50 protein-coding genes (1 of these 50 running past the window's edge) are annotated in these 57,671 nt (G+C 71.3%); 35 read left to right on the plus strand and 15 right to left on the minus strand.

All coding sequences use genetic code 11. From position 1 onward, the window contains the following. Positions 1 to 159: 159 nt before the first annotated feature. A complete protein-coding gene (locus tag IE317_RS00010) occupies positions 160 to 1,092 on the minus strand; it encodes a DUF1996 domain-containing protein (protein WP_191305923.1) in 933 nt (310 codons plus the stop codon). A 214-nt stretch (positions 1,093 to 1,306) separates the two neighbouring features. Between IE317_RS00010 and IE317_RS00015 the strand changes: the two genes are divergently transcribed. Continuing rightward, a complete protein-coding gene (locus IE317_RS00015; RefSeq protein ID WP_191305924.1) occupies positions 1,307 to 3,439 on the plus strand; it encodes a discoidin domain-containing protein in 2,133 nt (710 codons plus the stop codon). Between the two features lies 1 nt (position 3,440). On the opposite strand, the gene IE317_RS00020 is transcribed toward IE317_RS00015, so the two are convergent. Next, a complete protein-coding gene (locus IE317_RS00020; protein ID WP_191305925.1) occupies positions 3,441 to 3,779 on the minus strand; it encodes a VOC family protein in 339 nt (112 codons plus the stop codon). A 73-nt stretch (positions 3,780 to 3,852) separates the two neighbouring features. On the opposite strand from IE317_RS00020, the gene IE317_RS00025 reads away from it, so the two are divergent. The 4 genes from IE317_RS00025 to IE317_RS00040 all read left to right on the plus strand — a co-directional run bounded on the left by IE317_RS00025 (position 3,853) and on the right by IE317_RS00040 (position 7,189). Continuing rightward, positions 3,853 to 4,731 carry a helix-turn-helix domain-containing protein gene (locus IE317_RS00025; RefSeq protein ID WP_191306362.1) on the plus strand — a complete coding sequence of 293 codons (879 nt, stop codon included), beginning with the start codon at positions 3,853 to 3,855 and terminating at the stop codon, positions 4,729 to 4,731. A gap of 341 nt (positions 4,732 to 5,072) precedes the next feature. Continuing rightward, entirely contained in the window at positions 5,073 to 5,507 is a 435-nt protein-coding gene (locus IE317_RS00030; protein ID WP_191305926.1) for an XRE family transcriptional regulator, read from the plus strand. 20 nt (positions 5,508 to 5,527) lie between these two features. Continuing rightward, complete coding sequence (locus IE317_RS00035) at positions 5,528 to 6,118, plus strand: hypothetical protein (protein ID WP_229902382.1); 591 nt, start codon at positions 5,528 to 5,530, stop codon at positions 6,116 to 6,118. A gap of 9 nt (positions 6,119 to 6,127) precedes the next feature. Beyond that, complete coding sequence (locus IE317_RS00040) at positions 6,128 to 7,189, plus strand: hypothetical protein (RefSeq protein WP_191305928.1); 1,062 nt, start codon at positions 6,128 to 6,130, stop codon at positions 7,187 to 7,189. Positions 7,190 to 7,211: 22 nt separating this feature from the next. On the opposite strand, the gene IE317_RS00045 is transcribed toward IE317_RS00040, so the two are convergent. Further along, positions 7,212 to 7,724: a 2'-5' RNA ligase family protein gene (locus IE317_RS00045; protein WP_229902383.1), complete on the minus strand. Its 513-nt coding sequence runs from the start codon at positions 7,722 to 7,724 to the stop codon at positions 7,212 to 7,214. An 87-nt stretch (positions 7,725 to 7,811) separates the two neighbouring features. Beyond that, the gene (locus tag IE317_RS00050; RefSeq protein WP_229902384.1) at positions 7,812 to 8,189 is read right to left on the minus strand and encodes a hypothetical protein; all 378 of its coding nucleotides are present in this window, start codon (positions 8,187 to 8,189) and stop codon (positions 7,812 to 7,814) included. Positions 8,190 to 8,386: 197 nt separating this feature from the next. Here IE317_RS00050 and dinB point away from each other — a divergent pair, with 197 nt between their 5' ends. The 5 genes from dinB (at position 8,387) to fdhD (ending at position 13,280) form a co-directional block, all read left to right on the plus strand. Continuing rightward, the gene (gene dinB / locus IE317_RS00055) at positions 8,387 to 9,577 is read left to right on the plus strand and encodes a DNA polymerase IV (RefSeq protein ID WP_191305930.1); all 1,191 of its coding nucleotides are present in this window, start codon (positions 8,387 to 8,389) and stop codon (positions 9,575 to 9,577) included. A 145-nt stretch (positions 9,578 to 9,722) separates the two neighbouring features. Beyond that, entirely contained in the window at positions 9,723 to 10,004 is a 282-nt protein-coding gene (locus tag IE317_RS00060; protein WP_191305931.1) for a hypothetical protein, read from the plus strand. A gap of 219 nt (positions 10,005 to 10,223) precedes the next feature. Beyond that, positions 10,224 to 10,634, plus strand: coding sequence for a histone-like nucleoid-structuring protein Lsr2 (locus tag IE317_RS00065; RefSeq protein WP_191305932.1), 411 nt, complete (start codon positions 10,224 to 10,226; stop codon positions 10,632 to 10,634). A 512-nt stretch (positions 10,635 to 11,146) separates the two neighbouring features. Then, entirely contained in the window at positions 11,147 to 12,445 is a 1,299-nt protein-coding gene (locus IE317_RS00070; RefSeq protein WP_191305933.1) for an OFA family MFS transporter, read from the plus strand. A 1-nt stretch (position 12,446) separates the two neighbouring features. After that, positions 12,447 to 13,280 carry a formate dehydrogenase accessory sulfurtransferase FdhD gene (gene fdhD / locus IE317_RS00075; RefSeq protein WP_191305934.1) on the plus strand — a complete coding sequence of 278 codons (834 nt, stop codon included), beginning with the start codon at positions 12,447 to 12,449 and terminating at the stop codon, positions 13,278 to 13,280. Here the strand turns inward: fdhD and IE317_RS00080 are convergent. From IE317_RS00080 to sucC, 3 genes are read right to left on the minus strand one after another with little or no spacing between them, the layout of a single operon-like run. After that, on the minus strand, positions 13,268 to 14,074 hold the full coding sequence (locus IE317_RS00080; RefSeq protein ID WP_191305935.1) for a LysR family transcriptional regulator: 807 nt from the start codon (positions 14,072 to 14,074) through the stop codon (positions 13,268 to 13,270). The two genes, fdhD and IE317_RS00080, sit on opposite strands and share 13 nt — an antisense overlap. Next, positions 14,074 to 14,955 carry a succinate--CoA ligase subunit alpha gene (gene sucD, locus IE317_RS00085; RefSeq protein ID WP_191305936.1) on the minus strand — a complete coding sequence of 294 codons (882 nt, stop codon included), beginning with the start codon at positions 14,953 to 14,955 and terminating at the stop codon, positions 14,074 to 14,076. Before sucD ends, IE317_RS00080 begins: the two co-directional genes overlap by 1 nt. A gap of 3 nt (positions 14,956 to 14,958) precedes the next feature. Further along, positions 14,959 to 16,104, minus strand: coding sequence for an ADP-forming succinate--CoA ligase subunit beta (gene sucC, locus IE317_RS00090; RefSeq protein WP_191305937.1), 1,146 nt, complete (start codon positions 16,102 to 16,104; stop codon positions 14,959 to 14,961). Positions 16,105 to 16,349: 245 nt separating this feature from the next. On the opposite strand from sucC, the gene IE317_RS00095 reads away from it, so the two are divergent. From IE317_RS00095 to IE317_RS00110, 4 genes are all read left to right on the plus strand, one after another. Beyond that, the gene (locus IE317_RS00095) at positions 16,350 to 18,086 is read left to right on the plus strand and encodes a thiamine pyrophosphate-binding protein (protein ID WP_229902385.1); all 1,737 of its coding nucleotides are present in this window, start codon (positions 16,350 to 16,352) and stop codon (positions 18,084 to 18,086) included. Positions 18,087 to 18,100: 14 nt separating this feature from the next. Continuing rightward, positions 18,101 to 19,330, plus strand: a complete 1,230-nt coding sequence (gene frc, locus IE317_RS00100) for a formyl-CoA transferase (RefSeq protein WP_191305938.1) — start codon at positions 18,101 to 18,103, stop codon at positions 19,328 to 19,330. A gap of 1 nt (position 19,331) precedes the next feature. Then, entirely contained in the window at positions 19,332 to 21,458 is a 2,127-nt protein-coding gene (locus IE317_RS00105; RefSeq protein ID WP_191305939.1) for an acetate--CoA ligase family protein, read from the plus strand. A gap of 103 nt (positions 21,459 to 21,561) precedes the next feature. Continuing rightward, positions 21,562 to 22,938, plus strand: coding sequence for an OFA family MFS transporter (locus IE317_RS00110; protein WP_191305940.1), 1,377 nt, complete (start codon positions 21,562 to 21,564; stop codon positions 22,936 to 22,938). 31 nt (positions 22,939 to 22,969) lie between these two features. Here the strand turns inward: IE317_RS00110 and IE317_RS00115 are convergent, their stop codons facing one another. Then, positions 22,970 to 23,707 (minus strand): GntR family transcriptional regulator, encoded by a 738-nt coding sequence (locus tag IE317_RS00115; RefSeq protein ID WP_191305941.1) that lies wholly within the window; start codon positions 23,705 to 23,707, stop codon positions 22,970 to 22,972. 168 nt (positions 23,708 to 23,875) lie between these two features. On the opposite strand from IE317_RS00115, the gene IE317_RS00120 reads away from it, so the two are divergent. From IE317_RS00120 to IE317_RS00200, 17 genes are all read left to right on the plus strand, one after another. Next, on the plus strand, positions 23,876 to 24,865 hold the full coding sequence (locus IE317_RS00120) for a 2-dehydropantoate 2-reductase (RefSeq protein ID WP_191305942.1): 990 nt from the start codon (positions 23,876 to 23,878) through the stop codon (positions 24,863 to 24,865). 12 nt (positions 24,866 to 24,877) lie between these two features. Continuing rightward, complete coding sequence (locus IE317_RS00125; RefSeq protein ID WP_191305943.1) at positions 24,878 to 26,797, plus strand: molybdopterin oxidoreductase family protein; 1,920 nt, start codon at positions 24,878 to 24,880, stop codon at positions 26,795 to 26,797. A gap of 1 nt (position 26,798) precedes the next feature. Then, positions 26,799 to 28,544, plus strand: a complete 1,746-nt coding sequence (locus IE317_RS00130; RefSeq protein WP_191305944.1) for an NAD(P)H-dependent oxidoreductase subunit E — start codon at positions 26,799 to 26,801, stop codon at positions 28,542 to 28,544. Then, positions 28,541 to 29,398 carry a 2Fe-2S iron-sulfur cluster-binding protein gene (locus IE317_RS00135; RefSeq protein WP_191305945.1) on the plus strand — a complete coding sequence of 286 codons (858 nt, stop codon included), beginning with the start codon at positions 28,541 to 28,543 and terminating at the stop codon, positions 29,396 to 29,398. Before IE317_RS00130 ends, IE317_RS00135 begins: the two co-directional genes overlap by 4 nt. Before the next feature lie 246 nt (positions 29,399 to 29,644). Further along, positions 29,645 to 30,166, plus strand: coding sequence for a peptidase inhibitor family I36 protein (locus tag IE317_RS00140; RefSeq protein ID WP_191305946.1), 522 nt, complete (start codon positions 29,645 to 29,647; stop codon positions 30,164 to 30,166). Between the two features lie 2 nt (positions 30,167 to 30,168). Then, positions 30,169 to 32,406, plus strand: coding sequence for a glycoside hydrolase domain-containing protein (locus tag IE317_RS00145; RefSeq protein ID WP_191305947.1), 2,238 nt, complete (start codon positions 30,169 to 30,171; stop codon positions 32,404 to 32,406). A gap of 19 nt (positions 32,407 to 32,425) precedes the next feature. After that, the gene (locus IE317_RS00150) at positions 32,426 to 33,046 is read left to right on the plus strand and encodes a hypothetical protein (RefSeq protein ID WP_191305948.1); all 621 of its coding nucleotides are present in this window, start codon (positions 32,426 to 32,428) and stop codon (positions 33,044 to 33,046) included. A 192-nt stretch (positions 33,047 to 33,238) separates the two neighbouring features. After that, on the plus strand, positions 33,239 to 34,051 hold the full coding sequence (locus IE317_RS00155) for a hydroxypyruvate isomerase family protein (RefSeq protein WP_191305949.1): 813 nt from the start codon (positions 33,239 to 33,241) through the stop codon (positions 34,049 to 34,051). Then, positions 34,048 to 34,935, plus strand: a complete 888-nt coding sequence (locus IE317_RS00160; RefSeq protein ID WP_191305950.1) for a 2-hydroxy-3-oxopropionate reductase — start codon at positions 34,048 to 34,050, stop codon at positions 34,933 to 34,935. Before IE317_RS00155 ends, IE317_RS00160 begins: the two co-directional genes overlap by 4 nt. Before the next feature lies 1 nt (position 34,936). Beyond that, positions 34,937 to 36,625 carry a glyoxylate carboligase gene (gene gcl, locus IE317_RS00165; RefSeq protein WP_191305951.1) on the plus strand — a complete coding sequence of 563 codons (1,689 nt, stop codon included), beginning with the start codon at positions 34,937 to 34,939 and terminating at the stop codon, positions 36,623 to 36,625. Between the two features lie 194 nt (positions 36,626 to 36,819). Beyond that, positions 36,820 to 37,689, plus strand: a complete 870-nt coding sequence (locus tag IE317_RS00170; protein ID WP_191305952.1) for an FAD binding domain-containing protein — start codon at positions 36,820 to 36,822, stop codon at positions 37,687 to 37,689. Beyond that, entirely contained in the window at positions 37,680 to 38,150 is a 471-nt protein-coding gene (locus IE317_RS00175) for a (2Fe-2S)-binding protein (protein ID WP_191305953.1), read from the plus strand. Before IE317_RS00170 ends, IE317_RS00175 begins: the two co-directional genes overlap by 10 nt. After that, the gene (gene pucD, locus IE317_RS00180) at positions 38,147 to 40,438 is read left to right on the plus strand and encodes a xanthine dehydrogenase subunit D (RefSeq protein ID WP_191305954.1); all 2,292 of its coding nucleotides are present in this window, start codon (positions 38,147 to 38,149) and stop codon (positions 40,436 to 40,438) included. Before IE317_RS00175 ends, pucD begins: the two co-directional genes overlap by 4 nt. Before the next feature lies 1 nt (position 40,439). Beyond that, positions 40,440 to 40,922, plus strand: a complete 483-nt coding sequence (locus IE317_RS00185; protein WP_191305955.1) for a nucleoside deaminase — start codon at positions 40,440 to 40,442, stop codon at positions 40,920 to 40,922. A 113-nt stretch (positions 40,923 to 41,035) separates the two neighbouring features. Further along, the gene (locus tag IE317_RS00190; RefSeq protein WP_191305956.1) at positions 41,036 to 42,481 is read left to right on the plus strand and encodes an NCS2 family permease; all 1,446 of its coding nucleotides are present in this window, start codon (positions 41,036 to 41,038) and stop codon (positions 42,479 to 42,481) included. A 10-nt stretch (positions 42,482 to 42,491) separates the two neighbouring features. After that, on the plus strand, positions 42,492 to 42,869 hold the full coding sequence (locus tag IE317_RS00195) for an allophanate hydrolase-related protein (protein WP_191305957.1): 378 nt from the start codon (positions 42,492 to 42,494) through the stop codon (positions 42,867 to 42,869). After that, a complete protein-coding gene (locus IE317_RS00200; protein WP_191305958.1) occupies positions 42,866 to 43,966 on the plus strand; it encodes a glycerate kinase in 1,101 nt (366 codons plus the stop codon). The genes IE317_RS00195 and IE317_RS00200 overlap by 4 nt, the downstream gene beginning before the upstream one ends. Here the strand turns inward: IE317_RS00200 and IE317_RS00205 are convergent. Then, positions 43,945 to 44,940: an aldo/keto reductase gene (locus tag IE317_RS00205; protein WP_191305959.1), complete on the minus strand. Its 996-nt coding sequence runs from the start codon at positions 44,938 to 44,940 to the stop codon at positions 43,945 to 43,947. The two genes, IE317_RS00200 and IE317_RS00205, sit on opposite strands and share 22 nt — an antisense overlap. Positions 44,941 to 45,025: 85 nt before the next feature. Between IE317_RS00205 and IE317_RS00210 the strand changes: the two genes are divergently transcribed. Continuing rightward, positions 45,026 to 45,721, plus strand: coding sequence for a TetR/AcrR family transcriptional regulator (locus IE317_RS00210; RefSeq protein ID WP_191305960.1), 696 nt, complete (start codon positions 45,026 to 45,028; stop codon positions 45,719 to 45,721). A 369-nt stretch (positions 45,722 to 46,090) separates the two neighbouring features. Then, positions 46,091 to 48,316: a glycoside hydrolase family 15 protein gene (locus IE317_RS00215; protein ID WP_191305961.1), complete on the plus strand. Its 2,226-nt coding sequence runs from the start codon at positions 46,091 to 46,093 to the stop codon at positions 48,314 to 48,316. Between the two features lie 21 nt (positions 48,317 to 48,337). On the opposite strand, the gene IE317_RS00220 is transcribed toward IE317_RS00215, so the two are convergent. Beyond that, positions 48,338 to 49,207, minus strand: coding sequence for an NAD(+)/NADH kinase (locus IE317_RS00220; RefSeq protein WP_191305962.1), 870 nt, complete (start codon positions 49,205 to 49,207; stop codon positions 48,338 to 48,340). Continuing rightward, positions 49,204 to 50,205, minus strand: coding sequence for an SPFH domain-containing protein (locus tag IE317_RS00225; protein WP_191305963.1), 1,002 nt, complete (start codon positions 50,203 to 50,205; stop codon positions 49,204 to 49,206). The genes IE317_RS00220 and IE317_RS00225 overlap by 4 nt, the downstream gene beginning before the upstream one ends. 78 nt (positions 50,206 to 50,283) lie before the next feature. On the opposite strand from IE317_RS00225, the gene IE317_RS00230 reads away from it, so the two are divergent. Beyond that, positions 50,284 to 50,961 (plus strand): NUDIX hydrolase, encoded by a 678-nt coding sequence (locus tag IE317_RS00230; RefSeq protein ID WP_191305964.1) that lies wholly within the window; start codon positions 50,284 to 50,286, stop codon positions 50,959 to 50,961. 30 nt (positions 50,962 to 50,991) lie between these two features. On the opposite strand, the gene IE317_RS00235 is transcribed toward IE317_RS00230, so the two are convergent. The 3 genes from IE317_RS00235 to IE317_RS00245 all read right to left on the minus strand — a co-directional run bounded on the left by IE317_RS00235 (position 50,992) and on the right by IE317_RS00245 (position 56,350). Further along, a complete protein-coding gene (locus IE317_RS00235; protein ID WP_191305965.1) occupies positions 50,992 to 53,829 on the minus strand; it encodes a glycoside hydrolase family 2 TIM barrel-domain containing protein in 2,838 nt (945 codons plus the stop codon). Between the two features lie 99 nt (positions 53,830 to 53,928). Then, the gene (locus IE317_RS00240) at positions 53,929 to 54,930 is read right to left on the minus strand and encodes a LacI family DNA-binding transcriptional regulator (RefSeq protein ID WP_229902387.1); all 1,002 of its coding nucleotides are present in this window, start codon (positions 54,928 to 54,930) and stop codon (positions 53,929 to 53,931) included. A 31-nt stretch (positions 54,931 to 54,961) separates the two neighbouring features. Further along, positions 54,962 to 56,350: an amino acid permease gene (locus tag IE317_RS00245; protein ID WP_191305966.1), complete on the minus strand. Its 1,389-nt coding sequence runs from the start codon at positions 56,348 to 56,350 to the stop codon at positions 54,962 to 54,964. A gap of 149 nt (positions 56,351 to 56,499) precedes the next feature. Between IE317_RS00245 and IE317_RS00250 the strand changes: the two genes are divergently transcribed. Then, complete coding sequence (locus IE317_RS00250; RefSeq protein ID WP_191305967.1) at positions 56,500 to 57,405, plus strand: glutaminase; 906 nt, start codon at positions 56,500 to 56,502, stop codon at positions 57,403 to 57,405. Position 57,406: 1 nt separating this feature from the next. Here IE317_RS00250 and IE317_RS00255 read toward each other — a convergent pair whose 3' ends face one another. Then, a protein-coding gene (locus IE317_RS00255; protein WP_191305968.1) for a DEAD/DEAH box helicase crosses the window boundary here: on the minus strand, positions 57,407 to 57,671 show its 3' portion. Its footprint extends 3,125 nt past the window's final position; 265 of the gene's 3,390 nt are visible here — the last part of the coding sequence; its start codon lies beyond the right edge, outside the window; it ends in the stop codon at positions 57,407 to 57,409.

The following is a 57,671-nucleotide window of genomic DNA, read 5'->3' on the forward strand; positions in this document are numbered from 1 at the left end:
TGAGGGCGGCCGCCAGCGCGTTCTCCGTCATCGGCACCACCAGCTGCAGCCACGCCACATCGGTCGGGTTGAAAGGTGAGGCGGCGGGGGCGGGGCCGGTGGTGGCGCAACCGCCCACGATCAGCGCCACCACCGCCGCCGCCCCCGGGAACGGCCGTCTCACGGACGGCCGGGCAGCCGGTAGTTCGGCCCGAGCACCGTGCCGCGGTCCGGCTTGTAGAGGTCGAACCCGCGCGGGTCGCACTGCAGGCCGCCGTTGATGCAGTGCTTGACCAAGGCCTCCAGTGTCGGCGGGTCCCACGCGTTGAAGAAGTCGTAGTGCCACGAGTACCCGCGTCCGCTGGCCAGGTGCACGCCGGACATGTCGCCGCTGACCGGGAACGCCATCTTGAACTCGAGCATCGGCACCGGCACCGGGTGGTCGGCCGGGCACGTCAGCGTCGCCCGGTCCGGGTACGCCATGTGGCTCTTGTGGTCGGCCGAGTCCAGGTGGACGCCGTCCCAGCAGCTCGGCGCCTGGTAGCGGATGTTGAGCTGGCTGCCGGCGACGCACCGGACCGGGATGTCCCAGTTGTGGAAGCTGTCGCCGCACTCCCAGCCCTCGACGGCGCCGGTCGCGTGCTGGAACTCGTCCTGCGTCGCGGTGACGCTGCCGACGACGTACCGCAGCCCGGGCGGGAACGGTACGACCTTCGTGTAGTCGAGGATGCCGGACTTGTAGTAGACGACCTGCGCGAAGTTCGGCAGCACCACCTGGCTGCCGTTCAGGACGGTCGGGAACCAGTACGCCGACAGGTCGTCCGGCGCCAGGCACGTCGTGTTGCCGACGCCCGCGTTCTGCAGCGACTGCAGGGTCGTTGCCGCGTTGGTGGTCTTGTTGCCGAGAAACGTGTGGTCGTGCGACGCGCCGGGCAGCCCGGGGAAGACGATCGGGTCGTCCGGCTGGTGGTGGCTGGGGGAGCAGTTGACCTGGAACTCGTGGTGGGTCACCAGGTCGTCGGCTCCGGCGGGCGACCAGGTGGCCGCGGTCAGGAAGGCGCCTGCCAGCACGGTGGCGGCGGTGCAGGCGAGGAGCGCGGCTTTCGTTGCCAAGGGTCCTCCACGGTGAGGGGCCAAGGATGGGAGAGCGCTCTCCAACAGCATGCGCACCCGGTCCCGGCCGTGTCAAGGAGCACCCGGATCGCCCGCCGGACAGTCCTTGTCGGGTTCGTGGGCGAATCTTGACAACGCGGGGGGGCGTGCCGAACCATCGAGCGCGCCGGAGAGCGCTCTCCGTCTCCGTTCCCCTTGCCGTACGGGAGTCATCGTGGACCGACCGTCGCTCCTCCGTGCCGTCCCGGCGCTGGTGGCCCTGCTGGTGCTGGGCCTGCTCGCCGGCCCTTCCCCGGCCCACGCGGCCACCCTGCTCTCCCAGGGCAGACCCGCGACCGCGTCGAGCAGCGAAGGCGCGGGAACCCCGGCGGCCGCGGCCGTCGACGGCGACGCGGGCACCCGCTGGGCGAGCGCCTGGAGCGACCCGCAGTGGCTGCAGGTCGACCTCGGCGCGCCGGCCGACATCAGCCAAGTCACCCTCAACTGGGAAGCCGCCTACGCGACCGCGTACGAAATCCAGGTTTCGGACGATGCCGGTACTTGGCGGACCGTGTACAGCACGACGACGGCGGTCGGCGGTGTGCAGAACCTCGCCGTCTCGGGTCACGGCCGTTACGTGCGCTTCTACGGCACCCACCGCGCCGGCGGCTACGGCTACTCACTGTGGGAATTCCAGGTCAGCGGCACGCCGGGGACGCCGACGCAGGACGGCCCCGGCGTCACGCGGGTGACCGGTTCGCAGGGCAACTGGCAGCTGACCGTCGACGGGACACCGTGGACCGTGAAGGGCCTGACCTGGGGACCGCCGGTGAGCGAGGCCGGAACGCGGATGCCGGAGCTGCACGCGATCGGCGTCAACACGGTTCGGACCTGGGGCACGGACGGGAGCAGCCGGCCGTTGTTCGACGCCGCCGCGGCCAACGGCATCAAGGTCGTCGCCGGCTTCTGGCTGCAGCCCGGCGGCGGCCCGGGCAGCGGCGGCTGCGTCGACTACACCACCGACACGAACTACAAGAACACGATGCTCGCCGAGATCCGGAAGTGGGTGGACACCTACAAGGCGAACCCCGGCGTGTTGATGTGGAACGTCGGCAACGAGTCGATCCTCGGGATGCAGAACTGCTACTCCGGCACGCAGCTGGAGCAGAACCGGATCGCCTACACGCGCTTCGTCGACCAGGCCGCGCAGGCGATCCACGCCATCGACGCGAACCACCCGGTCACCTCGACCGACGCCTGGACGGGCGCGTGGCCGTACTACAAGGCGTACGCGCCGAGCCTCGACCTCTACTCCGTCAACTCCTACGCCCAGGTCTGCCAGGTGAAGCAGGACTGGCTCGCGGGTGGCTACACGAAGCCGTACATCATCACCGAGACCGGCCCGGCCGGCGAGTGGGAGGTGCCGAACGACGTCAACGGCGTGCCTGCCGAACCGACCGACCCGCAGAAGCGCGACGGGTACGTCAACGCCTGGAACTGCGTGCTCGCGCACCCGGGCGTGGCGCTCGGCGCGACGCTGTTCCACTACGGCACCGAAGGCGACTTCGGCGGCGTCTGGTTCAACATCACGACCGGCAACGAGAAGCGGCTCTCCTGGTACGCCGTCCGCAGGCTCTATAGTGGACAGACGGGCGGCAACACGCCGCCGGTGATCTCGTCGATGAACCTCAGCCGCGTCACCGACGTCCCGGCCGGCTCGACGTTCACCCTCACGGCGAACGTGTCCGATCCGGACGGTGACCCGATCACCTACACCATGGGCTACAACAGCAAGTACATCGACAACGCGTCGGGGCTGATCCCGGCGCAGTTCACCGGCACCGGCACGTTCACCGTCACCGCGCCGCAGCGGCTGGGCGTCTGGAAGATCTACCTCTACGCCCGGGACGGCCACGGCAACGTCGGCATCGAGACGCGGTCGCTGCGCGTGGTCGCCCCGCCGGTGCCGGGCACGAACCTGGCCCGGGGCCAGGCGACCACGGCGTCGACCTACCAGGCCGACGGTCCCGGCGCGCCCTACCCGCCGCAGGCCGCCACGGACGGCGACGCCGCGACGCGCTGGGCGAGCGCGTGGGCCGATCCGCAGTGGCTGCAGGTGGATCTGGGCAGCCGGCAGGCGTTCGACCACGTCCAGCTGATCTGGGAGGCGGCCTTCGGGAAGGCCTACGAAATCCAGGTCAGCGACGACGCGGCGAACTGGCGGACGGTGTACTCGACGACGGCGGGCGACGGCGGCGCCGACGATCTCGCGATCGCCGCCACCGCCCGCTACGTCCGGATGTCCGCTACCCAGCGCGGCAGCGCGTACGGCTATTCGCTGTACGAGTTCGGCGTCTACCGCCGCTGACTCACCCCGGGATCAGGCAGAAGAGGTGCCCCTCGGGGTCTTTCAGGACGACCCAGTCGGCGCCACCGGGCTGGAAGTCCGGCTTGGTGGCGCCGAGCGCCTCGAACTCCTCGACGGCGGCGGCGAGATCGCCGACGCGGAGGTCGAGGTGGGCGTGCTTGGCGTCGTCCGGCCAGGACGGTCCCCGGTACCCGGCGACGCGCTGGAACCCGAGGATGCCGAGCTGGACGGTGTCGTCGTCCTGATAGGTCACCTCGAGGCCGAGTCCCTTGGCGTAGAAGGCGGCAAGTGCGGCCGGGTCGGCGCAGTCGAGGACGATCGTGGTGAGTTCCGCGGGCATTTCCCGACTCCTTTCGTTCTGCGGTCACTCTTCCGGGTGGGCCGGGCCGCGGTCTTGAAGATCCTTGCGGGAACTGTCGGACCCCCGGCGTAGCGTCCGGGCCGTGTTGGAAGCAGTGGAAATCGCGGCCCGCCCGGGGTACGCGGTGAGCGTGGTGACGTGCGCGGACGACCACCCGGGCTGGTCGCCGCCCGAGGTGGCGGAGGGGTACCGGATGGTGCTGGTCCGCCGCGGCCGGTTCCGCCGTCACGCGCGCGGGGTGGTCGCGGACACCGACCCGGCGGTGGGGTACGTCGCGGAGCCGGGGGAGGAGGAGCGGTTCGCCCACCCGGCGGGCGGAGACGTGTGCACGTCGGTGACGTTCGGGCAGCACCGCTGGCACCAGCTGGCGGGTTCCCGGCCGGCCCGGCCGACCGTGTACGTCGACGCGCGGCTCGACTTGGCGCACCGCCGGGTGGTGGCGTCGGTGGCCGACCCGGACTACGCGCTGGCCGAGGGATTGGTGGAACTGGTGGGCCTCGCGATCGCGCAGGCGGCTTCGGCCCCCGTGTCCGGCGGCCGGGGTGACGACGGCGCGTTGGTGTCGCGGGCTCGGGAGGCTCTTGCCGCGGATGTGCCGGCTGCCGTGGGGTTGTTTCCCTTGGCGGAGCTGCTGGAGGTGTCGCCGTACCGGTTGAGCCGGGCTTTCCCGCGCGAGGTCGGGGTTTCGCTGACGCGGTACCGCAACCGGATCCGGGTCGGCCGGGCGCTGGATCGCCTGGAGGCGGGGGAGGAGGAGCTGGCGAGGCTGGCGGCGGAGCTGGGCTTCGCGGACCAGGCGCATTTGACGAGGACGGTCCGCGAGCACACCGGAGCGACCCCGGCGGCACTCCGTCGGCTGCTGGCGGGTGAGCGGACGGGGGCTGCCGAGGGGGTCGGGCGGGTTCGAACGGAGAGGGAGCAGAGGGGGTGACAGGGGGTTGAGTGCGTTCGAGTCCCGCGCGAGCTGAAACTGTCGGCTGATTCCCTGGCGCGCGGCGCCTTCGCCGAAGCACCCACCTCGTCCGCTGCTACTCTCCGGCCGAGGCGAGGGGAATGGCTGAGGTGGGGCGGCGCGGCGGGAACCGGGTCAGGCGCGTGGTCACCCCCAGCGGCCACGTGAGTCACCCGCGGGCCGCTGCGCCACCCCGGGCCGGCGTCACGTTTCCGAAACGCCGGACAGGAGTATCGTAGTCTTTCCGGTACAGGCGGTGTCAAGTTTTCGGAACAGCTACCCTGTTCGGTGTCACGTTTCATGGCGGCAGGTGGTGTGTGGTGAGCGAAGAGCGCAGTTTCGCCGAACGGCTGGCGCACCTGATCGCGACCGTGCACCCGCCGGACCGCAAGCCGTACTCCTACCGGGAGATCGCGCACGGCGTCGCCGAGCAGACCGGCGTCACGATGTCGGCGACCCACGTCCAGCAGCTGGCCGTCGGCGCGCGCAAGGATCCGAAGCGTTCCCACATCCAGGCGCTCGCCCAGTTCTTCGGCGTGCCGGTGACCTACTTCTTCGACGACGAGGTCGCCGGGCAGGTCGACCGGCAGGTCGAGGACGTCGTGGCGTGGCGCGACAGCGAGGCGCGGAACCTCGCGCAACGAGCCATGCGGCTCTCGCCGCGCGACCGCGAAACCGTGACCGCCCTGCTGGATCAGCTCAGCAGCTACGACGACACCCGGGGTCGCGCTGGCCGGCGGCGGAAACCGGAGTGACCGCGCGCGCCTCGGCTACGATGACCTCGTCCGTGTTCGCGCCCCGGTGCACCCGGCTGGCGCCCGGTGACCGGGGAGGACCCATCGACGAGCACGGCCTGCCTGCCCTCCGCGACCGGGCACGCGAGCGCGTGCGGGCGCTGCTCGCCGCCGTCCCGCTGCCGCGGCCGTGGTCGATGAACGCCTGGGTCGACGCCCTCGAGGCGTGGCGCGGGCGCGAGATCGACGTCGTCCCGATCGCGTACCGGCCCGGTCAACCCTCCGGTGCGTGGCAGGCCCGCCCGGACTACGACCTGATCGCCTACACCGAGCACACGTCGGCGCTGCACCAGGACCACATCATCGCCCACGAACTGGCCCACATGCTGTGCGCGCACACCGGGACCTGCCTGCTGTCGGAGGCCGAGGCCGCCGAGCTGGCCCCGGACCTGGCGCCGCGGGCGTTGTCGCACCTGCTCACCCGGGTCACGACCGGGACCGACGAATACGAGGCCGAACTGATCGCCGTGCTGCTGCTGAGCGCGGCGACGAGCGAGCCGCCCGCCGTTCAGCCGGGCGCGTCCGGCCGGGCGGCGGACCAGGCTAGGCGGCTGGCCGCGCTGCTGGGATAGTCACGTCCCGTGATCGACCTGCTTTTCTTCGGAGTCGGGCTCTTCGCCCTCTGCGCCGGCATCTGGCGAGCGGCCCGCGCACGACGCACCGGCGCGGGCGCGGGCCTGGCCCTCTCGCTCATCGCGCTGGGCGCGGCGTTCTGCTTCCTGGCCAACCGGGCGCAGCAGTTCGAAAGCGAGATCTACCCGAGCCTCGGCCGGCTGCTGTCGAACCTGGCGACGATGGTCGCGGCGTACGGCATCGGCCTGACGGTCGCCGAGATCAGCGGCACCCGCGACCGGGGCCGCCGCACCCGGGTGTTCGCCCTCGGCGTGGCGTTGGCGGTGCTGGTGGTGACGTTCTTCAGCACGCCCGGACTGCCCCGCGGCCTCGGCCTGTTCGACGAGCTGTACCGCACGCACCCGACGCTGGTCGTCTACGTCTTCACCTACACGGTGTACTTGGGCTTCGCGGTGCTCGACATCGGCTTCATCGCGGCGGTGACGATCCGGGCGAGCGAGGGCGCGCTGCGTGCGGGGCTCGCCCTGTTGCTGCTGGCGTCGGCGTTCGCGGTCGCCTACCTGGGCGGGAAGGTGGTCGCGACGATCCGCGCCCTGCAGGCCGACCACCCGGCGAAGGCGGTGTGCCGCGGGCCGTTCTCGACGCTGCCGTGCACCCTGGACGTCGGGTTCCCGGCGGTGTCGGTGTTGCTGATCGTCGTGGGCTTGACGATCCCGGCGGTCCCGGGCCTGGCGGCGTCGCGCCGGGACGCCCGGACGCTGCGCCTGCTCCGGCCACTGCGTGCCCACCTGACGCGGCGGTTCCCGGAAATCGCCCGCATCGACCCGGCGGGCCCGTCCCGGCGCGAGCGCCTGCTGACGGCGATGAGCGAGACCAACGACGGCCTGATCCTGGCGGGCGTCACCCCGGACCTGCCCGCCGCGACGGCGGCGAGGCTGGTGCGTGACCTGCCGGACGAGCCGTCCGAGACCGAGCCGCCCACCGCGGCGGCCGAACCGTTCGCCGCGGACGTGGCGCGGCTGCGGGCGATCGCCCGCGCGTACCGGAAGCTGGAGAACGCCGGCCCGTAGGCGGCCGGCGGTCGCCGACCGTTCACCCGCCGAACGGTGCCTCCAGCCGCAGCTCCCAGCCGCGATCCGTGAGGGCCACCAACTGCAGGGCCGCCGCGCGGTCGACCAAGGGCAGCAGCGGCCGCACTTCCCCGGCGACCTGCTCGAGGGTCTCGGCCGAGCCACCCATCGCGACCGTCACGTGCGCGGCCGGGCGAGGACCGAACCGGCCCCCGTACGGGAGAACCTCCGGCCACCGCACACAAACCGCATCGGCGATCGCCTGCAGGGCCGGAGCCGCGAGAGCCACGAAACCCGGGGTGACCACCAGCTCGGTCAGCGGCACTTCGGGAGGCGGAAAGCCCGCCGCGAGGGACCGGACCGCCGTCAGGACCTCATCGGTCAGGGCGTTGTCCGGCAGGAACGGATAGAGCGCCGTGACGTGGGCGGGCAAGCCGGGACGGACGAGAGCGGGATCGATCCGCCGGGCCGCGGCCAGCGCCGGCTCGGCAGCGGGCAACAGGATCAGCAACGCGGTGGTTCCGGGTGCGGGCACCCCCGCATGATGGCAGCAGGCCGCGCGAGGAAGGTCGCCGGGAACCGGCTCGACGGCACGGAAAGCCCGCCGGCGGCCGACGTGCCCTCAGGCGGCAGCCGTCTCCGGGAAGCGGTTCGAACGGGCCAGCGCCAGGCTCCTCCGGCACAGCTCGACCAGCTCCTGGTTGGCCCGGCTGAGCGGAATCCGCCCGCAGAGCCCGCACCGGATGGTCACCTCGCCCGCGAGCTCGTCCACCGCGACCAGCGCCTGGTGATCGCAGCGACGGCACCACCGGTACCCCGTCGCCGGGTTGCTGTGCACCGGCGAGGCCACGCAGTCGTGCAGCCAGCGGCGGTGGATGCGGCAGGTCACGCGGTCGGTCGGATCCAGGCCGCCGGTGTCTTCTGTGCGGTCTTCGCGCGCCAGCGTGGCCGCCAGCAGCCGCTGCCGCGGTGCGGCCGGCCTGTCCTGCGGACTCGGCATGGCCCACGCGTGGTGGTCGCCGCATCGGCACTTCTCGGTCATATTGCCCCCAGTCGTCGGGTTGTTCGTTGGGTCGAGTGTGAGCTGGGCTACACACCGTGGACAACCGGAAAAACGCCTAATTTCGACCGGCGGCACGTCACCCGCGGTAGGCGGACGAGCGGACTTCGGCGTACGGGTATGCGAACATGTGTTCTATGACCGACGAGGGGCCCATCCTGCACGCCGACCTCGACTCGTTCTACGCGTCGGTCGAGCAGCGCGACGATCCCGCGCTGAAGGGGCGGCCGGTGATCGTCGGCGGCGGGGTCGTGCTCGCCGCGAGTTACGAGGCCAAGGCGTACGGCGTGCGCACCGCGATGGGCGGCGCGCAGGCCCGCCGGCTGTGCCCGCACGCGGTCGTCGTGCGCCCGCGGATGTCGGCGTACCTCGCCGCCAGCCGCGCGGTGTTCGAGGTCTTCCACGACACGACTCCGTGGGTGGAAGGCATCTCGATCGACGAAGCTTTCCTGGACGTCGGGGGATTGGCGAGGATCGGCGGGCGGCCGAGCCACGTCGCCGAACGGCTGCGTGCGGCCGTCGCCGAGCGGGCCGGGCTGCCGATCACCGTCGGGGTGGCGCGGACGAAGTTCCTCGCCAAGGTCGCCAGCCGCGTCGCCAAGCCCGATGGCCTGCTCGTCGTCCCGCACGACGGCGAGCTGGCGTTCCTCCACCCGCTGCCGGTCTCGGCGCTCTGGGGTGTCGGCAAGGTCACCGCGGAGAAGCTGCGGGCGCGCGGGATCACGACCGTCGGTCAGCTGGCGGCGTCCGAGCACGTCGACCTCGTCGGCCTGCTCGGCCGGGCCGCCGGGGCGCACTTGCACGACCTGGCGCACAACGAAGACCCGCGCCGCGTCGAGATCGGCACGCGACGGCGCTCGATCGGGGCGCAGCGGGCCCTGGGGCGCGGCAGGCGGACGCCCGCCGAGCTCGACGTCGTGCTCGTGGCGCTGATCGACCGGATCGCCCGCCGGTTGCGCGCCGCCCGCCGGGTCTGCCGGACCGTCACGATCCGCCTGCGTTTCGCCGACTTCTCCCGCGCCACCCGTTCGCACACGCTGACCGACCCGACCGCCGGCACCGGTGTGCTGCTCGCCGCGGCGCGGGAACTGCTCGTCGCCGCGCTGCCGCTGATCGCCGACCGGGGGATCACCCTGCTGGGCGCGGCGCTGTCGAACCTGGCCGACGAAAACCCGTTCCAGCCGGCGCTGCCGTTCGAGCGGCAGCGGGCGACGGAGCTCGACACCGCTCTCGACGCGGTGCGGGACCGGTTCGGGAAAGCGGCGGTCACCCGCGCGGTGCTGCTCGGCCGTCCGGACGACCTCGAAGTGCCGATGCTGCCGGACTGAGCGGAAAAGCCGGCGCCACGATTTCCGAGCCAAGTGACACCGAGCCAGCTGACGAACACGGGGCGAAACGGGTCGAGTCCACTCTGGACGAGCCGTTCCCGGGATCGCCGGGTGGTCGACCCCGGACACCCGGAATCGTCGTGACGTGGTCCGATACGCGAACGAATCGAGCCCGGTGGCCGGAATCACATACTGGTCTATACCGGAATTGACGCGCATCACGCGCGCTCCGGCTCCGGCAGACCGCTTCGGTGCGGGCAGCGGCCAGGATCGGGTGAGTGTCGTGGAGCCGGTGGTAGCGCAGCAGTTCCTCGGCGCGGAGCTGAGCAGGTACGCCGTCGACGAGCAAATGTGCTGCTCTGCGGCGGCGGCCGTGAAGTCGGTGTGGCTGATCCGGGGTGTATTAGCGGAAATCCCGACGAGGTGATGTCGTCACGGTATCGATTCGACTTCGAGCATATCACGAAATCAAATTCTCGCCGAGACGACGAGCATTTCGGCTCGGTCGCGGGTCACTCTGGACGCGGGCGAGCCGCTCGTCCGAGCGGCCATTGTGGACGCTTCCGGGTGTCGCGCGTGCCGGGCATGATTCGACAGGTTATGGTCTGTCCGACCGTGTTGTGGAGAAGATGAGGAACGACGAATCATGGCGCAACGGGTGCAGGTCCAGATGGTGGACGACCTCGACGGCAGCGAGGCTTCGCAGACCGTCCCCTTCAGCCTCGATGGGGTGACCTACGAGATCGACCTGTCGGAGGAGAACGCCTCGGCGCTGCGGGACGAACTGGCTCGCTACGTCGCCGCCGCGCGGCGCATCGGCGGCCGCAAGGTTCGCCTGGCGAGCGGGCAGTCGCTGTCCGGCCCGTCCGGCTCGGGCACCGACCGCGAGCGCAACCGGCAGATCCGCGAGTGGGCGCAGGCGAACGGGTACGAGGTCGCCGAGCGCGGCCGCCTGTCCAGCGAGATCATCGCCGGCTTCGAAGCCGACCAGGCCGCGGCGGCCGAACCGGCCGAAGCCAAGCCGGCGCGCAAGCGAGCGACCCGCAAGAAGGCTTGAAAGCCGGGTCCGCGCCGGCGGAGCCGCGCCATCCGGCGCCGCTTCGCCGGCCGGTTACCGCTTGAGCTCGCGCGTGGCGTTCGGTATCTTTTTCGTGCCGCGCCGTCACGCCGGGTGTTCGATGTGGACGGCTTTGCCGGTTCTCGGCGTCGCCGACCGGACAGTTCCCGGGCCGGGCGGGCGGCGAAGGCTTGTCGGAGAGCGGCTCCGATGGCCAGACTGTCAGTGCTCCGCGCGGCCGGTACCGCGGTGGAGCACCGGTCCGGTGGCCGCCTCCTCCCTCGATGGCCACCGGGCCGCCTCCTCTTCGCGGCGTGAGAGCCGCTTCGCCGGGCCGCCGTCGGGCCGCCTCGCGATGAGACCGCTTCGCGCGGTTACGCGAGCCCGGCGCACCTGCCGCCCGCTCGGCCATCCGGGCGCCCCCTCCCGCTTCCGGTAGACAACGGCCCCGCCCTGGCGCACACTCGGACTACTCCATACTGCATACAATCTTCCAGCAGGAGGCGGTCCTCATGGCCGAGGTGCGCGAGCTCCGGGATGTCTACGGACGGCGGTACCGCGTCGGGGAGTCCGACCGGGATCTGCTCGGCCGGCCCCGGGCGTGGATCACCTGGCTCGCCGCGGCCGCGATGCTCGCCGCCGGGGTGCAGCAGTACGGGTTCGGCGCGATCGTGCCGTCGCTGGGCCGGATGCCCGGCTGGACGTTCGGCGGAATCGTCCTGTCGCTCGCGGTGTGGGCGATCTGCCAGGCCGGAGCCGCCTTCCCGGTCGCGTGGCTCCGCGACCACGGCCTGCTCCCCGCGCCCGTGGCGATGGCCGCCGGCGCGGTTCTGTGCGCCGCCGGGCTCGTGACGCTCGGCCACGCCACCAGCCTGCCCGCCGTGTTCCTCGGATACTCGGTGCTCGGCGGCCTCGGCACCGGGCTGGTCTACGCCACCTGCGTCGGCGCGGTGCTCGCCTGGTTCCCGGACGGCACCGGCCCGCGCGCGGGCATCGTGAGCGGGGCGTTCGCCTGCGGCAGCGTGCCCTTCGTCCTGCTCGCCGCCGCTCTGCCGGCGGCGCGGCCGGTGCTCCTGGACGTCACCGCCGCCGTCGTGCTCGTCGTCATCGCCGGGTGCGCCGCGCTGCTGCGGTACCCGCCGCGGAACTGGTGGCCCGCCACACCCGAACCCCGCGCCTGGGCGCTCGACCGGGCGCACAACCGGCGGCCCGCGGTCCGGCACTACCGGCCGGCCGAACTGTTCCGATGCCGGACGACGCTTTCGCTGTACCTCGTGGTCGTGCTCGCGGCCGCCGTGCTGCTGTTCGACCTGGCCTACCTGGCGACGTTCACCGCCGCGCGCAGCGGGCCCGGGCTCGCCGCCGCCGCGCTGGCGCTGCTCGCCGCGGCCACCGGGGGCGGCCGTGTCCTCATCGGACGGCTCGCCGACCGGCTCGGCCGGCACCGGATCCTGCGCTTCGCCCTGCTCGCCGGCGGGCTGGCCCAGTTCGTGCTCTTCTACTCGGGCGAACACCGGCACGCCGTCGGCCTGCTGCTGGGCGTCGCGCTCGCCGGGCTCGGCAACGGCTGCTGCTACACGCTGCTCGTGGGCCTCGTGCGCGAGTTCTTCGGCGAGGAGTCGGTGGCCCAGAACTTCGGCATCCTCTACAGCGCCAAGGCCGTCGGCGCGGCCGTCGGGATCGGACTGGCCACGCTCGTCGTGACGGAGCACGGGTTCGTCGCGGCCGGCGTGCTGAGCCTCGCCGGGGCGGTGCTGTCCGGGCGGCTGACCCAGCCCGGCCGGCCCAAGTCGCTGCTCCCGGCGGCCTGACGTGGGGCGGATGACGAGCAGGCGGCGGGTCCTGCGCGTGCACGACGGCGGGCACACCACGCGGCCGGACACGCTGACCGTCGAGGAACCCCTGGAGATCCGGGTGGCCGGCAAGGCGCTCACGATCACGATGCGGACGCCCGGCGACGACTTCGACCTCGCGGCCGGGTTCCTGGTCGGCGAGGGCGTGGTCCGCGCGGCGGCCGACATCCGGTCGATCCGCTACTGCGCCGGCGCCACGGCCGACGGCGGCAACACCTACAACGTCCTCGACGTCGTGCTCGCCGACGGCGTCGCGCCGCCGGACGCCTCGGTGGAACGCAACTTCTACACGACGTCCTCGTGCGGGCTGTGCGGCAAGGCGAGCCTGGACGCCGTGCGCACGACGGTCACCTGGCCGGTCGGCGACGACCCCCTCGTCACCGACCCGGCGACCCTGGCCGGGCTGCCGGACGAACTCCGTGCGGCACAACGGGTTTTCGACCGCACCGGTGGCCTCCACGCGGCGGGGCTGTTCGACGCCGACGGGAAGCTGCGGTGCCTGCGCGAGGACGTCGGGCGGCACAACGCGGTGGACAAGGTCGTCGGCTGGGCGACGCGAGGCGGCGAGCTCCCGCTGTCGGGCACGGCGCTGATGGTCAGCGGGCGGGCGTCGTTCGAGCTGGTGCAGAAGGCGGTGATGGCCGGGATCCCGTTGCTGGCCGCGGTGTCGGCGCCGTCGTCGCTGGCGGTGGACCTGGCCGCCGAGCTGGGCCTGACGCTGGTCGGGTTCCTGCGCGGGACGTCGATGAACGTCTACACGCGACCGGACCGCCTCGGCCTTCAGCCGAGCTGAGCGAGCACGGCGGCCACGGCCGGCCCGGCTTCGGCCCGGTGCACGGCGGCGAGCTGCCACGGAACCGTCCGCTCGAACCGCCGCACGGTGAGCTCGCCGAACCGCGCGGCGACGGAGGCGGGCAGCACGCAGGCGGCGAGCCCGGCCCGCACGAGCCCGGCGGCCACGGCGAGATCGTCGACTTCCAGCGAGACCCGGCGCCGGGGAAAAGCGCGGTCGACGGCCTCGCGGATGGCCCAGCCGGGTGGGAAGTCGGCCAGCGAGAGCGCGGAAAGGTCGGCCGGGGCGGAACGCACGCCGCCGGGTGCCGTGGCGAGGACCAGCTCTTCGGCGGGAAGAAGCGTGGTGACGAGCCCGTCCGATCCGGCGAGTCCATCGTCGGCCCAGGTCAACACCAGGTCCACGGTGGATTCCAGCGAACCGGGGCGCAGCTGGCGGATCTCCACCGCCAGGCCGGGATGGGTCTGCCGCAGCCGGGCCAGTACCCGATGGAGATCCGCCAGCAACCCCGGGCAGACCCCGATGCGCACCTCGCCGTCCACCGCGGTCACCGCCGCCCGTGCCCGCTCCGCCGCCTCGAGCGCCGCGCGGGCCGCGGGGACGAAGGCCTCGCCGGCGGGCGTCAGGACCACCCGGTGCGTCGTGCGGTGGAACAGCGGCGTTCCCAGGTCCCGCTCCAGCGCGCGGACCACCGTGGACACCGTCGACTGGACCGTCCGCAGGCGCTGGGCGGCCGCCGTGAACCCACCCTCCTCGGCGACCGCCACCACCACCGCCAGCTGGCGCAGCTCCATCAGCCCAGCAGCTCGCGGGCCAGCGCCGCCGTCTCGCTCGGCGTCCGCCCGACCCGGATCCCCGCCGCCTCCAAGGCGGCCTTCTTCGCCTCGGCCGTTCCCGCCGATCCCGACACGATCGCGCCCGCGTGGCCCATCGTCTTGCCTTCCGGGGCGGTGAACCCCGCCACGTACCCGACGACCGGCTTCGCCACGTTGGCGCGCATGAACTCGGCGGCCCGCTCCTCGGCGTCGCCACCGATCTCGCCGATCAGCACGATCAGGTCCGTCTCCGGGTCCTTTTCGAACGCCTCGACCGCGTCGATGTGGGTCGTCCCGATGATCGGGTCGCCGCCGATGCCCACGCAGGTCGAGAACCCGATGTCCCGCAGCTCGTGCATGAGCTGGTAGGTCAGCGTGCCCGACTTGGACACCAGGCCGATCCGGCCCGGCCCGGTGATGTCGGCCGGGATGATGCCGGCGTTCGACTTCCCCGGGGAGACGATGCCCGGGCAGTTCGGCCCGATGATCCGGGTCCGCCCGCCGGCCGCGACGGCGTGGGCCCACAGCCGCGCGCTGTCGTGCACCGGGACACCCTCGGTGATCACCACCGCGAGCCCGATCCCCGCGTCCACCGCCTCGATCACGGCGTCGGCCACGAACGGCGGCGGCACGAACAGCACGCAGACGTCGGCGCCCGCCGAGGCCATCGACTCCGCGACACTGCCGAACACGGGCAGCGAACGACCGGAGAACTCCACCTGCTGCCCGGCTTTGCGCGGGTTGACGCCGCCGACGACGTTCGTCCCGGCGGCCAGCATCCGCCGCGTGTGCTTCGCGCCTTCGGAACCGGTGATGCCGGAGACGACGATCCGGCTGTTCTCGTCCAGGAAGATGGCCACGGTTCAGACCTCCGCGATCGCGAGCTTCGCCGCCTCGCGGGCGGCGTCGTCCATGGTGGCCACCACGGTGACCAGGGGATGGGCGGCTTCGGCGAAGATCCGCCTGCCTTCGGTGACGTTGTTCCCGTCGAGCCGGACGACGAGAGGCTTCGAGGCCCGCGAGCCGAGGACCGCCAGCGACCGCACGATCCCGGTCGCCACCGCGTCGCACGCGGTGATGCCGCCGAAGACGTTGACGAACACGCTGCGCACCTGCGGGTCGCCGAGGATGACGGTGAGCCCGTCGACCATCACCTGCGCCGACGCGCCGCCGCCGATGTCGAGGAAGTTCGCCGGCCCCCGCGCGCCCGCCTCGGCCGCGGCCGCCGCCACGACGTCCAAAGTGGACATGACCAGGCCGGCGCCGTTGCCGATCACGCCGATGTCGCCGTCGAGCTTGACGTAGTTGAGGCCCTTCGAGCGGGCCGCACGCTCCAGCGGATCACCGTCCGCGGTGTCGTCGAACGCCGGGGAACGGCGGAAGGACGCGTTGTCGTCCAGGGTGATCTTGCCGTCCAGCGCGACGATCCCCGTGGTAGTCAGCGCCAGGGGATTGACCTCGACGAGAGTGCAGTCCTCGGCGACGAAAACGTCCCAGAGCTTCTCGACGACTCCGGCCACTTCGGCGCGGACGTCGGCGGGAAACGCCGCCGCGACGGCCGCCGGGTCGACGCCGGACAGCGGATCGACCGGCACGCGGACCAGGGCGTCCGGCCGGGTGGCCGCGACTTCCTCGATCTCCATCCCGCCTTCGGCCGACGCCATGGCCAGGAACGTCCGACCGGCACGGTCCAGCAGGAAGGACAGGTAGTACTCGTCGGTGATTTCGCTGGCTTCGGTCACCAGGACGCGGTGCACGGTGTGGCCTTTGATGTCCATGCCGAGGATGTCGTCGGCGGCCTGTTCGGCGTCGTCGGCGGTGTGCACCACGCGGACACCGCCCGCCTTGCCGCGTCCGCCGGTCTTCACCTGCGCCTTGACCACCACCGGACCCCCGAGGGCGACCGCGGCGGCCCGGGCCTCGGCCGGATCGGCGGCGACCCGGCCGCGGGGGACCGGCACGCCGTGCTTCTCGAAGAGTTCGCGGGCTTCGTGTTCGAACAGGTCCATGCGGGAGCGTCCTTTCCGCGGCGGGGCAGGGCGAAGGGCGTGGAGTGGTGGTCCGCGGGGGCCGGTTTTCGAGTCCGGAAAAACCCTGCGGATGGCCCTGGACACGGGCTGCTTGAAGAGTGACTATATGCCTACCCCATACGGTATGCAATCTACAGTTTGCCGCGAAGGGGCCGCTGACCTCGGAGAAGGCGACACGCACCACCGGACAAGAGAGATCCGGTGGCGGACCAGAGGAGTTGAGCATGGCGCTGACAACGACCGGCACCACCGCGGGGGAGAGTGCCGCGGCGACCAACGGCGCCGAGCCCGCGCCCGCCGAGATCTCAGGTGGTCACCTCGTGGCCAAGGCGCTGAAGGCCGAAGGGGTCGACACGATCTTCACCCTGTGCGGCGGCCACATCATCGACATCTACGACGGCTGCGTCGACGAAGGCATCGAGGTCATCGACGTCCGCCACGAACAGGTCGCGGCGCACGCGGCCGACGGCTACGCGCGGATCACCGGCAAGCCCGGCTGCGCGGTGGTCACCGCCGGGCCGGGCACCACCGACGCCGTCACCGGGGTGGCGAACGCGCTGCGCGCGGAAAGCCCGATGCTGCTGATCGGCGGCCAGGGCGCGCTGACCCAGCACAAGATGGGGTCCCTGCAGGACCTCCCGCACGTGGACATGATGACGCCGATCACCAAGTTCGCCGCCACCGTCCCGCACACCGCCCGTGTCGCCGACCTGGTGAGCATGGCGTTCCGCGAGGCCTACGCGGGTGCGCCGGGACCGTCCTTCCTGGAGATCCCGCGGGACGTCCTCGACGCGCGCGTGCCGCTGCAGAACGCCCGGATCCCCGAAGCCGGCCGCTACCGGGCGTCGACGAAGAACGCGGGCGACCCCGCGGACGTCGAGAAGCTCGCCGACCTGCTGGTGCACGCCAAGAAGCCGGCCATCCTGCTCGGCAGCCAGGTCTGGACCACCCGGGCCACCGGCCCGGCGACCGAGCTCGTCCGGACGCTGAACATCCCGGCGTACATGAACGGCGCCGGCCGCGGCACGCTGCCGCCGGGCGACCCGCACCACTTCCAGCTCTCGCGCCGGTACGCCTTCGACAACGCCGACGTCATCGTCATCGTCGGCACGCCGTTCGACTTCCGGATGGGCTACGGCAAGCGGCTGTCGAAGGACGCCACCGTCGTCCAGATCGACCTCGACTACCGCACGGTCGGCAAGAACCGCGACATCGACCTCGGCATCGTCGGTGACGCCGGGCAGGTCCTCGCCGCCGTCGCCGAGGCCGCGTCCGGCCGCACCGACAACGGCGCCACCGGCCGCAAGGCGTGGCTCGAAGAACTCCAGGCCGCGGAGGAAAAGGCGAAGCGGAAGCGGCTGCCGCTGCAGCACTCCGACGCGCGCCCGATCCACCCGTACCGGCTGGTGCACGAGATCAACGAGTTCCTCACCGAGGAGTCGATCTACATCGGGGACGGCGGCGACATCGTCACCTTCTCCGGCCAGGTCGTCCAGCCGAAGTCACCCGGCCACTGGATGGACCCCGGCCCGCTCGGGACGCTCGGCGTCGGCATCCCGTTCGTCCTGGCCGCCAAGCACGCGCGCCCGGACAAGGAGGTCGTGGCCCTCTTCGGCGATGGTGCCTTCAGCCTCACCGGCTGGGACTTCGAGACGCTCGTGCGGTTCAACCTGCCGTTCGTCGGCATCGTCGGCAACAACTCCTCGATGAACCAGATCCGCTACGGCCAGGCCGCGAAGTACGGCCTGCCGCGCGAGCGCGTCGGCAACACCCTCGGCGACGTCCGCTACGACGAGTTCGCGCGGATGCTCGGCGGCTACGGCGAAGAAGTCCGCGACCCCGCCGACATCGGGCCGGCGCTGCTGCGGGCGCGCGAGTCCGGCCTGCCGTCGCTGATCAACGTCTGGGTCGATCCCGACGTGTACGCCCCCGGAACCATGAACCAGACCATGTACAAGTGAGCGGAGGCCAAGGCATGGGTAAGGCACTGGAGGGCGTCCGCGTCCTCGACATGACGCACGTGCAGTCCGGTCCGTCGTCGACGCAGCTGCTGGCCTGGCTCGGCGCGGACGTGATCAAGCTCGAAACGCCGGGCCGCGGCGACATCACCCGTGGGCAGCTGCGCGACCTGCCCGGCGTGGACAGCCTCTACTTCACGATGCTGAACGCCAACAAGCGCAGCATCACGCTCAACATGAAGAGCGCCGAGGGCAAGGAGGTCTTCGAGCGGCTCGTGTCCGGAGTGGACGTCCTGGTGGAGAACTTCGGCCCGGGCGTGGTCGACCGGTTCGGCTACCCGTGGGAGAAACTGGCCGCGCTCAACCCGCGGCTGGTCTACGCCTCGATCAAGGGGTTCGGCCCCGGCCGGTACGCCGACTTCAAAGCTTACGAAGTGGTCGCGCAGGCGATGGGCGGCGCGATGAGCACCACCGGCTTCGAGGACGGGCCGCCGACCGCGACCGGCGCGCAGATCGGCGACTCCGGCACCGGCATCCACCTGGTGGCCGCCATCCTCGCCGCGCTGTACCAGCGGACCTCCACCGGCCGCGGCCAGCGCGTCCAGGTCGCCATGCAGGACGCCGTGCTCAACCTGTGCCGCGTCAAGCTGCGCGACCAGCAGCGGCTGGCCCACGGTGCGCTGGGGGAGTACCCGAACGACCAGTTCGGCGACGAGGTCCCGCGCTCGGGCAACGCCTCCGGCGGCGGCCAGCCCGGCTGGGCGGTGAAGTGCGCGCCCGGCGGGCCGAACGACTACATCTACGTGATCGTCCAGCCACCCGGCTGGGCACCCCTCGCCCGGCTGATCGGCAAGGCGGAGCTGGCCGACGACCCGGCCTGGGCCACCCCCGAGGTCCGACTGTCCAAACTGGACAAGATGTTCGCGCTCGTCGAGGAGTGGACCGAGAAGCACACCAAGTGGGAAGTGATGGAAAAGCTCAACGCCCACAACATCCCGTGCGGCCCGATCCTGTCCACGAAGGAGCTGATCGAGGACGAGACCCTGGCCGAACTCGGCTCGGTCGTCGAGGTCCCGCATCCCGAGCGTGGCAGTTTCAAGACCGTCGGCTGCCCGCTCAAGCTGTCCGACTCGCCGGTGGAGATCGAACGGTCGCCGCTGCTGGGCGAGCACAACGACGAGGTACTGACCGAACTCGGCTACAGCGAAGCGGAACTCGAGAAGTTCCGCGCGGCGGGGGTGATCTGACGTGGCGGATCGCGCGGCGGTCGAAAGGATCCTGGCGCAGGCGGCGGCCGAGGGCCGGTCCTCGCTGACCGCGCCCGAGGGGCGTGCGGTCTGCGAGGCCTACAGCATCCCGACGCCGGCCGAGCGGCTGGCGACGACGGCCGAGGAGGCCGTGGCAAACGCCGAGGCCATCGGGCTGCCGGTGGTGCTCAAGATCGTCTCGCCCGACATCCTGCACAAGACCGAGGCCGGCGGCGTCCTCGTCGGACTCCGGGACGCCGAAGCGGTCAAAGCCGGCTTCGCGCAGATCATCGACAGCGCGAAAGCCTACGACGCCGAAGCGCGGATCCTCGGCATTCAGGTGCAGCAGATGCTCACCGAGGGCCAGGAGGTGATCATCGGGTCCGTCACCGACCCGACCTTCGGCAAGATCGTCGCGTTCGGCCTCGGCGGTGTGCTCGTGGAGGTGCTCAAGGACGTCACCTTCCGGCTCGCGCCGACGTCCGCCGAAGAAGCCCGGTCGATGATCGACGGTATCCAAGCCGCCGAAATCCTCCGCGGCGTCCGTGGCGCGGAACCGGTCGACCGGGACGCCCTCGCGGCGGTGATCACCGGCCTCGGCGAGCTGGTCACCGACTTCCCGCAGCTGTCCGAAGTGGACCTCAACCCGGTGCTCGCCACACCACGCGGGGCGACCGCGGTCGACGTCCGGATCCTGGTCGACCCGGACGCGGCGACCCAGCCGCACCGGTTCACCCAGGAGGAGATCCTCGCGTCGATGAACCGGATCATGAAGCCGGCGTCGGTGGCGGTGATCGGGGCGTCGGCCGAAGCCGGGAAGATCGGCAACTCGGTGATGAAGAACCTGGTCAACGGCGGGTACGCGGGGGAGATCCACCCGATCAACCCCAAGGCCGCCGAGATCCTCGACCGCAAGGCCCACCCGAGCATCACCGACGTGCCCGGCGACGTCGACGTCGCCGTGTTCGCCATCCCGGCCAAGTTCGTCCCCGCGGCGCTCGAGGAGGCCGGGAAGAAGGGCGTGGCGGGGGCGATCCTCATCCCGTCCGGCTTCGGCGAGACCGGCAACATCGAGCTGCAGGACCAGGTCGTCGCGATCGCTCGCAAGCACGGCGTGCGCATCCTCGGGCCGAACATCTACGGCTACTACTACACGCCGGAGAACCTGTCGGCGACGTTCTGCACCCCGTACGACGTCAAGGGCGGCGTGGCCCTGTCGTCGCAGAGCGGCGGCATCGGGATGGCGATCCTCGGCTTCAGCCGCTCGGCGAAGATGGGTGTCTCCTCGATCGTCGGCGTCGGCAACAAGGCCGACATCGACGAGGACGACCTGCTCACCTTCTTCGAGCAGGACGACAACACCGAGCTCGTCGCCATGCACCTGGAGGACCTCAAGGACGGGCGCGCATTCGCGGAGACGGCGAAGCGGGTCTCGCGGCGCAAGCCGGTCGTGGTGCTGAAGGCCGGCCGGACGTCCCAGGGCGCCAAGGCGGCGAGCTCGCACACCGGCGCGCTGGCCGGCAACGACAAGGTCTACGACGACATCCTCCGCCAGAGCGGCGTGATCCGGGCGCCCGGGCTGAACGACATGCTCGAGTACGCCCGGGGAATCCCGCTGCTGCCCACGCCGCAGGGCGAGAACGTCGTCATCATCACCGGCGCCGGTGGCTCGGGTGTGCTGCTCTCGGACGCCTGCGTCGACCACGGCCTCGACCTGATGACGATCCCGCCGGACCTCGACACGGCGTTCCGGAAGTTCATCCCGCCGTTCGGCGCGGCCGGCAACCCGGTGGACATCACCGGCGGCGAACCGCCCTCGACCTACCGCAACACGATCGCGCTGGGCCTCGAGGACGACCGCATCCACGCCCTGATCCTGGGTTACTGGCACACCATCGTCACCCCGCCGATGGTGTTCGCGGAGCTGGTCTCCGAAGTGGTCGAGGAGTACCGCGCGAAGGGCATCCACAAGCCCGTCGTCGCGTCGCTGTCAGGCGACGTCGAAGTCGAGGAGGCCAGCGACCACCTCTACGACCACGGTGTCGTCGCCTACCCGTACACGACCGAGAAGCCCGTGGCCGTGCTCGGCGCGAAGTACCGCTGGGCCCGGGCCGCGGGCCTGCTCTGAGCGTCCTCCGCAGGGGCTGGCCCACTCACCAGGAAAGGACGAAGATCCACCCGCACGACGGCAGCAGAGGGACATGAGTCAACGGTGACGAAAGAGAACTCTTATGACCGCAGCCACGTACCAGGAGATCACTGACGAGAACGGGAGAGTTTACCGGGTAGGCGAGTCCCCGCAGGCCATCATGGGGCGCTCACGCAGCTGGATGGTCTGGCTGCCCTGGATCGCCATGATGGCCGTCAGCGTGTTCGAATACGGCTGGGGCGCCGTCGAAGGCACGCTGGAGGAAAAGTACGGCTGGTCGCTGTCGGACGCGTTCTGGCTGGCGAGCATCTGGGCGGTGTTCCAGGCCGGGGTGGCCTTCCCGGCCGGCCGGCTCCGGGAGAAGAACATCGTGTCGGCGAAGACGGCCATGCTGACCGGCGCGGTGTGCAGCGGCATCGGCTACTTCACCATCGCCCACAGCGGCAATCTGACGCTGGCGTTCATCGGGTACTCGGTCCTCGGCGGCACCGGCGCCGGGCTCGTGTACGCGACCTGCATCAACATGGTCGGCAAGTGGTACCCGGAGAAGCGCGGCGCGCGGACCGGGTTCGTCAACGGCGGGTTCGCCTACGGCTCGGTGCCGTTCATCTACCTGTTCAGCGCGTTCCTCGGGCACGAGAACGTCACCGGGGTGCTCGACGGCATCGGCCTGTACATGCTGGTCGTCGTCGGGGTTTGCGGGTTCCTGTTCAAGGACCCGCCGAAGAGCTGGTGGCCGAAGGAGGTCGACCCGCTGACCTGGGCCAAGGGCAAGGTCGGGGTCAAGACGCTCGCCAAGAACCCGCCGGCGGTCCGCCAGTTCACGCCGGTGGAGGCGATCCGGACCGGCATGCTCCCGCTGATGTGGGTGTGCTTGGTGATCATCGGCGGGGTCTCGCTGTTCGGCATCAACTTCCAGGTGCCGTTCGCCAAGGAGAGTCACTTCGGCGCGTTCGTCGCCGCTTCCTCGGCCGGCGTGCTGGCCATCGTGAACGGCACCGGCCGCGCGGTCGTCGGCTGGGCGTCGGACAAGATCGGGCGGCGGCAGACGCTGACGCTGGTGCTGGTGATCGCGGCCGGCGCGCAGTTCGGTGTGCTGTACGCCGGGAACACGCACAACCTGGTGTTGTTCATGGTGTTCGCGTTTCTGACCGGGTTCGGCGGTGGTGCGTTCTACCCGCTGTTCGCCGCGCTCGTGCCGGACTACTTCGGCGAGAACAACAACGCGTCGAACTACGGCCTGGTCTACAGCGCGAAACTGGTCGGTGGCGTCGGCGGCGGCGGACTCGCCGCCGGGGTCATCAGCGCGTGGGGCTACACCGGCGCGTACATCCTCGCCGGGTGCATCGCGCTCCTGTCCGCGGTGCTGACGCTGTTCCTGCGCCAGCCGGGCCGGCCGCGGCACCAGCTCGCCGAAACCGAGCTGGTGCCGCGACCCTCCGCCGCTGCGGGCGGCTGATCCGGTTACCCGCTCCCCGGTCCTGCCTCAATCAGGATCGGGGAGCCTCCGGACGTTCGTGGTAGGCCTGGCGGGTCCGTTCGGTGTGTTTCGCCATGATCTGTTCGGCGGCCTCGGTGTCCCCGTCGGAAATCGCGCGGATCAGCTCGTCGTGCTCGTTCCACGCATCCCGCCCGCGGGGCCGGGCGATCGGCGTGTAGTACCAGCGGACCCGGCGGTCGACAAGACCGATCAGCTCCGCGAGCACCGCGTTCCCCGAGAGTCGCGTGATGAACGCGTGGAGGGCGGCGTTGGCGGCGACCAGGCCTTCGGTGTCCTCGGCGTGCAGCGCCTGGATGCCGGCCTGCTGCAGGTCCCACAATTGCCGGACGTCCTCCGGGGTCGCGTTGCCGGCGGCGAGCTTCGCGGAGTGCGTCTCCAGCACGCTGCGGACGCTCAGCAGCTGGTCGGCTTCCTCGTCGGTGGGCAGGTGGACGAACGCGCCCTGGGCGGGGCGGAGGTCGACCCAGCCTTCGCTCTGCAGCCGCTGCAGTGCTTCCCGGACGGGCTGCCGGCTCACGCCGAGGTACTCGGCGAGGTCGGCCTCGACCAGGTGCTGGCCGGGTTCGAGGGTCCGGTTGATGATCAGTTCGGCGAGGGCCTCGTAGACGACCTGCCGCAGCGGCGCGGGCCGTTCGACGCGCTTGGCGGCGGTCGAGCTGAGCGAGCCCTTGGCCGTGCGGCGGCCGGTCGGGCCGCGGTCGGGCAGCGGGGAAGCGGGCTGGCTCACGGGACACCTCGAGTCGGGAGGAAGCGGTGATCGGCCATCAGGATACAGGTTTTGGTATGCAAAATCCCAGAGTTTGCCGCGCCGGGAGTTTCACGCCCTCGCAATCTGGTCTTTGGTGCGGATCCAGGATACTGTATGCAATCGAGTCCTCGATCAAGGAGGCGCATCATGAAGGTGGCTGTTCTCGGGGCCGGGGCGATCGGCGCCTACGTCGGGGCCGCGCTGCACCGCGGCGGGACCGAGGTGCACCTCATCGCCCGCCGGGCCCACCTCGCGGCGATGCGCGAGCACGGCGTCCGCGTGCTCAGCCCGCGCGGTGACTTCACCGCCCACCCGCACGTCACGGACGACCCCGCCGAAGTGGGAGAGGTCGACTTCGTGTTCCTCGGCCTGAAGGCCAACTCCTACGCCTCGTGCGGCGAACTGCTCGCCCCGCTGCTCGGCCCGGAGACGGCGATCGTCGCCGCGCAGAACGGCATCCCGTGGTGGTACTTCCACGGCCTGCACGGGCATCCGCTCGAAGGGCAGCGGGTCGAGACCGTCGACCCCGGCGGCTCAGTCACCGCGGTGCTCGAGCTCCGGCGGGCCATCGGCTGCGTCGTCTACTGCTCGACGGTCATCGAAGAGCCGGGTGTCATCCGGCACCTGGAGGGCACCCGGTTCTCCCTCGGCGAGCCGGACGGCGAGATCTCCGCGCGCTGCAAGGTGCTCAGCGCGGCGATGATCGCCGGCGGGCTCAAGGCGCCGGTCGAGGTCGACCTGCGCAACGACATCTGGATCAAGCTGATGGGCAACGTCGCCTTCAACCCGCTCTCGGCGCTGACCCGGGCGACCATGGCCCAGATGTGCGAGCACGAGGACACCCGCGAGCTCGTCGCCACGATGATGACCGAGACCCTCGAAATCGCCCGCGCCGCGGGCTGCGATCCGGGGGTCTCGGTGGAAAAGCGCATCGACGGCGCCTGGCGCGTCGGCCACCACAAGACGTCGATGCTGCAGGACCTGGAAGCCGGCAAACCCCTCGAGATCGACGCCATCATCGGCGCGGTCGTCGAGCTGGCCGGCCTCACCGGCGTGCCCGCACCCGCCCTGCGGTACGTCCACGCCGCCATCTCCCTGCTCGACCACACCAGCAAAGTCCCCGTCGGGTCGCACTGACCGGAGGTCCCCGTGAAGCGCAGGAACACCGAGCCGTACGTGCGGCTCACCCAGCCCCTGGTGCGCGATTCCGGCGTACTGCGGCCGGCGACCTGGGAGGAAGCCCTCGACCGGGCGGCCGCCGGGATCCGCCGCACTCTGGACGGCAAGGGACCCGAGGCGTTCGGGATGTTCTCGTGCGCCCGCGCCACCAACGAGATGAACTTCGTCGCCCAGAAGTTCACCCGCGCGGTGATCGGCACGAACAACGTCGACTCGTGCAACCGCACGTGCCACGCGCCCAGCGTCGCCGGGCTGGCTCGCGTGTTCGGCAGCGGCGGCGGCACGTCCTCCTACCAGGAGATCGAAGACGCCGACGTCATCGTGATCTGGGGCGGCAACCCCCGCGAGGCGCACCCGATCTTCTTCCAGCACGTGCTCAAGGCCGTCCACAGGGGAGCGAAGCTGTTCGTGGTCGACCCGCGGCGGACCAGCACGGCGAGCTGGGCGCACCGGCAGCTGCAGCTCGAAGTCGGCACCGACATCCCGCTCGCCCACGCGATCGCCCGGGAGATCATCCACTCCGGACTCGCGAACACGACGTTCATCGAGCGCGCCACCGAGGGGTTCGCCGAGTTCGCCGCGTCGGTCGAGCCGTGGACCCCGGAGGTCGCCGAGAAGACCACCGGCGTGCCGGCCGAGCTGATCCGCGAACTCGCCCGCACGTATGCCCGTGCCGACCGCGCCCAGCTGTCCTGGACCCTCGGCATCACCGAGCACCACAACGGCACCGACAACGTCCTGGCGCTGATCAACCTGGCGCTGCTGGCCGGGCAGGTCGGCCGGTACGGCGCCGGGCTGAACCCGCTGCGCGGGCAGAACAACGTCCAGGGCGGCGGCGACATGGGTGCCATCCCGGACCGGCTGCCCGGCTTCCAGGACGTCCTCGACGCCGACGTCCGGGCCAGGTTCGACACCGCGTGGGGCTCGTCGATCCCGCCGCACAAGGGCTTCAACCTGACCCAGATGCTCGACGCGATGGACCGCGGCGATCTGACCTGCGTGTACGTCATCGGCGAGAACCCGGTGCAGTCCGAAGCGGACTGCGAGCACACGGTCAAGCGGCTGGCGAACGTCGACCACCTGATCGTGCAGGACATCTTCCTGACCAAGACCGCGCAGCTGGCCGACGTCGTGCTGCCGGCGACAGCGGCCTGGTGCGAGAGCGACGGCACCTTCACCAACTCCGAACGCCGGGTCCAGCGCGTCCGCAGGGCCCTCGAACCGCCGGACGGCGCGCGCGACGACATCGAACTGCTGTCGGAACTGGCCCGCCGGCTCGGGCACGACTGGCACTACACCGGCGGCGAGGAGGTCTGGGACGAGCTACGATCGCTGTCGCCGATGCACGCCGGGATGTCGTATGCCCGGCTCGAAGAGCTCGGCGGCATCCAGTGGCCGTGCTACTCCGAAGACACCCTGGAGCCGACGTTCCTGCACGCCCGGCTCTGGGCCGAGGACCCGGCCGAACGCGGCCGCCCGGCGCCGTTCACCGTGCTCGAACACAGCCCGCCGGTCGACCTGCTCACCGAGGAGTTCCCGATCCGGCTCACCACCGGGCGACGGCTGGACTCCTACAACACCGGCGTGCAGTCCGGCGGGTTCCCGTCCCCGCTGCGGCAGGGCGAGACCCTCGACCTGTGTCCGGAGGACGCGCGGGCCCTCGGCGTCGAACCCGACGAGCTGGTGCAGATTTCGTCCCGGCGGGGTGCCATCGTCGCACCCGTCCGGCTGGACAAGGGGCTCAAGCCGGGGCTGGCGTTCATGACCTTCCACTTCCCGGACGAGGTGGACGTCAACGTCATCACCATCGAAGCCACCTGCCCGATCGCCGGGACCGCCGAGTACAAGGCCGCGGCCATCCGCGTCGACAAGCTCCCGGTCGAGGTCTGAAGTGGACCTCAAGCTGCTGGACGCCATCGCGTCGCACGAAGAACGGGAGGCGGTCGCCGGGTTCGCCGGCGGCGGCCGTGACCAGCTGCTCCCCGCCCTGCACGCGGTCAACGACCGGGTCGGCTGGATCAGCCAGGGCGCGCTGAGCCTCATCTGCGAGACGCTGGACGTGCCGCCCGCCGACGCGTACGGCGTCGCGAGCTTCTACTCGCTGTTCGCGCTGGCGGAGCGGCCGGAGCGGGTGGTGCACGTGTGCACCGACCTGGCCTGCCGGGTCAACGGCGCGGACACGGTGTGCGACGTCCTCACCGAGCACGTCGGCGCCGCGGGGAAGGCGCGCGGCGGGGTCACGTGGCTGCGCAGCCCGTGCCTCGGCGTCTGCGAACGGGCCCCCGCGGCGCTGACGTTCCAGGCCGGCGATCCGGCGACGACCGAGCTGCTGGCCCCGGCCACCGGCGCGTCGGCGGTGCTCGCCGCCGGGCGGGCACCGTCGGTTTCGGAGGGTGCGCCGCCGGTGATCCACCAGAAGGACGGGCTCCGGCTGCTCCGCCGGGTCGGCGTGGTCGATCCGTCCAGTTTGGACGATTACCGGGCGGCCGGTGGTTACGCCGCCCTGCGCAACGCCCTGCGCATGGGGAAGGCCGCGGTGATCCGCGAGGTCACCGACTCCGGCCTGCTCGGCCGCGGCGGCGCGGCCTTCCCGACCGGGCGCAAGTGGGCGGCCACGGCCGCCCAGCCCGCCGGACCGCACTACCTGGTGTGCAACGCCGACGAGAGCGAGCCCGGCACGTTCAAGGATCGGGTCCTCCTGGAGGGCGACCCGTTCGCGCTGGTGGAGTCCATGACGATCGCGGCGTACGCGATCGGCGCGACCCGGGGCTTCGTCTACCTGCGCGGTGAGTACCCGCGAGCGTTGCGGCTGCTGCGCAACGCGCTCGACGTCTGCCGCGAACGCGGGTTCCTGGGCGCGGACATCATGGGCCACCAGGGGTTCTCCTTCGACATCGAGATCCGGCGCGGCGCGGGTGCCTACATCTGCGGCGAGGAGACCGCGATCTTCAACTCGATCGAGGGCTTCCGGGGCGAGCCCCGGACGAAGCCGCCGTTCCCGGTCGAGCAGGGGCTGTTCAGCAAGCCGACGGTGGTGAACAACGTCGAGACCCTGGTAAACGTGCCGCTGATCCTCACCGAGGGTGCGGTCGCCTACCGTTCCCTCAGCACGGAGGCCTCGGCCGGGCCGAAGCTGTTCTGCCTGTCCGGCAACGTCGAACGGCCGGGCGTCTACGAGGTGCCGTTCGGTACTTCGCTGCGTGAGCTGCTCGCCATGGCCGGGGGAGTGGCGGAGGGCCGCACCCTGCGGGCGATCCTGCTGGGCGGCGCGGCCGGTGGGTTCGTCCGGCCGGACGAGCTGGACCTGCCGCTGACGTTCGAGGACGCGCGGGCGGCGAAGACGACGCTCGGCTCGGGGGTCGTCCTGGTCCTCGACGACCTGGCCGACCTCGGCGGGTTCCTGCTGCGGATCGCGGAGTTCTTCCGGGACGAGTCGTGCGGCCAGTGCGTCCCGTGCCGGATCGGGACCGTGCGGCAGGAGGAGGCGATCCGCCGCGTCCTGGCGGCCAAGTCCGACGAACGCCCGCTGTTGCGCGAGGTCGGCGGGGTCATGCGCGACTCGTCGATCTGCGGTCTCGGCCAGACCGCCTGGAACGCCATCGAATCCGCCATCGACCGGCTGGGAGCCCTGCAATGACCATTGTGGACATCGGTATCCCGAAGCGGCTGGTCGAGTTCACTGTGGATGGTCAGACCGTCCGGGTGCCCGAAGGATCGACGATCCTGGACGCGTGCACGGCGGCGGGCAAGGACATCCCGACGCTCTGCTACGGCGACACCCTGGAACCGGCGAACGCCTGCCGCGTCTGCATGGTGGAGGTCGAGGGCTCCCGGACGCTGGTGCCGTCGTGCTCGCGCAAGGCCGAGCCCGGGATGGTGGTGCACACCGATTCCGAACGGACGCGCACCAGCCGCAAGGTCGTCCTCGAACTCCTCGCGTCGGCAACGGACCTGTCGACCACCCCGGGCGTGGTGGAGTGGATGGCTTCGACGGGGGCCGATCCGGACCGCTTCGGCCCGGACGCCGCGACCGTCGCGCAACCGGCGCTGGTGGACAACGAGCTGTACGTCCGGGACTACGGCAAGTGCATCCTCTGCTACAAGTGCGTCGACGCGTGCGGCGAGCAGTGGCAGAACTCGTTCGCGATCAGTGTCGCCGGCCGAGGTTTCCACGCCCGGATCTCGACGGAGTTCTCGAACCCGTTGCCGGACAGCGCCTGCGTGTACTGCGGCAACTGCGTCGAGGTCTGCCCGACCGGCGCGCTGAGTTTCAAGCGCGAGTACGACAAGCGCGAGGACGGCACCTGGGACGAGTCCCGGCAGAAGCAGACCACGACCGTGTGCACGTTCTGCGGGGTCGGGTGCAACCTCACGCTGCACGTCCAGGACAACGAGATCGTGAAGGTGACTTCGCCGCACGACAGCTCGGTGACGCACGGGAACCTCTGCATCAAGGGCCGCTTCGGCTGGCAGCACGTCCAGAACCGGTGACCGGCGCCTGGGCGCCTCCGACCAGCACGTTCCGCGAGACTGCAGCGCGATTGCAGCGAACGCTGTCAAGCTCCCGTCGTTCGCAGTCGTCTCGGACGAGGGGGAGCGCCTGCTTCAAGGACGAAACCGACACCGACCACCTGGCCTGCGAGGGGTACCAGCGCCCTTGACCGGTCGTTTCGGTAACACCCGTGTAGGTCACATCCGTCCGGCAACTCATGAGAACGCACGAACCGAGGGGAACACATGCGCAGGGTGAAAGCAGGCGTCCTGGCCGCGATGACGATCGGGATCTTCTCGATCGCCCAGGCGCCCGCGGACGCGGTACCGGTGGGGGTGCCGGCCTCCTACCAGGGCACGACCATCGATCTCGGCAAAGGCTGGGCGGACGCCGAGGTCTGCGCCGAGTTCGCGGTGGGCGACGTGCGCTGTTTCCGGACCCCGCAGGATTTCGCGGCCACCACGGGCCGGTTCGGTCCCGCCGCGGCCGAGGACTGCGCCTACACCTGGGTGTGCATCTGGGAGAACATCGACCACACCGGCCGGCGCCTGCAGTGGAACGCGTCCGGCACGAAGAAGCTGGCCGACTGGGGCTTCCGCGACATGGCCAGCAGCGCCGCGCTGCACCGGCCGCAGAGCGGTGCCACGCTGGTCAACTACGTCACCGCCTTCCCGAACCAGCACGCGTACCTGGCCGCGAACCACATCTACTCCGACTTCCGCGACTTCGGCTGGAACGACAAGGCCGACGAAATCCAGGTCGGCTGACGATGGCCGACGAGATGGTCAGGCGGGCGCAGCGGTTCGTCAACGACGTCTACGGCAGCCGCATCGGGATGACGGTCGAGGAGGACGGCCTCACCAAGTGGGAGGTCATGTACGCCCTCACGCGCGCCCTTCAATCGGAGCTGGGGATCTCACCGGTGTCGAACAGCTTCGGGCCGACGACGTTGGCCACGCTCACCGCGAGGTACCCGAAGCTGAACTTCGGCACCATGCCTTCGGCGGACTTCTGCCGGATCATCCAGTCGGCGCTGTACTGCAAAGGCTACGACGGCGACGGGATCAACGGCGCCTACGGTCCCCGCGTCCAGGCCGCGGTGACGAAGCTCAAGGAGGACATGGGCGTCGGGACGGTGTTCCCCGGCAGCGACCTGACACCGAAGGTGTTCAAGGGGCTGTTGACCATGGACGCCTACGTCCCCGTCGGCTCCGGCTCGGCGACGGTCCGCGAGATCCAGCAGTGGCTGAACGGACGCTACATCGGCCGTCGCGACTTCTTCGTCATCCCCTGCGACGGCCACCATTCGCGGGACGTGGCCAAGTCGGTCCTGTTCGCGATCCAGTACGAGCTGGGCATGGCCGACGGGACCGCCAACGGCGTGTTCGGTCCCGGCACGCAGGCCGGCCTGAAGCAGCACACCGTCTCGCTCGGCAGCACCGGGATCTGGGTGTGGCTGTTCTCGGCGGCCCTGGCGTTGAACAAGCGGCCGGTCGATTTCACCGGCACGTTCGATTCCTCGGTGGGCAGCGCCGTCCGGGCGTTCCAGTCGTTCGCGAAGCTCGCGGTGACCGGCGACGGCGACTTCGCCACCTGGGCATCGCTGCTGATTTCCTACGGCGACCAGACCCGTGGCGGCGAGGCGTGCGACGGCGTCACCAAGATCACCGATGCCCGCGCGGCGACGCTGAAGGCGCAGGGGATCAAGTACGTCGGCCGCTACCTCACCGCGCTGAGCACGTCCACGTTGCCGGAGAAGCCGATCCAGCCGGGAGAGCTGCAGACCATCGCCGCCAACGGCCTGCGGTGCTTCCCGATCTACCAGACGGTCGGGCGCGACGCGGACAGCTTCAAGTACGCGGCCGGGCGGGCCGCCGGCGACGCCGCGGTGAACGCGGCACAGCACCACGGGTTCAAGAACGGCACGCGGATCTTCTTCGCCGTCGACTTCGACGCGCTCGACGGCGAGGTGACCTCCAACGTCCTGCCGCACTTCAAGGGCATCGTGGACTCCTTGGCCGTGCTCGGCAACCCGTACCTGGTGGGGGTCTACGGCCCGCGCAACGTGTGCTCGCGGGTCGCGGCCGCCGGGTACTCGACGGCGAGTTTCGTCTCGGACATGTCCTCGGGCTTCTCCGGCAACCTGGGTTACGCGCTGCCGGAGGACTGGGCGTACGACCAGATCGTCACGCGCACGATCGGCTCCGGCGACGGCCGGATCGACGTCGACGTCGATATCGCTTCGGGCCGTGACACCGGGCAGAACTCGTTCGACCCGCCACGGGACGTCGTGCCGGACACCCGGCTCGCGACGGACTTGTACCCGGCGCTGGAACTCGACGTCGGCAAGTACATGGAGTCCATCGGGTTCCCGAACAACGGCGGCACGCGGAACTTCACGCACTGGAAGTGCCTGCAGACCACCGTGTGGGACCACGACGACGTCATCACCGAACTGTCGAACCGGTACAGCATGCGCAAGTCGCTGATCCAGGCGTCGGCGTACTGGGAGATGCGGCACTGGGACGCGGCCGACGACGCCGTCGACCTGCTGGTCGAGGGGTACCACAACCGTCCGCCGGGCGTGCCACCGCCGGCGAACGTGCCGAGGGATTCGTCGACGGGTATCGCGCAGATCTTCGGGGTGACCGCGATCCGCGCCTGGAACCACTGCATCGCCAAGGGAGTGGCCACCGGCACGATCCGGGACACGGCCGACGATGACGACGTCTACGCGGCCTGGCGGCAGGTCAAGGACGAGGACTACGCGCTCCGGACCGTGGCGATGATCCACATCTGGGGCGCGGACGGCAAGCCGGGTGGCCAGAACTCGCCGGACGGCGAGACCGTGCTGAGGCCGATCGCGTGGGACTACACCGATTGGGAGATCTTCCAGATCCTGCGCCGCTACCAGGGCTGGGGTGCCGAGGCGGAGGAGCACGCGGGGAAGCGCATGGTGTTGTACCAAATCCTCGAGAACTACAACAGCATCTCGCGGCACCGATGACGAAGGGGGAGCAGACGTGATGCCCTTGCGACGCCGGAGTTTCCTCATCGCCGCGGCGGCGGCCGGAGCAACCGTGGTCCTGGCACCGGCCTCGCCGGCGGACGCCGGAACGGACCAGGGGGAAGAGGAGATCAAGCGCCGGCAGCCGAAGCAGAACGACGTGCTGACCGGAGAGCCGTCGCACAACGGCTGGGAGATGGAAAAGGTCGCCGACGGCCGCGGGAACGTCCACACGCGCCCCGTGCCGGGCACGCCGCTGTCCGGGGTGCAGCTGCGCATCGGTGTGGTGGACGCGGTGCTGGCCCACGTCATCCACCGGTTCCACTGTGACGTGGACGAACTGCGCGACACCGACGTGATCGGCTGGCACGCCCCGGCCACGGTCGACCCGGCACTGCCCGAGTCGAACCTGGCCTCGGGGACGGCGGTCAGGATCCGGCCGGGTCACTACCCGCCGGGCTCCCGCGGCGGCTTCTACGCCCCGCAGGTCGCCGCGATCCGCGGAATTGTCGCCGATCTGGGCGGTGTCGTCCGCTGGGGCGGGGACGACGGATCCGTGGACGAGGCGCTGTTCTACATCGATGTCCGGCCTGATGACCCCAGGCTGCCGCAGACGGCGCTCCGCGTCCGTCCGCTTTAGAGGTCGACAGAAACTGCGGACACCCGCGAGAGCCGGTCACTCCTTCAGGGGTGGCCGGCTTCGTCTGTTGGGGAGATCCGGACGCGGTGTCGGCTGCCGCGGGTTCGCCGTCGGGCGTTGACCCCGGCCCAGGTCAGCGGCTATTCTCGATATGCGAAAGAAAAATTCCGGATAGCGAAATTTGAGGTCGCGATGCCTGAAGAGGGCCACTCCCTGCCGTACGTCGCCAACCTGTCGATCCTGTTCAAGGAGGTACCGCTGCTCGAGCGCGCGGCCGCCGCGCGGGACGCCGGGTTCACCGACGTCGAGTACTGGTGGCCGTTCGACTCCGCAGTGCCCGCGCGCGACGAGGTCGACGCCTTCGTGAAGAGCCTGGACGGGGTCCGGCTCCGGGGGCTGAACTTCTACGCCGGGGACATGGCCGCGGGGGACCGGGGTCTCGTCTCCTGGATCGGCCGGGAGGCCGAGTTCGCCGACAGCCTCGTCGTCGCCCTCGGCATCGCCGAACGCACCGGCTGCCGCAGCTTCAACGCCCTCTACGGCAACCGGCTCGACGGCGAAGACCCGGCCAAGCAGGACGACCTGGCCCGGGTGCACCTCGACCAGGCCGCCGACGCCGCCGCGCGGATCGGTGCGCAGCTGGTCCTCGAACCGCTCTCAGGCGCGGACCGCTACCCGCTCAAGACCGCCGCGGACGCCGTGGCCGTGCTCGACGACCTCGGGCGCGACAACGTGCGGCTGCTGGCCGACCTGTACCACCTGGCAGTCAACTCCGACGACCTGGACGCCTTGGCGACGCGGCACATCGCCCGGATCGGGCACGTGCAGATCGCCGACGCGCCCGGCCGCCACCAGCCCGGCACCGGCTCCCTCGACATCGACGGGCACCTCGCGAAGCTGCAGAACGCGGGATACGCGGGGTTCGTCGGGATCGAGTACGTCCCGGAACCCGACACCGGGACGTCGCTGGCCTGGCTGCCGAAGACCCGAAGGGGACGAGCATGAAACTGGGATTCATCGGATTGGGCGTGATGGGTGGCCCGATGGCCGCGCACCTGGTCGCGGCCGGCCACGACGTCAGCGGCTACGACGTCACACCGGCGGCGGGGGAGAAGCTGGCGGCGGCCGGTGGCCGGGCCGCGACCGGCGTCGCCGACGCGGTGGCCGGTGCGGACGTCGTCATCACGATGCTGCCGAACCACCCGCAGGTCGAGGAGGTGGTGCTGGCCGCGGGCGGCGTCCTGGACACCGCCGAGCCCGGCACGCTCCTGATCGACATGAGCACCATCCGGCCCGAGACGTCGATCGCGATCGCGGAAGCCGCGCGGGACCGGAAGATCCGCGTCCTCGACGCCCCCGTCTCGGGCGGTCAGGCCGGTGCCGAGCAGGCGTCGCTGTCCATCATGGTCGGGGGGCTCGAAGAGGACTTCGCGGCGGCCAAACCGGTCCTGGACGCCGTCGGCAAGACGATCGTGCACGTCGGGCCGCACGGCGCCGGCCAGGTCGTCAAGGCCGCCAACCAGCTCGTCGTGGGCGGGATCTACGGTCTCGTGGCGGAGGCGATCGTGCTGCTCGAAGCGTCCGGAGTGGACGCTGCCACGGGCCTCGACGTGCTCGCCGGCGGCCTCGCGGGCAGCCGGATCCTCGAGCTCAAGCGCCAGTCCATGGTGGACCGGCAGTTCGCGCCCGGCTTCCGGATCGACCTGCACCACAAGGACATGGGAATCGCGCTGGCCGCCGCCCGGCAGGCCGACGTCGCGCTCCCGCTCACCGGGCTGGTCGCCCAGCTCGTCGCCGCCGGCCGCGCCATGGGGTACGGCTCCCTGGACCACTCGGCCTTGCTGAAGGTCGTCGAACAGTTGTCGGGCCGCGTCCCGGCGGAGGTGTGACATGCCCAGAATCCCCGCGATGCAGGCGGTCGTCGACGTCCTGGAGAGCGAAGGCGTCGACACCGTCTTCGGCTGCCCGGGCGCCGCGATCCTTCCGCTGTACAACGCCCTACAGGGCCGGGCGATCGAGCACCTGATCGTCCGCCACGAAGAGGGCGCGACGCACATGGCCGACGGCTGGGCGAGGACCAACGGCAACGTCGGCGTCGCCATCGGCACGTCCGGCCCCGCCGGGACCAACATGATCACCGGGCTCTACACCGCGCACGCGGACTCGATCCCGATGATCTGCATCACCGGCCAGGCGGCGACCACCAAGCTCCACCAGGAGGCCTTCCAGGCCGTCGACATCGTCGAGATCGCCAAGCCGGTGACGAAGTGGGCGGTGCAGGTCAAGGAGGCCGCGCAGCTGCCGTGGATCTTCCGCGAGGCGTTCCGGATCGCCCGGTCCGGACGGCCGGGCCCGGTGCTGATCGACCTGCCGATCGACGTTCAGAAGCAGGACATCGAGTGGGACTCCTCGATCGACTCGCCGCTGCCGGTGACCCGGGTGACCCCGGCGCCCGCGCGGGTCGAGCGAGCGCTGGACCTGCTGCTGGCCGCCGAACGCCCGCTGATCCTGGCCGGTGGCGGGGTCGTGCTCGGCGAGGCGAGCGAGCAGCTGCGGGCCGCGGCCGAGCGCCTGGACGTCCCGGTGCAGGTGACGCTGATGGGCAAGGGCAGCTTCCCCGAGGACCACGAGCTGTTCGCCGGGATGGCCGGCATCCAGACCTCGCAGCGCTGGGCCAACGCGGCCTTCCTCGAGGCCGACCTGGTGCTGGCGCTGGGCGCCCGCTTCGGCGACCGGCACACCGGCGAGCTGTCGGTCTACCGCGGCGACCGGAAGTTCATCCACGTCGACATCGAGCCCACCCAGCTGGGCAAGGTGTTCGGCCCCGACCTCGGGATCGTCTCGGACACGCGGGAGTTCCTCGACGCGCTGCTGGCGGCCGTGGAGAAGCGCTCGGTGACGCCGCGGCGCGAGTGGGCCGGCCGGATCGGCGAGCTGAAGGAAACGCTGCCCCGGCGTGACGACTTCGACAGCCTCCCGATCAAGGCGCCGCGGGTGTTCAAGGAGATCAACGAGACCTTCGGCGAGGACACCTACTTCGTCACCGCGATCGGGCTCTACCAGATCTGGTCGGGCCAGTTCCAGAAGGCGCACAAGCCGCGCCACTACCAGGTGTGCGGCCAGGCCGGTCCGCTCGGCTGGGAGATCCCGGCGGCCATCGGCGTCAAGAAGGCCCGGCCGGACGCCGAGGTCGTCGGCGTGGTCGGCGACTACTCGTTCCAGTTCCTGGTCGAGGAGCTGGCGGTGGCCGCCCAGTACGACGTCGGGTTCGTGCTGATCATGCTGAACAACGAGTACCTCGGGCTCATCCGGCAGGCCGAGACCGGGTACGAGATGAACTTCGAGGTCGACATCCACTACGACTCGATCGGCACGGACAACGTGAAGATCATGGAGGCCTACGGCTGCTCGGGCACCCGCGTGCACGAGCCGGGGGAGATCCGCACGTCGCTGGAGTGGGCGCGCAAGGAGGCCGAGCGCACCAGCCGCCCGGTCCTGGTGGAGATCATGATCGAGCGCGAGGGCAACGCCGCCATGGGTGCCGCCCTCGACGCCGTGAAGGAGTTCGAGCTCGCGTAACACCCGCGTGACCACGGCCGCCGCACGAGACCCTGACCTCGTGCGGCGGCCTTTCCGCGTCCGGGGTCGAGCGGTTGTCGGAAAGTACAAACCGGGGCCGCAAATTCACCCGTCTTTCAGGGGTTTTGCCGTGGCCCCGGCCACATCCGAGCGTGTGTACTCCTTGACGAAGCAGCCCCGAAAGGACGTCCACAGTGGAATTCCTCCGACCCGCCTCGCTGGCCGACGCGCTCGCCGCGAAGGCCGCGAACCCCGGTGCGGTCCCGATCGCCGGCGGCACGGACGTGATGGTCGAGCTCAACTTCGACCACCGCCGTCCCGGCGCCCTGCTCGACCTCGGCCGCGTCGCCGAGCTCCACGAGCACGGCACCGACGACGGCCGGATCCGGCTCGGTGCGGCCGTGCCCTACACCCGGATCATCGCCGAACTGGGTGCGAAGGTGCCCGGCCTGGCGATGGCCGCGCGGACCGTCGGGTCCCCGCAGATCCGCAACCGCGGCTCCGTCGGGGGCAATCTGGGAGCGGCTTCGCCCGCGGGCGACTCCCACCCGGCGCTGCTGGCCGCCGACGCCGAGATCGAGATCGCTTCGGTCCGCGGCACCCGGATCGTCGCCGCGAAGGACTTCTACGTGGGGGTCAAGCGCAACGTCCTGGAGCCGGACGAGCTGATCACTGCGGTGCTGCTGGCACCCGCCACCGGACCCCAGCAGTTCAGCAAGATCGGCACCCGCAACGCCATGGTCATCGCGGTCGCCGCGTTCGGCCTGGCGCTGCACCCGGAGCAGCGGCGGGTCGGCACGGGCGTCGGCTCGGCCGCGCCCACGCCGCGCCGGGCTTTCGAAGCGGAGGAGTTCCTGGCCGCCGAGCTGGACTGGGACGCCCCGAGGGCCCTGAACGACTCGGTCAAGCGCCGCTTCGGCGACCTGGTCGCCGCGGCGGCCGCGCCGATCGACGACGTGCGCGGCAGCGCCGCCTACCGGCGCCATGCCCTGGGGGTCATGGCGCGAAGGACGCTGACCTGGGCCTGGACCGATTATTGCGGAGGGAGCGCGAAGTGCGCGTGAACGTCACCGTCAACGGCGAACCCCGCCGGGCGGACAACGTCTGGGAAGGCGAAAGCCTGCTCTACGTCCTGCGCGAGCGGCTCGGCCTCCCCGGCTCGAAGAACGCCTGCGAACAGGGCGAATGCGGTTCGTGCACGGTCTACCTCGACGGCGTCCCGGCGTGTGCGTGCCTCGTCGCGGCCGGGCAGGCCGAGGGCCGCGAGGTCGTCACGGTCGAAGGCCTGGCCGACGGGGAAGCCCTCGACCCGGTGCAGGAGGCGTTCGTCGAACGCGGCGCCGTCCAGTGCGGGTTCTGCACGCCCGGCCTGCTGGTGGCCGCGCACGACCTGATCGAGCGCACGCCCGACCCCACCGACGTCGAGATCCGCGAGGCCCTCGCCGGCAACCTCTGCCGCTGCACCGGCTACGAGAAGATCCTCGACGCCGTCCGCGACGCCGCCGCGAGGAAGGCCGTCCGATGAGCGCCCCGGCCCGGTCCCCGCAGGAACTGCACGACACGATCGCCGGCGGCATCGGCGAGAGCCCGCTGCGTCCGGACGGGACGCTCAAGGTACGCGGCGAGTTCGCCTACTCCTCGGACCTGTGGCACGAGGACATGCTGTGGGGCGCGACCCTGCGCAGCCCGCACCCGCACGCCCGGATCGTCCGCCTCGACGTCTCCCGCGCGCTGGCCCAGCCGGGCGTGCACGCGGTGCTGACGCACGAGGACGTTCCCGGCGAGAACGTCTACGGCCTCAAGTACCAGGACACCCCGGCGCTGGCCGACGGCCTGGTCCGCTACCAGGGCGAACCGGTCGCCATCCTGGCCGCCGACCACCCGGAGATCGCGCGGCAGGCGCTCAAGGAGATCGTCGTCGAGTACGACGTCCTCGAGCCGATCACCGACCCCGAGCGGGCCGCCCACGACGACAGCCTGCCGAAGCTGCACCCGGGCGGGAACCTGGTGCGGCACCAGCGGATCGTCAAGGGCGACCCGGCCGCCACCGCGGACGTCGTGGTGTCCGGTGTCTACGAGATCGGCATGCAGGACCAGGCGTTCCTCGGGCCGGAGTCCGGGCTCGCGGTCCCCGCCGAGGACGGCGGCGTCGACCTCTACCTGGCCACCCAGTGGCTGCACGTCGACCAGCGCCAGACGGCGAAGGCGCTCGGCCTGCCCCTGGAGAAGGTGCGGCTGACGCTGTCCGGGGTCGGCGGCGCGTTCGGCGGCCGCGAGGACCTGTCCATGCAGATCCACTCGTGCATGCTGGCCCTGCGCACCGGCCGCCCGGTGAAGATGAGCTACAACCGCCTGGAATCGTTCTTCGGGCACGTCCACCGCCACCCGGCGAAGATGTACTACGAGCACGGGGCCACGAAGGACGGCAAGCTCGTTTACGTCCGCGCGAAGTTGTATTTCGACGGCGGCGCGTACGCGTCCAAGACCCCGGTCGTGGTCGGCAACGGCACCACGCTGAGCGTCGGGCCCTACGACGTCCCGAACGCCCACATCGAGGGCTGGGGTGTCTACACGAACAACCCGACCTGCGGCGCCATGCGCGGGCTCGGCGCGGTGCAGCCGACCTACGCCTACGAGTCCCAGATGGACAAACTGGCCGCCGCACTGGGCATGGACCCTGCCGAGCTGCGGATCCGCAACGCGCTGAGCGAAGGGTCCACTGTGGTCACCGGGCAGGTGGTCGACTTCCCGGCGCCGGTGGCCGAACTCGTCCAACGGGTCCGCGACCTGCCGCTCCCACCCGAGCCCACCGGCGCACGCGACATCCGGGAGCTCCCGGGCGGCGCGTCCAACACCACCCACGGCGAAGGTGTCGTGCGCGGGGTCGGCTACGGCGTGACGATCAAGAACATCTCCTACGCCGAAGGCCTCGACGACTACTCGACCGCCCGCGTCCGGCTGGAGGTGATCGGCGGTGAAGCGGTGGCGATGGTGCACACCGCCGCCGCGGAGGTCGGCCAGGGCCTGGTGACGCTGCAGCAGCAGATCGCCCGCACCGAGCTGGGCGTGCCGCGGGTGAGCGTGCACCCGGCCGACACGAGCGTCGGCGACGCGGGCTCCAGCTCGGCGTCCCGGCAGACCTACGTCACCGGCGGCGCGGTCCGCAACGCCTGCCGGGCGGTCGCGGAGGCGGTCTACCGCCGCCTCGGCGTGCCCGCCGCGGGCATGACCCTCGCCGGGGGCAAGGTGGTCGCGGCCGACGGCGAAGTCGTCGCCGACCTGGCCGAACTGCTCGGCGACACGGCGATCGAGGAGACCCGCGAGTTCCACCACCGCCCGACCTACCCCCTGGACCCCGAGACCGGCCAGGGCGACGCCCACGTCCAATACGGCTTCTCCGCCCACCGCGCGGTCGTCGACGTCGACCTGGACCTCGGCCTGGTCAAGGTGGTGCAGCTCGACTGCGCCCAGGACGTCGGGAAGGCGATGAACCCCGACGCCGTCGTCGCCCAGATCCAGGGCGGCTCGGCGCAGGGCCTCGGGCTCGCCGTGATGGAGGAAATCCTGGTCGAGCGCGGCAAGGTGCGGAACCCCTCGTTCACCGACTACCTCATCCCGACCATCCTCGACATGCCGCCGATGCGGGTCGACGTGCTCGAACGGCCCGACCCGCACGCGCCCTACGGCGTCCGCGGCGTCGGCGAGCCGCCCACGATCTCGGCCACGCCGGCGATCGCCAACGCCATCCGCGCGGCCACCGGCCTCGAGCTGCCGCGCGTCCCGATCCGCCCCGAGCACATCACCGGAGTCTGAGATGACCACGTCGATTTCCGCCGAACAGGACTGGCTGGACGAAGCCGTCCGCATCGCCACGCACAACGTCGAGAACGGCGGCGGCCCGTTCGGCGCGCTGATCGTGAAGGACGGCGAGGTCGTCGCGACCGGCGTCAACCGCGTCACCGCGAACCTGGATCCGACCGCGCACGCCGAAGTGGTCGCGATCCGCGCGGCCTGCCAGACGCTGGGCACGTTCAAGCTCGACGGCTGCGTGCTCGTCTCCAGCTGCGAGCCGTGCCCGATGTGCCTGTCGTCGGCGCTGTGGGCGCGCGTCGACAAGGTCCTCTTCGCCGCCGACCGTGACGACGCGGCCAAGGCCGGCTTCGACGACCGCGCCTTCTACGAACTCTTCGACCGTCCCCGTGAGACGTGGACGGTACCCGTGACCCGGCTGTCCGCAAAGGACGGTTTCGCCCCCTTCGCGGCCTGGCTCGACAAGAGCGACCGCACCGACTACTGACCCACGAAGTCAGCAGCTGACCGGAGCACACCCGAATCGAACGTCCCGCTCGGCCAGGCACGGCGTGGTGCCTGGCCCTGGCCGAGCACCCCCCACCGGCAAGGGCAGGACGCATGACCCAGACCGAAGTCCCCACCCCCGTGGTCGACGAAGTACCCCCGCAACGCCGTTCGCTGCTCGACAAGCTGTTCGAGCTGCGGGCCCGGCAGAGCACGATCGGCCGCGAAGTCCGCGGCGGAGTCACCACGTTCGTCGCGATGGCCTACATCGTGCTGCTCAATCCGCTCATCCTCGGCGCCTCCGCCGACATCACCGGCGCCCGGCTCTCCGCCGCGCAGGTGACCACGGCGACCGCGCTGTCCGCCGCCGTGATGACCGTCCTCATGGGACTCGTCGGCAACGCGCCCCTCGCGCTCGCCGCCGGCCTGGGCATCAACGGCATCGTCGCCTTCCAGATGGCGCCGTCGATGACCTGGCCGCAGGCGTTCGGGCTGGTCGTGCTCGAAGGCGTGTGCATCGTGCTGATGGCGGTCAGCGGTGTCCGCGAGCGGATCATGAACGCCATCCCGCGGCCGCTCAAGATGGCGATCACCGTCGGGATCGGGCTCTACATCGCCCTGGTCGGCCTGGTCAGCGCCGGGTTCGTGACCCGCGTGCCGGACGCGGCGCAGACCACGGTCCCGGTGCGCCTCGGGGCGAGCGGGCACCTGCACGGCTGGCCGATCGTCGTGTTCTGCTTCGGCCTGCTGCTGATGATCGTGCTGATGGCCCGCAAGGTCCCGGGCGCGGTGCTGATCAGCATCGGGGTGGCCACCGTGTTCGCCGTCGTGCTGCACGAGGGGTTCGGCGTCGGCGGCTGGGGGCTCACCACTCCGGCGCTGCCCGACCACGTCGTCGCCGCCCCGGACTTCGGGCTCCTCGGCCATATCGACCTCTTCGGCGGCTTCGCCTCCGCGGGCGCGCTCGCGGCCACGGTCTTCCTGTTCACGCTGGTGCTGTCCGGCTTCTTCGACGCCATGGGCACGATCACCAGCGTCTCCGACGAAGCGGGCCTGTCGAAGAACGGGAAAGTCCCGCGGATGGGCCGGATCCTGCTGGTCGACGGCGCGGGCGCGATCGCCGGCGGTGTCACCGGCTCGTCGCCGAACACGGTGTTCCTGGAATCGGCGGCCGGCGTCGGCGAGGGTGCGCGGACCGGGCTGGCGAGCGTCGTCACCGGCCTGCTGTTCGCCGGGACGCTGCTGTTCACGCCGCTGGCCGGGGTCGTCCCGGCCCAGGCCGCGGCGCCCGCGCTGGTCGTCATCGGCGGCCTGATGGTCGCGCAGTGCCGGACCATCCCGTGGCACGACCCGGACTACACGATCCCGGTCTTCCTGACCGCGGCGCTGATCCCGTTCACCTACTCGATCACCAACGGCGTCGGCGCGGGCCTGATCGCGTTCGTGCTGATCAAGATCGGCCGCGGCAAGTGGCGAGAGGCCGGCTGGCTGCTGTCGGTGCTGGCGCTGGTGTTCGCGGTGTACTTCGCCATCGACGGTGTCGAAACCCTCTTCCGGTAAGGAGTTCCCCGTGCCCCTCATGTTCTTCAACGGCGGTGCCATGCGCGGCGAGCCGCTGCACCACCTCCTCGACGGATCGCCGTTCGTGGCGACGGCGGACACCGCGCCGAAGTACCGGTTCTACGCCGTCGGCGACCAGTGCCCGGCGCTGTACCCGGTGTCGCACGGCGGCGCGGCGGTCACCGGCGAGGTCTACGACGTCTCCCTGGACACTCTGCGGGACCGCGTGCTGCCGGCCGAGCCGCACGAGCTGGAACTGGGCGTGGTGGAGCTGGCCGACGGCAGTTCGGCGTTCGCGATGCTGCTGCGGCGGCCGTACACCTCGCACGTCGCCCTGCGGGACATCACCGACATCGGCGACTGGCGGGCGTTCAAGGCGAGCGCGTGACGGTCCTGGTCGCGCCGGACAAGTTCAAGGGCTCGCTCACCGCGCGGGAGGTGGCGTCGGCGGTGGCTTCCGGTCTCGCCGACGTCCACCCCGAGGTGGTGGCGCGGACCCTTCCGGTGGCCGACGGCGGCGAAGGCACGGTCGACGCCGCCGTCGCCGCCGGGTACGCGCGGGTGCCGGTCCCGGCCCGCGGGCCGACCGGGGCGCCGGTGACGGCGTGCTACGCGGTCCGCGGGGACACCGCGGTCGTCGAGCTGGCCGAAGCGTCCGGACTGCACCGGCTGCCCGGGGCGCCGGAGCCGCTCACCGCGACCAGCGCGGGAACCGGCGACGTCATCGCCGCGGCCGTGCGGGCCGGGTGCCGCCGGATCGTGCTCGGCGTCGGCGGCAGTGCCTGCACCGACGGCGGCGCGGGCCTGCTGACCGCGCTGGGCGCCCGGCTCCTGGACTCCGCGGGCCGTGAGCTGCCCTCCGGAGGCGCGGCCCTGTCCCGGCTCGCCTCCCTGGACCTGTCGAACGTGCCCGAAGTGGACATCGAGCTGGCGTGCGATGTGGACAATCCGCTGTACGGGCCGCGCGGGGCCGCCGCGGTCTACGGCCCGCAGAAGGGCGCGTCCCCCGCCGAGGTCGAGACCCTGGATGCCGCGTTGCGGCACTGGGCGTCGATCGCCGGGCCTTCGTTCGCCGAACGGCCGGGCGCCGGGGCGGCCGGGGGAGTGGGTTTCGCCGCGATGGCGGTGCTGGGCGCCCGGATGCGGCCGGGCATCGAGCTCCTGCTCGACCTCCTCGATTTCGACGAGGCCCTGGCGGGTGCGTCACTGGTGATCACCGGCGAGGGATCACTCGACGAGCAGACGTTGTCGGGCAAGGCCCCGGCCGGGGTGGCCCGGGCCGCGGCGGCCCGGGGCATCCCCTGCGTCGCGGTGTCCGGCCGCTGCCGGCTGTCCTCGGCCCAGCTGGCGGACGCGGGTATCTCGGCCGCGTACGCGCTGACCGACCTGGAACCGGACCCGGCGCGGTGCATGGCGGAGGCGGCGCCGCTGCTGCGCCGCCTCGCGCACCGCGTGGCGATCGACTACTTCTCGCTGTCCAGGTGATCGAGCTGAGCGGCGGCGTACCGGCCGCCCGCCGCGGCCCCGGCCGGGACGGCGGCCTCGATCTCCGCCAGCTCGGCGCCGGTCAGCTCGACGTCGGTGGTGCCGAGGGACTCGGCCAGCCGGACCCGGGTGCGGGCGCCGACGAGGGGGACGATGTCCTCGCCCTGCGCGGCGACCCAGGCGATGGCGAGCTGGGCGGTCGTGACCCCCTTGGCGGCGGCGAGCTTGCCGAGCGCGTCGGTCAGGGCCAGGTTGCGATCGAGGTTTTCGCCCTGGAACCGCGGGCTGTGGCTGCGGAAGTCGGCTGCGGTCAGCTCGCGCGACGGCGTCCAGTGGCCGCTGAGGAGGCCGCGGGAAAGGACGCCGTACGCGGTGACGCCGATGCCGAGCTCACGCGCGACCGGCAGGATTTCCGCCTCGATCCCGCGTGACAGCAGGGAATACTCGATCTGCAGGTCCGAGATCGGGTGCACGGCGGCGGCGCGGCGCAGCGTCTCCGCGCCCACTTCGGACAGTCCGATGTGGCGGATGTAGCCGGCCTGCACCAGTTCGGCCAGCGCGCCGACCTGGTCTTCGATCGGCACGGCCGGGTCGAGCCGGGCCGGGCGGTAGACGTCGATGTGGTCGGTGCCGAGCCGGCGCAGGCTGTAGGCGAGAAACGTCTTGACGGCCTCGGGGCGGCTGTCGTAGCCGAGCCAGGCGCCGTCCGGGCCGCGCAGCGCGCCGAACTTGACGCTGATCACCGCCTTGTCGCGGTCGCGTCCGCGCAGGGCCTCGCGCAGCAGCATTTCGTTGTGGCCCATGCCGTAGAAGTCGCCGGTGTCCAGCAGGGTGACACCGCCGTCGAGGGCGGCGTGCACCGTGGCGACGGACTCGGTCTCGTCGGCCGGGCCGTACAGGTCGGACATGCCCATCAGGCCGAGGCCGAGGGCGCTGACGGCCGGACCGGTCCGGCCGAGGGTGCGGGTGCGCATGGGATCTCCTGTTTCCGTCGGTACCTGTCCAAAAGTATCACTGATACCGAACGAGTGCTACCGAGGACTTGTTATCATTGGAACCATGGCAACGAAGACGGCGGTGGACACGCGCGTGCGCATCCTCGAAGCGGCGGCGGCGCTGCTCGCGGCGGAGGGCCGCGACGGCCTCTCGACCCGAGCGGTCAGCGCGGCGGCCGGCGTCCAGCCGCCGGCGCTGTACCGCCTCTTCGGCGACAAGGACGGCCTGCTCGACGCGGTCGCGGCCTACGGCTTCGACGAGTACTTGAAGAGCAAGCGCGCGATGGGCTCCACCGGCGACCCGGTCGAGGACCTCCGCCGCGGCTGGGACCTGCACATCGAGTTCGGCTTGGCCCGCCCGGAGTTCTACGTCCTGATGTACGGCGATGCCCGCCCGGGCCGCACCTCGCCGGCGGCTCGCGAAGCCGAAGCGATGCTGCGGGCCATCGTCGAGCGCGTCGCAGCGGCAGGCCGGCTGCGGGTGAGCGTGGAGCGAGCAGCCCGGTTGACGCACGCGGCGGGCATGGGCGTGGTGCTGACCCAGATCGCGACACCGGAGGACCAGCGCGACCCGGAGCTGTCGGCGACAGCCCGGGAGACCGTGCTGGCCCGCATTCTCACCGGTGCCGAGGAGCCGGCGGGTTCGGACCTGCCGGAGCGGGCCATCGCCCTGCGGGCCGGCCTCGACGGAGCAACGGCACTGACGAAGGCCGAACGAGTCTTACTGGCCGAGTGGCTGGACCGCATAGCCGACGCCTGAGCGGCCGGTCTCAGGTCCTCCCGCGGCCCGCTCTGCAGCAACTCGCCCCTTCCGCACTTCGCCTTGCAGCAACTCGCGCCTCCCGCACTCGGCCCACCACGCCCCGCCCCTTCCGCACGACCGCGCCTCGTCTCGTCTCGTCTCGAGGGAAGCCCGGCAGCCCACCCACCGAAACCCACACCCCCCGCAACCCCGATCCGAAGCCCCAACACGCCCGGCGTTGCCGGCCGTAGTCACATCACGGCTTCAAAAACAGACCAGCGTCGGTCTGCATCGATACAGACCCATCGGACATTGCCTGTCATCCCGCCACCCCTCAATATGTTGCGACCCACAACATATCCACGACAACGCCGTCGGAGGACCCCGATGATCAGGTGGAAAGCCGTCCTGACCTGCACAGCAACCACCATCCTGCTGGCCGGAACCCTCCAGGGGACAGCCCACGCAACGGGAACGGCCACAGACTGCTGCGGCGGCGGAGCCTCCTGGGCAACGGGCAACAAGTCCGCGCTCGGCACGTCGACGACCACCGCCAGCCCGGTCTGGTTCACCGTCGCCAACGGCGTCACGTCCGAGGTCTTCTACCCCCGGGCCGACGTCCCGAACATGCAGGACATGCAGTTCGTCGTCACCGACGGCTCGACCTTCGTCGACCTGGAACGCGACGCCACGAACCACGTCGTGACCATGCCCGACGAGAAGGCGCTCCAGTACACGATCACCAACACGGCGAAAAGCGGGAAGTACCGGATCACCACCAACTACGTGACCGACCCGGCCCGCGCCACGCTCGTCACGAACACCCGGTTCCAGTCCCTCGACGGCGGCACCTACCGCCTCTACCTGCTCGCCAACCCGTCGATGGCGGGCGGCGGGGCGAACGACAACGCCTGGTGGGACCCCACCGGTGCCCTGATGGCGAGCGGCACCGAGACGTTGTTCGGCGGGACGGCCACCACGGTCGTCTCCGCGCTGCGCGTCTCGACCGGCTTCACCGCACACGACAACGGCTACAGCGGCGCGGCCAGCGACTGCCTGGTCGACCTGCGCGCCGACAAGACCCTGAACAACCAGTTCGACGCCGTCTCCGGCACCGGCAACGTCGTCCAGTGCGGCCAGATCCCGGTCGGCTCGGACACGACCTTCACCGCGGCACTCGGCTACGGCGGCACCGCGGCCGCCGCGTCCTCGGCCGCGAGCGCCTCGCTGAGCAGTGGGTTCGCCGGCGTGTCGGCGTCCTACCGCAGTGGCTGGAACACCTACGTCGGTGGCCTGAAACCGGCGCCGGCCGGCGTTTCCGGGGACACGCAACGGCGTCGCGCCTACTACGTCGCGGCCATGGCGCTGAAGACGGCCGAAGACAAGCAGCACCCCGGCGCGAGTGTCGCGGGCCTGGCGACGCCGTGGGGTGACTTCACCAACGGCGACCACCTCAACGACGGCTACCACCGCGTCTGGGGCCGCGACCTCTACCAGCAGGCGACCGGTCTTCTGGCCGCCGGCGACAGCGCGCAGGCCAAGCGGATGGCCCAGTTCCTCTGGAACGCGCAGTGGATCGGCAGCCCCACGGCGGGCGACGGCACGACGTATCCCGCGGGGTCCTTCCCGCGCTACAGCCCGGTGTCCGGCGTCGCGGGGGCGAGCGCCCAGCAGCTCGGCTGCTGCGAGCAACTGGACCAGGACGCCGACGCGATCCTGCTGGCCTGGCTGACCGGCCTCACCGACGCCTCGACCTACGCGAAGGTCAAGACGACCGCGAACCACGTCGTCACCACCGGCCCGGACACCACCGAACGCTGGGAGGAGCAGTACGGCAAGTCGCCTTCGTCGGTGGCGGCGGAGATCGCCGGGCTGATCGCGGCCGGGGCCATCGCGCGGGCGAACGGCGACACGGCGAGCGCGTCGACGTGGGAGTCCACCGCGGACTCCTGGCGGAACTCCCTGGCCGGCTGGATCGTCACGACGTCCGGCTACTGGGGCGGCCACACCTACTACGAGCGGCTCGACCGGGCCGGCAACCCCAACGACACCGCGACGATCTGCTTCGACGAAGGCTGCTTCTACGAGCACGACGTCACCGACTTCGGTTTCCTCGACCTGGTGCGGCTCGGCATCCGGCCGGCCGGGGACGCCACGATCGCCGACTCGGTGGCCCCGACGGCCGCCGCGTCGGACGGCAACGCGGCGATGCAGGTGACGTTGCCGAACGGGGACGTCTACTTCCACCGCTACCCGCACGACAACTACGGCGAGAGCACCGCGAACTGCAGCGGCTGGCCGGCCGGCGGCACCCAGCGGTTCGGGCGGCTGTGGCCGGTGCTGTCGGGGGAGCGCGGGCAGTACGAGCTCGCCAACGGCCGCCCGGCGGCGGTGTACCTGAAGTCCATGGCGGACTCGGTCAACGACGGCTACTTCGTGCCCGAGCAGGTCTGGGACCGCGCCGACGTCGGCTGCTTCGGCCTCGGCCACCCGACCGGCAGCGCGGGCCCGCTGATGTGGGCCGAGGGCCAGTACCTGCGGCTGGCACAGAGCATGGACGCGGGCCACAACCTCGACACGCCGTCGATCGTCGAGGCCCGCTACGGCACCTGACACGCCGTGTCGTCCGTTCGGTCACCGCACCAGGCGGACGGTCTTCGCCGCGGGGGCGAAGGTCGCCGTCTGGCCGCGGGTGAGGGCGACGGTATCGGCTTCGAGACCGTCGCCGAACGCGACCAGGCGGTCGGATTCGACCTCGACCGTCAGCGGCGCCCGCGTCAGTTCGCCTTCGGTGCAGGTGGTTCCGGTCGTCGGGGACGGCCACGCCTCCCGCACGAACCACACCAGCCGGGCCTCGCCGGGGGCCGGCAGGGGCAGCTCGCTGCGGCGTTCCCGCCACACCGAGCCGCACCAGCCGGTCGCCCCGGTGCCCGTCCCGACCAGGATGCCCGACGACGCCTGGCGTTCCGGCCGCCCGCCACCGACCCCCAGCCGGTAGCGGGCGGTCTGGTGGCCGGGGTGCCCGAGGTAGATCTCGTTGAGGGCGAGCAGCCGCTGGCCGTCGTCCGCGGTGAGCTCGGCCATCGTCCGGTGCTCGACGTCGGCCGGGGACCGCACCAGGTCCGCGACGGCTTCGACCGGGTGCTTGACCAGGACACCGGGCTCGCCGGGCGCGACGCCGATCACCGGCTGGCCGTCGAGGTACTTGGCCACGTTGGCGATCAGGCCGTCCTGCCCGACCACCACGACGACGTCCTCGGGCGTGAAGAGGAACCGGTCGAGGTCGGCGCGTTCGACCTCGCCGCGACGCCAGTCCAGCGGGATGGCGGCACTGGCCGCGGCGAGCGCGGCGCGCACGGCCGCGTCCGCCGCGGTGACCTCGGCGAGGTCGCGCCCACGGGTGCGCAGGAAGAACTCGGCCTGACCGCGGGTGCCGTGGCGGGCGACGAGCTCGTCCAGCTCGGTGCGGCGGTGGACGAGCACGACCCGCGGAGCGAGGCTCACGACCGGACGCCCAGCTTCGTCAGCAGCGGCGCGAGCAGGTCCGGGGTGAGCACCAGGCTGTCGATCCGCGGCAGGTTGCCGGCCAGTTCCTTCAGCGCCAGGCCGGTCAGCACGCCCTCGGGCAGGTCGCGGTACGCGGCCAGCCGCGCCGCCTCGCCCGCCGCTTCGGCCTCGCCGAGCGCTCGCTTCCCCTCGGCCTTCACCTGCGTCAGCCGCTCTTCGCGCGACGCCTGGGCCTCCGTCTCGATCCGGTTCGCCGCCGCGGCTTCTTCCGCCTGACGCCGGGCGTTCGCACCGCGCTGGGCGAGCAGCTGCTCCTCGCGGCGGGCCAGCTCGATCTGGTTCTGCAGCTCGTTTTCGCTGATCGCGCGTTCGCGTTCGACGGCGAGCGCGCGCCGCTCGAAGGTCGCGCGGTCGGCCTCTTGCTGCACCTTCTCCCGCGCGGTCGTCTGCAGTGCCTTCTCGACCTCGGGCTCGGCCCGGATCGCGACGACGCGGACGTCGATCACGGCCGAGCCGGTCTGCGCGAGCCGTGTGTCCTCTTCGGCGAGGCCCGCGCGGATCCGGTCGCGGACCGCGCGGACGCCGTCGACGAGCGCGGTGGCCAGGGGCGTGCGGGTCAGCACCTCGACCGCGTACTGCTGGACGTTCTCGGTGAGCAGCCCGCTGATCTGCGCCAGGGGATCGCTTCTCCAGCGGCCGGTGTCCGGGTCGATGGAGAAGTCGATGCGCTGCGCGGCGAGCGCCGGGTCCTCGATGCGGAAGGTGAGGGCGAGCTGGACGGTGACGTCCTGGAAGTCGGCCGTGCGGGCGTGGAACAGCAGCGGGAGTTCGCGGTCGTCGACCGGGACCTCCGAGACGACCGCGGTCAGCGGCCGGTACCAGAACGACAGCCCGACGCCGTCGTGCGCGAGCTTGCCGCGGCGGTAGTGCCGGATGTGCACGGTGGGCGCACCACGCAGGTGCCGGAACCCGAACCGGCGGTCGATGTGTGCCATGGAGTCCTCCTCTTATCGTCGTCGTGACGATATGGGGTGGACTCGCTAATCGTCAAGCTGACGATTAGGGTGGGTGGCATGGATCACCCGCCGTTCGCCGTCACCGTCGACCTCGTCGTGCTCACCCTGACCGGGGACGAGCTGTGCGCGCTGCTGGTGCGCCGGGGAGTTCCGCCGTATGAGGGGGAGTGGGCGTTGCCGGGCGGATTCGTCCGGGAGGACGAGGACCTGGCGGACGCGGCGCGCCGGGAACTGGCGGAGGAGACCGGGCTGGCGCCGGGGACCGTCCACATCGAACAGCTGGCGGGCTACGGTGCGCCCGACCGGGACCCGCGGATGCGGGTCGTGACGGTGGCGTACCTGGCGCTGGCGCCGGACCTGCCGGTGCCCCGGGCGGGAACGGACGCGGCGGAGGCGCGGTGGGCACCGGTGCGTGAGCTGCGAGCCGAGCGCCTGGCGTTCGACCACGACCGCATCCTGGCCGACGGTGTGGAGCGTGCGCGCGCGAAGCTGGAGTACTCCCCGCTGGCGACGGCGTTCTGCCCGCCGGAGTTCACGGTCGCGGAGCTGCGGAGGGTGTACGAGCTGGTGTGGGACACACGGCTGGACCCGCGCAACTTCCACCGGAAGGTGACGGGAGCGGAAGGCCTGCTGGAGCCGACGGACCGGACAACCACCCGCGACGGCGGCCGCCCGGCCCGGCTGTACCGGCGCGGCGCGGCGAACCTGCTCTACCCGCCGATGCTGCGAAGCTGATCAGCCTGCTTGAGCCGGGTGGGCGCGAAACTAGCGGCCCGGCACCGGCCGGAACCACAGCGTGAACTCCGTCTTCTGCGGCACCAGCCGGTACCGAGGCAGCACCCCCGGCCCGCACGACGCCGTCCCCAACCCGTGCTGGGCCACGTCCAGCGTCAGGTGCACCAGCTCGCCCGGCACCAGATCATCGGTGTGCCGCGCCTCCTCCAGCGCCGCCGCGGTCCAGCGGCGGGCCGTGAAGTCGAAGACCGGGTCGCCGTCGATGCGGAGGCCCGCGCCGTCCGGGGCGGTCAACGCGGCCCAGCGCACTGCCGTCCGGTTGCCGTTCTCCTGCGGGAAGACGTACGGCGTCTGCAACCCTTCGACGCTGCTGGAAAACCGGCCGATCCGGGCCGCTTGGCGGCTGTCCGGGTACGCCTCGCCCGGGCCGCCGCCGAACCACTCCGCCGAACCCCACGCGCCCGGGATCGCCATCGCCAGCCCGAGCCGGGGGAGCGTGCCGGGGAACTCGCCGTCCGGGGTCACCTCGACGCGCAGCCGGAGGCGGTCGTCGAACGCCGTCCACGTGTAGTCCGCGAACAGCCCGAACGGCTGGGCCGGCGGCGCGACCCGCGTGCGCACCACCAGCTCCTCGCCGTCGGCGTCGACCGCGATCACCCGGTGCTGCATCCGGTGCAGCCCGGCCTCGCGCCACTGGTCGGCGTCGGGCCGTCCCGCGAACGTGCCCCGGTCGTTGTCGGTCGTCGCGCGCCAGACGTCCAGGCGCGGCCCGGTCACGACGTGCCCGCCGAGGGCCGACAAGGTGCCCGTCGCCGGGTCGAACTCACCGGCTCCGAGCACCAGCCGCCCGCCGGTGCGGAACACCGGTCCGCGCGGCGGGAGCGGTGCCGCGACCGGTGCCTCCGACACCGCCAGCTGTCCCCACCCGACGACGTGCCCGGCCGGTGCCCACGCCGTCGACGAGGTCAGCGCCGCGGACACCGTCAACCAGGACTCCCCGCTCGTCGCGGGCAAGGAGGGCCGCGACACCACCGTGCTCTGTCCGGACAGGACCGGAGGCACCTCGAGAACGCCCTCGGCGACGGCGATTCCTTCGTCTTCGAGCACCCAGGTGAACGTGAGGTGCCCGGTGTCGACGAAGTCGTAGTGGTTGCTCACCCGGATCCCGGACGCGTCCGCCTCGATCCGGACCGGCTCGATCACCTTGGCGAACTCGGCCAGCCCCGGCGACGGCGTCCGGTCGGGGAAGACCAGCCCGTCGATGACGAAGTTGCCGTCGTGGATCGGTTCGCCGAAGTCGCCGCCGTAGGCGAAGTGCCCGTCGGCGGCGAGGCCGTGGTCGATCCACTCCCAGACGAACCCGCCCTGGCAGTTCGGGTACCGCTCGAACAGCTCGCGGTACTCCAGCAGCCCGCCCGGGCCGTTGCCCATCGCGTGCCCGTACTCGCACTGCAGGAACGGCAGCTCCCGGCGCCGCGCGTTGTCGTCGTCCTTGCGGCCGATCCGCTCGACCTCCTCGTGCGTGGCGTACATCCGGCTGTGCACGTCGACGTAGGCGCAGTCGTGGTCGCCTTCGTAGTGGATCGGCCGGGTCGGGTCGCGGTGGCGCACCCACTCGGCCATCCGGGCGAGGTTCTCCCCGGTGTGGCTTTCGTTGCCCAGCGACCAGAGGATCACGCTGGGCCGGTTCTTGTCCCGCTCGACCGTGCGCCGCATCCGGTCGAGGTACGCCTCGGCCCAGATCAGCTCGTCGCTCGGGTTGCCCGCCCAGCCCAGCGGCTCGAAACCGTGGGTCTCCAGGTCGCACTCGTCGATCACCCACAGGCCGTAGGTATCGCAGAGCTCCAGGAAGGCCGGGTCGGGCGGGTAGTGGCTGGTCCGGACCGCGTTGACGTTGTGCCGCTTCACCAGCAGGACGTCGGCCAGCGCGGTCTCCGGCGAGACCACCCGCCCGGTGCGCGGGTCGTGCTCGTGGCGGTTAACCCCGCGCAGCATCAGCGGGCGCCCGTTGACCTTGAGCTGCCCGTCCTCGATGGTCACGGTCCGGAACCCGATCCGCACCGGAACCCGCTCCGCCGCGGTGGACAGCGTGCCCTCGTACAGCCGCGGCGTCTCGGCGCTCCACGGCTCGACCGGCAGCTCCAGCGCTTCCCCGGCCGGGTGCGCGGTGACGCCCAGCTCGGGAATGTCCAGCACGACGTCCGGACGGGTCTCGACCCGGACCGTGCCGAGGCCGGTGGTGTGGTCGTAGTCCGCGCGGATCCAGTAGTCGCCGATGCCGCCGTCCGGCCGGGCGAGCAGGGTGACGGCGCGGAAGATGCCCGAGGCCCACCACATGTCCTGGTCTTCGAGGTAGCTGCCCGCCGACCACTGGTGCACGCGCACCACGAGGACGTTCCCGGCCGGCCGCAGCAGCGGCCCGACCTCGAACTCCGACGGCAGCCTGCTGCCCTGCGTGACGCCGAGTTCGGTGCCGTTGAGCCAGATCCGGCCGCAGGAGTCGATGCCGTCGAAGCGCAGCACCGCGGATCCGGCGGGCCAGCCCGCGGGCAGGTCGAACCGCAGCCGGTGGTCGCCGGTCGGGTTGTCCGACGGCACGTGCGGCGGGTCGACCGGGAACGGGTAGGGCACGTTCGTGTAGGCCGGCCGCCCGTGGCCGTGCAGCTGCCACAGCGAAGGCACCGGCAGCTCGTCCCACGCCGAGTCGTCGAACCCCTCGGCTTCGATCCCCGACGGCGCGGCCGCGAGGCTCGGCGACAGCCGGAACCGCCAGGTGCCGTTCAGTGACAACGATGGCGCGTCGGAGGTGAACGCCGCGCGCGGCGGAAGGGAACCGCGGCCGGGGCCGGGGTCTTCGAGGTACGACATGGGGTCCTTTCCGCGTCCGCCAGGCGCCCGAGAACGTTCCCGTGAACGTTCACGGACCGCTTCGCAGTGTGCTGCGCGGCGGGACCGGGTGTCAAGCGATCAGGCGGATTCGCGCAGGTGGAGGCGGGCGCGGACGATCAGATCGGCGGCCTCGAGGGGTGCCGCGCCGGTGACCAGCCGGGCCGCCTGCTCGACGGCCAGCGCGCCGACCGCGCGGGTGTCGATCGCGACGCTGGAGAGCTCCGGCTCGACCAGGGTGCCGAGGGTGAGCCCGTCGAACCCGAGCACGGCGAGGTCGGCGGGCACGCGCAGGCCGAACCGGCGGGCCTCCCGCAGCGCCCCGATGGCCATCACGTCGTTGAAGGCGAACAGGGCGGTGACGTCGGGGTGGGCGGCGAGCAGGGTGGCCAGCGCGGCGCCGCCGCCGTCGACGCTCTGGGCGCCGGCGGCGATCCAGCCGGGCTGCACCGGCACCCCGCACTCGGCGGCGGCCCGCAGGAACCACCGGCGGCGGACGCTCGGGGCGGGGTGCCCGTCGAGCATGCCGATCCGCCGGTGCCCGCGCGAGACGAGGTGGGCGACGGCCTCGCGGACGCCGTCCTCGCCGTCGATCACCACCCCGCTGAACCGTGGCGTGCGTGGTTCGCGGTCGATCAGGACGACCGGGATGCCGGCGGTGAGGCGGTCGAGGTCTTCGTCGGACCGGCCGAAGTAGCCGGTGACCGCGTCGACCTGGGTGCCGATCACCCGCAGCGTCGCCAGTTCCTGCTCGGGGTCGTCGGCGGTGTCGTGGACGACGACGTGCCAGCCGCGGGCGCGGGCCGCCTCCAGCGCCCCCTTCGCGACCTCGGTGAAGAAGGGGTTGAGCAGGTCCGGCACGACGAGGCCGATCGTGGTGGTGTCCGGCCGGACCAGGCCGCGGGCGAAGCGGCTGGGGCGATACCCGAGCTCGCGGACGGCGTCGAGGACGCGCTGCTTGGTCGAGCCGTCGATCTCGGCCTTGTCGTTCAGCGCGCGCGAGACGGTCTGCCGGGAGACCCCGGCCGAGCGGGCGACGTCGTGGATCGTCACCCGCCGGGGCTCCGTGCTGCTCGAGGACACGCGTCGAGTATGCCCGCCCGGCCGGCGGCGCTTACCCGAGCGGGGTGCGTTCGCGGCGCTTCACGAAACGCCAGCCCACCGCGAGGACCACCGCGAGCACCGGGATCGAATAGAACGCGATCTTCTCCGCGCCGTCCGAGAAGCCCATCAGCACCACCACCAGCACCAGGAATCCGAGCGTCGCCCAGCCGCTGTAGGGCGCCCACGGCATCCGGTACGACGGGCGCTCCAGCTCGCCGCGCAGGGCAGCCTGGCGCAGCCGCAGCTGGCAGAAGATCAGCGTGGCCCAGGTGCTGATCACGCCCAGCGACGCGATCGCGATGGCGATGTCGAACGCCTCCTTCGGCACCAGGTAGTTCAGCACCACGCCCAGCACGTACGCGACCGACGTGAACAGGATCCCGCCGTAGGGCACCTGCCGCCGGCTCATCCGGCTGACGAACGACGGCGCCTCGCCCTGTTCGGCCAGCGACCGCAGGATCCGGCCCGTCGAATAGAGACCGGAGTTGACGCTGGACAGCGCCGCGGTCAGCACCACCGCGTTCATCACGTCGCCGATCCCCGGGATACCGAGCCGGCTGAACACGGTGACGAACGGGCTCTCGTCGCCGCTGTAGAACGGCCACGGCAGCAGCATCGCCAGCAGCAGCACCGAGCCGACGTAGAACACGCCGATCCGCCAGACCACGCCGTTGATCGCCTTCGGCAGCACCTTGCGCGCGTCCTTCGTCTCGCCGGCCGCGATGCCGACGACCTCGATGGCCGAGTAGGCGAAGATGACCGCCTGCAGGGTCATCAGCGCGATGCCGATGCCCGCCGGGAAGAGTCCACTGTGGCCGGTCAGGTGGTGCACGCCGGCCGGGGTGCCGCCGATGTCCGCGCTCGTCAGCACCAGGCCCGCGCCGACCACCAGGAACACGACGATGGCCAGCACCTTGACCACCGAGAACCAGAACTCCAGCTCGCCGAACACCTTCACCGACAGCAGGTTCACCACCAGCAGGACGCCCAGCGCGATCAGCGCGGTGATCCATTGCGGCACGTCCGGCAGCCACTTGTGCACGTAGATGGCGACCGCGGTGATCTCCGCGATCCCGGTCATCGCCCAGTTCACCCAGTACATCCAGCCGGAGGCGAAGCCGGCCCACGGCCCGATGAACTTCCGCGCGTAGGTGACGAAGCTGCCGGAGCTGGGCTCGTGCAGGACGAGTTCGCCGAGCGCGCGCATCACGAAGTAGGCGGCGAGCCCGCAGATCGCGTAGGAGAAGATCAGCGACGGGCCGACCTGGTGGAGCTTGCCGCCGGCGCCGAGGAACAGCCCGACGCCGATCGCGCCGCCGATGGCGATCATCTGCACCTGGCGGTTGCCCAGTGCTTTCGAGTAGCTTTCACCTTTTTCGGTGAGCAGCGAGGAATCCATGGTTACCGGACGCTAGAGCCGTGTGCGGGAGGTCACCAAGCGGGCTAAGGAAAACTTAAGGTGTGCCGGACATCACGGCGGGAACGGCCCGCTTCCGATTCGACCGGGGCGCCCGCGGTCCGGATCGGACGGCCTTCTACGCTCGGCCCGTGGAGCTCGCGGCGCTGCTGGACCGGATAGCCGACGACGTCGCGCCGGAGATCGGCCGCGGCGCCGTCGCGGACTACATTCCCGCGCTGGCCAGGGTGGAGCCGTGGCGGTTCGGCATGGCGGTGGCCGAAGTGGACGGTGCGGTGCACGGCGTCGGCGACTGGGAGCGGCCGTTCTCCGTGCAGAGCATGTCCAAAGTGTTCACACTGGCGCTGGCCCTTTCGCGGGGCGACAGCGTGTGGGCGCGGGTCGGGCGCGAGCCGTCGGGCGACCCGTTCAATTCGCTGGTCCAGCTCGAACACGAGGACGGCATTCCGCGCAATCCGTTCATCAACGCGGGCGCGCTGGTGGTGACCGACGAACTCGCCCGCCACGGCGACGCGGCGGACGCGTTGCTGGCCTTCCTCCGCCGGGAAAGCGGGCGCCAGGAGATCGCCGTCGACCTCGAGGTGGCGGCTTCGGAGGCGGGGCACGCCGACCGCAACCGCGCCCTCGCCTACTTCATGGCCTCCTACGGCAACATGCGCCACCCGGTGCCGTCGGTGCTGGACCAGTACGTCCGCCAGTGCTCGATCGCGATGAGCTGCGCCGACGTCGCCCGGTCGGCGTTGTTCCTGGCCCGCCACGGGGTCCGCAACGACGGCTCGCGGCTGCTCGGGCTGAGCGCGGCGAAGCGGATCAACGCGGTGATGCTGACGTGCGGCACGTACGACGCGGCGGGAGAGTTCGCCTACCGCGTGGGCCTGCCGGGCAAGAGCGGCGTGGGCGGCGGCATCGTGGCGATCGTCCCGGGCCGGTGCGCGGTGTGCGTGTGGAGCCCGGGACTGGACGCCCGCGGCAACTCCGTCGCCGGCGTGGCCGCGCTGGACCGGTTCACGACACTGACCGGCTGGTCGATCTTCTGAGTCAGTCCGGACGCGAGCCGGTGTTCCGGACGGGCAAGGCCGTGGCCAGGACGTCGAAGTACCGCTGATCCTGCCAGCGGCGGCGATCCCCGATCACGTACAACCGGCGCTTCGCCCTCGACACCGCGACGTTGAGCAGATTGGGCTTGGCCGCGGCCCACCGGCGCGCCCCTTCACTGGCCGGGTCGCTGCCGAGCACGATCACGACGACGTCGGCTTCCTGCCCTTGCACCGTGTGGACCGTGCCCACCTCGATCGCCGAGGAC

The organism is Amycolatopsis bullii, from assembly GCF_014654205.1.
In the GTDB taxonomy this organism is placed as follows: domain Bacteria; phylum Actinomycetota; class Actinomycetes; order Mycobacteriales; family Pseudonocardiaceae; genus Amycolatopsis; species Amycolatopsis plumensis.

Bases quoted from the DNA above. Each gene is read 5' to 3' on its own strand.
- IE317_RS00155 (WP_191305949.1), top strand. From the start codon at position 33,239: ATGCCTGAAGAGGGCCACTCCCTGCCGTACGTCGCCAACCTGTCGATC.
- IE317_RS00160 (WP_191305950.1), top strand. From the start codon at position 34,048: ATGAAACTGGGATTCATCGGATTGGGCGTGATGGGTGGCCCGATGGCC.
- IE317_RS00135 (WP_191305945.1), top strand. From the start codon at position 28,541: ATGACCATTGTGGACATCGGTATCCCGAAGCGGCTGGTCGAGTTCACT.
- IE317_RS00065 (WP_191305932.1), top strand. From the start codon at position 10,224: ATGGCGCAACGGGTGCAGGTCCAGATGGTGGACGACCTCGACGGCAGC.
- IE317_RS00215 (WP_191305961.1), top strand. From the start codon at position 46,091: ATGATCAGGTGGAAAGCCGTCCTGACCTGCACAGCAACCACCATCCTG.
- gcl (WP_191305951.1), top strand. From the start codon at position 34,937: ATGCCCAGAATCCCCGCGATGCAGGCGGTCGTCGACGTCCTGGAGAGC.
- IE317_RS00050 (WP_229902384.1), bottom strand. From the start codon at position 8,189: ATGCCGAGTCCGCAGGACAGGCCGGCCGCACCGCGGCAGCGGCTGCTG.
- IE317_RS00210 (WP_191305960.1), top strand. From the start codon at position 45,026: ATGGCAACGAAGACGGCGGTGGACACGCGCGTGCGCATCCTCGAAGCG.
- IE317_RS00035 (WP_229902382.1), top strand. From the start codon at position 5,528: ATGACCTCGTCCGTGTTCGCGCCCCGGTGCACCCGGCTGGCGCCCGGT.
- dinB (WP_191305930.1), top strand. From the start codon at position 8,387: ATGACCGACGAGGGGCCCATCCTGCACGCCGACCTCGACTCGTTCTAC.
- IE317_RS00190 (WP_191305956.1), top strand. From the start codon at position 41,036: ATGACCCAGACCGAAGTCCCCACCCCCGTGGTCGACGAAGTACCCCCG.
- IE317_RS00020 (WP_191305925.1), bottom strand. From the start codon at position 3,779: ATGCCCGCGGAACTCACCACGATCGTCCTCGACTGCGCCGACCCGGCC.
- IE317_RS00185 (WP_191305955.1), top strand. From the start codon at position 40,440: ATGACCACGTCGATTTCCGCCGAACAGGACTGGCTGGACGAAGCCGTC.
- IE317_RS00080 (WP_191305935.1), bottom strand. From the start codon at position 14,074: ATGGAGCTGCGCCAGCTGGCGGTGGTGGTGGCGGTCGCCGAGGAGGGT.
- IE317_RS00140 (WP_191305946.1), top strand. From the start codon at position 29,645: ATGCGCAGGGTGAAAGCAGGCGTCCTGGCCGCGATGACGATCGGGATC.
- IE317_RS00070 (WP_191305933.1), top strand. From the start codon at position 11,147: ATGGCCGAGGTGCGCGAGCTCCGGGATGTCTACGGACGGCGGTACCGC.
- IE317_RS00245 (WP_191305966.1), bottom strand. From the start codon at position 56,350: ATGGATTCCTCGCTGCTCACCGAAAAAGGTGAAAGCTACTCGAAAGCA.
- IE317_RS00110 (WP_191305940.1), top strand. From the start codon at position 21,562: ATGACCGCAGCCACGTACCAGGAGATCACTGACGAGAACGGGAGAGTT.
- IE317_RS00095 (WP_229902385.1), top strand. From the start codon at position 16,350: ATGGCGCTGACAACGACCGGCACCACCGCGGGGGAGAGTGCCGCGGCG.
- IE317_RS00150 (WP_191305948.1), top strand. From the start codon at position 32,426: ATGCCCTTGCGACGCCGGAGTTTCCTCATCGCCGCGGCGGCGGCCGGA.
- IE317_RS00225 (WP_191305963.1), bottom strand. From the start codon at position 50,205: ATGGCACACATCGACCGCCGGTTCGGGTTCCGGCACCTGCGTGGTGCG.
- pucD (WP_191305954.1), top strand. From the start codon at position 38,147: ATGAGCGCCCCGGCCCGGTCCCCGCAGGAACTGCACGACACGATCGCC.
- IE317_RS00145 (WP_191305947.1), top strand. From the start codon at position 30,169: ATGGCCGACGAGATGGTCAGGCGGGCGCAGCGGTTCGTCAACGACGTC.
- IE317_RS00230 (WP_191305964.1), top strand. From the start codon at position 50,284: ATGGATCACCCGCCGTTCGCCGTCACCGTCGACCTCGTCGTGCTCACC.
- IE317_RS00120 (WP_191305942.1), top strand. From the start codon at position 23,876: ATGAAGGTGGCTGTTCTCGGGGCCGGGGCGATCGGCGCCTACGTCGGG.
- IE317_RS00235 (WP_191305965.1), bottom strand. From the start codon at position 53,829: ATGTCGTACCTCGAAGACCCCGGCCCCGGCCGCGGTTCCCTTCCGCCG.
- sucC (WP_191305937.1), bottom strand. From the start codon at position 16,104: ATGGACCTGTTCGAACACGAAGCCCGCGAACTCTTCGAGAAGCACGGC.
- IE317_RS00205 (WP_191305959.1), bottom strand. From the start codon at position 44,940: ATGCGCACCCGCACCCTCGGCCGGACCGGTCCGGCCGTCAGCGCCCTC.
- frc (WP_191305938.1), top strand. From the start codon at position 18,101: ATGGGTAAGGCACTGGAGGGCGTCCGCGTCCTCGACATGACGCACGTG.